The organism is Bernardetia sp. Wsw4-3y2, from assembly GCF_037126295.1.
GTDB lineage: Bacteria > Bacteroidota > Bacteroidia > Cytophagales > Bernardetiaceae > Bernardetia.
In genome coordinates, this window is the sequence record NZ_CP147018.1 from 461372 (window position 1) to 519042 (window position 57671).

Sequence of the window (57671 nt, forward strand, 5' to 3'; positions counted from 1 at the left end):
CCCTCTAAAAGTATGTTCGGTAGCATTTCCTAACTGAAAACGCTGATTGATTTTACTGATATATTCTTCTAAAGTCATTTTTAGATTATTATAAATTAGGTTTAGCTAGTTAGAGTTTTTATGGCTTTATAGGCATAAAATAGAGAATTATTAGGAATTCCTTTTAGTGGTTTGTTGAGGAAATTATAGGTAGTTTCTTCAATCAGAAATTCTTTTTTATCTATTTTTTGTGCTGTTGGTTTTTCTAAAGGTGTTGTATCATTTTTGATGATTTTTGCTGCTATATAGGCTATTTTGGTAGCACAAAGAAAAGCATCATCTCTATGAAAACTCAAAAATGTCCAGTTTTTAAATGTTTTTATTCCTTGTGTAAGTTCTATATTATCTTGTTTGATTACTTGCAAACAGGTTTGAAATATGTCTTGAGCCACATCTAGGCTTGTTTTCTCTTTTAGTTTTGGACGATATTCTATTTCCTTAGCTGCTATTTTTTCAAACGATTGAATCACTATTTCAAAGTTTTTGATTTCATCAAATAACTGTCCTATATCAAACATTTGCTTGATAATTTCGGTCTGTTTTCCTTTTCCGTATTCTATTCCAGTTGTATTAGGTGCAAAAGCTGTCAATTTATCTCCTACAATAGATTCTATACTTGGTACATTTACCTTTTTGATAGGATTAGATGTTTTTAGCCATTCTTTATCAATAGGTATTTGTAGCGTTTGAGGATAGGGATTTGCATCAAACAAAATATCTAGTAGAATATGATTATCATTTTGTCCTGTTTCCTGTGCTGCAAAGTTTAGTTTGTAATGCGCCTTAGGAATTGTTCCTTTATAGCTTCTGTCTTCTTGCAATTCATAACCAAAAAACACTTGTTTTTCTTGACAAATAGTAGCAAGTATAGTTTCAATATCTTCTTTTGTAGCTTCTGTGATAATATCAATATCTATTGAAAATCGCTGTGGATAGGCTAAAAGCAAAATCAGACTCGTTCCACCTTTAAAAGTAAAATCTAATCCATTTGTTTGGAGAAGTTCAGCCAAACGTAATGCATAGAACATTTTTTCTAATAAAGGAGGATTTAGAGTAGCTTTAGGATAGTGCTGCTTGATAGCCGTTTTCATATCCTCTATGTCTATTGGTTCAATCATAAGAAAATTTGATTAATTTCATTTTCAAAGTTTTCAAATAGAAATACTTTTAATTGATTTTCCTTTCCTCTTCTTTTTGCGTATGCAAACATTTTTTTGAAGTCAAGGACATAATTAAGCAATATATTTCGAAATATCTGAATTTGTTCAGCTCCTTTATAAGCAACCAATAAAGCACTATCAACAAACAAATCAACAAGCATTTTTTCTAAATAAGGAACAGAAATAATGTCATTTTCTACCTTTATTTCTTGTTTTGGAGCTTTACTTATCATTTTTTGAATAATAATTGGATTTTTTGCTTCAAAGGCGTATCTATCCAATATGGCTTCATCTTCTTTGTGTAGTATCAAAAATACTTCGCCAAAGTTCATGTCTTTTAATTCATAAAAAACAGATTCGGTGGTTTCTTTTTCTATTTCTATGACAGTAAAATTTTGTAGTATCTGATGTCTTGAAAACTGATTGTACCAATCACTTTTCCAAATACAAGAATTACTTAAATCAAACCTAGAAGCCAAATGCTGGTGTAATACAAGTGTATTTGCATCTAGGTTAGGTTGAAAAATAGATAAAATCTTATAGGTGATTGCATCAATTTCTCGTACTATTTTTTGTTGTTTTAACTCTTGGAGTTGCCAAAAAAAATCACTTTCTGAATCTTTAACAACACTTTTTTGATGTAATTGCTGCAATTCCTTCAAACTAATAGTTGCTTGACGTAAAGAATACTCTTGTATTCTTTCTAAAAAAGGAGTATTCATTGTATGTGTTCAATTTTTCAATTTACTGTACTGGTACTATAAATTAATTATTAGTCTTTATTCAAAAATAGCTATTTATGGCAAGGTACAATTTTTTTACTTTTTATCCATAGTAATCAGTAAAAAAAGCCTACAAGATTCAATTTGTAGGCTTCTGTATTTTATTCTTAGTAAATCTAATTCTAAAACCTAAAAGGTTTAAGATATAGAAATAAAAAGTAAGTAATTATTATACAAATATATATATGTGAAAAAAGGCTAAGTATTTTCGTAATTAGCCTTTTTTTATCTTACAAATCTATAAAAAGAAAAACTTTACTAATTTATTTAGTAAGGTTTCTCTCAGTCCTCTGACAAAAGATTTTGAAACGAGATAAAAAAAAGCCATAATTGAGTTTCTTACAAAATTTTTCTCACAAATTTTTCTCAATTATGGCAAAAGCAAAGTATGCTTCTAGTGGTAAAGTTACAAAATTAGTTACTGTTTTATCTTCTCATTTAACAGAGTTTCATTTTGCACGAGTTCAATTTATAGGTCTTTTTGTAATAGCTGTTATAAAAGTAGGATTAGGAGGGTTGATTCAAATTGCTACAGCTTTTGAACGGAATGTAGAGTGCAGCTCCTCTTTACGTCGTATTGAACGCTTTTTAAATCACTATAACCTTGATTTTAAGGCAATTACTCTTTTAATTGTTTCTTTACAAGGTATTGATAAGTGGAAGGATATTGTTTTATGTCTTGACCGTTCCAATTGGAAAGTGGGTAAAAAAAATATAAATATTTTGTTACTTTCAGCAGCTTATAAAAATGTTTCAGTGCCTCTTATTTGGTCTGTTTTTCCAAAAAAAGGAAACTCTTCTACTGAAGAACGCATCGAATTAATAGAACGTTTTTTATCTATTTTTCCTAACCTATCTATTTCTTCTATTGTAGCAGATAGAGAGTTTGTAGGTCAAAAATGGTTTACTTATTTATCAGGAAAAAACTTTGATTTTGTAATGCGACTAAAGTCTAATTTTAAAGCGACTAGAAAAGGTAAAACAAAGTCAATTGCAGCCTGGTGTAGAGGACTGGCTATTTCAGAAACGTATCATTTAGAGGGTGTTTTTATAGTCAATGGTGTAGAAGTATATTTATCTGTAAGTAGAACACAAAAAGGATATATTTATCTAGCTTCACCTGTTTTTTTAGAAAACGCTTTTGAAATTTATAAACAACGTTGGGAAATAGAAACGCTGTTTAAAGCACTAAAAACACAAGGTTTTAAGCTAGAAAATACAAAATTGACAGAACCAGAGAAAATAGCTAAATTACTTGCTCTTTGTTCTATTGCATTTGTTTGGTGTTACAAAGTAGGGGAGTGGAAACATAAAAAAACGAAAATAAGAGTCTGTTCAAATGGATATAATGAATACTCTTTTTTCCGATATGGATTACTAGAAATCAAAAAAATACTCAATAATCCAATGAGTAAAGAAACTAAATTCAATCAGAAAATTAAAGTTTTGTCAATGGAGTGAGAAGGTTTCTAATTTATCTTATTGGTTGTCTGACAATTTTTGTGTTTTAGTTTGAAATAGCTAATGCTCTCCATCTTAGATGCTCAAAGTTAGGCATTCCGAATGCGACTCTTCTTATACTTCTAATTAGATTATTTAATCCCTCTGTTACAGCATTTGATAATGAATTTTTGACATAATTGGCTACATATTCCATTGTACTATTTAAAGTATTTGTAAACGATTTAAAGATGTTTTTCAGCTCCTCATTCATACTTCCTACCCATTCCTCTATTTTTTGTAGTACTATTTCTATTTTTTGGTTATTATCAAGAATATGATGAAACTGTTCTCTTTTCCAATAGACTTCTTTTAACAAGGGACAATCTTCAAAACAAAGTTGTAAGTTAATTAATTCCTTGTCTGATAAGTTATGATATTGTTTATATAAAATCCACTTTAAACGGCGATAATTTAGGTTATCAGTTTCTGACTTTCTGAGCAGTTTACGAAATTTATCAACACAACTATTGAGTAAGTTAGTCACATGAAATCTATCTAAAACGATAGTTGCACTAGGAAAACAGTGTTGAGCTACACTAATATAACCTCTCCAATAATCACAAGAAACATCTGTAATTTGCTCACAGAAGGAACTACCTAACGACTCAAAATGAGCAATCAAATCTTCTTTTTTGCGACTTTTTAGTATATCTACTAGTGTTCCTCTATCTAAATCTGTTAAAACACATAGATAATCTTTCTTACCTTTTCTATGGCTTTGTTCATCAATTCCTAAACGTTTTACTTGAGCATAACGTTGGGCTAAATCAACTCGTTCTTTACAAAGAGACAAAACTGTACGCTCAACCGTTTTAGGATGAACATTTAAAATGACTGCACTTTCTGAATAGCTTTGTTTCCGAGCCACCATAAACATAAAATCTTCTTGACGATGAGTATGAGATTTATTCGCATCTGCAAAATCAAGTGACTCAGTAAAATAACTAGTACAGGTTTTACAGTAAAATTGACGTATTTTTATGGATAAATAAACCTCTCTTGAAATTAAATTTAAATCACGAACAATGCGTTTATAACTCTGATGAACTTGAGAACTAACTTGACCACAAGTAGGACAAATACAAGAACTCGTTGATAATTTACAAGAAATAGTAACTTTGTCTTTTGTCAATTCAACAGCTTCTACTTTTACAGAAGACAAATTGAGTAAGTGTTCATATAATTCTAAATTTTCCATTGCTAAATATAAATACTTTTTGTGTTTCCACAAAAATTGTCAGACAACCATCTTATTTCATCCAATCTTCTTTTTGAGGGTTATTTTCTATGTCTGCTATTGCATCTACATAAGAATAATACTTCTCAACTTTCTTTAAATCCTCTTCTTTTACAAGTTGTAACATCTCTTTGGATAAATATTCTAATTCTTCGTAAGATTTGCTGTCTCTATTGTAAAATAAGCAAGTAATTTTACTATCTTCAGACTTACCTACATATTTTATGGTCATCAATGGACCACCTGACTTTAGAGATACTACATCTCCTACTTTATAATTGACATTATTCATATAAAAGTTATTTAAATAATTGAAAGATTAATTAAACTAACATAAGAGGCTGTCCGAAAAGTACGGATAGCCTTTTTTTTATGGTTAATTTTTTTTATTTTCGAGGTATATATACTTTTATACTAACGTTATATAGCCTATGGCAAAAGTAGTTTTCAAAAACCAAAGTGGTAAGCAGCCCGAACTTTTTCCTGTCAATATATTTGACAAAATTCCAGCTCACCATCCTGTTCGTTTAGTTGAAAAGGTGGTTGATTCATTGGATATTAGCGATTTGATTTCTCAATACAAAGGTGGAGGTTGTTCAGCTTATCATCCAAGAATGCTCGTTAAAGTGCTATTCTATTCTTATTTATCCAATATTTATTCTTGTCGTAAAATAGCTAAAGCTCTTGGGGAGAATATTCATTTTATGTATTTATCAGGCAATTCTACACCAGATTTTAGAACAATTAATGACTTTAGAGGTAAAATTTTGAAGGCACACATTCATCGTTTATTTGGAGAAGTTGTTAAAATGTTGGTTGAAATGGGTTATGTAAGTCTTGATGTTCAATATATTGATGGAACAAAAATAGAGGCTTGTTCTAATCGTTATACTTTTGTTTGGCGTGGTAGTATTGAAAAAAATAAAGAAAAGTTAGAAACTAAAGTAAATAAAATTTTATCTGATATTGAAAGTAGTATTCAATCAGATAATCAAGAAGAAAATAAAGAAGAAGTATCTACTCCATTAGATTCAGAATTATTAAAAGAAAAACTCGCTCAAATCAATAAAAAACTAAAAGAACCGAGTAAACAACAGGCAAGAGAACTAAAAAAAATGCAAGATGAATATCTTCCTAGATTAAGTAAATATGAAGAGTCTCTGAAAATTTTAGGTTGTAGAAACTCGTATAGTAAAACAGATACGGATGCTACTTTTATGCGGATGAAAGAAGATCACATGAAAAATGGACAACTCAAACCTACTTATAATGCTCAAGTGTCCACAGAAAATCAATTTATTACCCACGTTTCTATTCATCAAACGGCAGGAGATACCACCACTTTATCCTCTCATTTAGAAGGATTTGAAAATCAGTACAATAAACAAAGTAAAGAAGTAGTAGCTGATGCAGGTTATGGAAGTGAAGAAAATTATGAATTACTTGAAAAAAAAGAAATTACTGCCTACGTTAAGTACAATTATTTCCATAAAGAGCAAAAAAGGAAAATGAAAAATAATCCTTTTTTAGTTCAGAATTTATTTTACAACAAAGAATTAGATTTTTATGTCTGTCCGATGGGGCAAAGAATGAAGAAAATAAGAGATGGAAAACGTACTTCAAGTAATGGATACGAATCGCAAGTATCTTATTATCAAGCAAAAAGGTGTCAAGATTGTCCTCTTCGCAATTTATGTCATAAAGCTGAAGGCAATAGAATAATACAAGTGAATCATCGTTTAAACCAACTAAAAGAGAAAGCTAGAAATTTACTAACTAGTGAGAAAGGATTAGAGCAGCGCAGTAAACGCCCTATAGAAGTAGAAGCTGTTTTTGGGCATCTCAAATATAATAATAAGTTTAATCGATTTACTTTTAAGGGATTAGTAAAAGTAGAAATGGAGTTTCTATTGATGGCTCTTGGACATAATTTTAGAAAAATGGTGGCAAAAACTGCCGATAAGCTAAAAAATACTTTCAATTCTAAAAAATCATCTTTTTGCACCTTTTTTTATACTCAAAAAAATCACCAAAAGACAAAATTTGTTTGCATCATCAAAAAAATCAACCAAAAAGAAGAATTACAAAAAATAGCTGCATAAAAAGAGGCTGACCTTTTCGGACAGCCTCTTAATGCTATTTTCTTGATGTATTTGTCATATACATTTTGGGCGAACAGTGGGGTTCGAACCCACGACCCTCGGTACCACAAACCGATACTCTAACCAACTGAGCTATGATCGCCATATATATAATTACAGATGTTGAAGCGTTTTTTTATGTGTTTCGTTATCTACTTCCGTAATTGTGAATACAAAGGTAATAGCTTTAATTGAAGTTTGCAAGAGATTGAATTAACTTTTTCTGTTTTTTTTGTAAAAATTTTCTCTCAAATTTCAATATAAAAATTAAGTGTAAATTTTATTCTTGATAACTCTTTCATTATCAATATGTAAATAAAAATTAATTTTATTTTTTGCATTCATTAACTCAACCGAACTTAACGAAAAAAAGTTCTTATCTTCTTGTTTTTTTAAAAAAAGAAGGCGAAGTTTTTATTTTAACCTAAAAAATGAGTATGTTTAATTATAAATCCAACCTTTTGAAAGCTTTTTCTTTTTTGCTAAAAGGAAACTAAAAAACAGCTCCTTAAAAAAATATCCCTTATTCCTATTTTATACATTTAAATTTCATTATGTCCAATCCTAATTATAAAGATATTTTTATTTCTTATGGAAGAGCAGAAAGTAAATATTTTGCTTCTCAACTACATGATTTACTAACAGCAAAAGGATATAAAGTTTGGTTTGACCAAAATGATATTCCTTTAGCTGTCGATTTTCAAGATCAAATAGATGAGGGAATAGAAAAATCTGATAATTTTATTTTTGTGATTGCACCTCATTCTATTCGTTCGCCTTATTGTAAAAAAGAAATTGAACTGGCTACAAAATATAGCAAACGAATTATTCCTATTCTTCATATTGAGCCTTCTGGAGAAATTATAGAAGAATTTATGGATACTTCTATTAAAAAGCGTAATTGGCTTTACATGAGGCAAAATATAATAGAAGGAAAAGGACAACACGAATGGACAAATATTGATGATAGAGAGCAAGGAGAAGAAGGATTATTTTCTATTTTAGAAAGTCATAAAGACTATGTACGTCGTCATACAGAACTTTTACATACAGCCTTAGAATGGGAAAAGCAATATCGTAATACTCGTTATTTGCCTTTTGGAGATAGACAAACAGAATCTGAACAATGGTTACTTACTACCTTTAATGATGGACAACCTCCTTGCTTGCCTTCGTCTATCCATTGTGAATTTATTGCAGAAGCTCGTAAAAATTCTGAAAACAGAATGACTGATGCTTTTGTCTCTTATGCAGAAGAAGATGAAGAAATTCGAAATAGAGTTCTACGTTCTTTATCACAACATCTTATAACTACTTGGACACACCAAATGGACATTCAGGCAGGAGGAGATTTTGATAAAGAGGTTGAAAATGGAATAGAACAAGCCGATAATTTTATTTTCTTTATCACACATGAATCTATAAAATCAGAATATTGTAAAAAAGAACTTGCACATGCTGTAAAATACAATAAACGAATTATTCCTTTACGAATGGATAGCGTTCCTGTTCATGATTTTCCAGTAGAAATTAGAAATTTACAATTCATTGATTTTACAGATAATAATTATGATTTTATTCCACGTTCGAAGAATGAAAAAACAGATTATGAAAAAGATATAGATGAATTACTCAATCAAATAAATACAGACCGAGATTATTATCACAAACATAAAATAATTCTTAATAAGGCAATTCGTTGGAAGGAACAGAATCATAATGCCAGTATTTTACTTAGAGGACATAATCTTGATGAAGCAAAAATTTGGTTAAAAATAGGTTTGCAAAGAGAAACACATTTGCCTACACGTTTGCATGAAGAGTTTATTAGAGAAAGTGAAGCAAAAAGTGGACAACTCAGCACAGAAGTATTTATTTCTTATTCAAGAGCAGACGGAGACTATGCTAGAAAGCTCAATGATGAGTTACAAGAAAACGGTAAAACAACATGGTTTGACCAAGAAAGTATTGCTTCTGGGGCAGATTTTCAACAAGAAATTTATAATGGAATAGAAGCATGTGAAAACTTTGTGTTTATTATTTCTCCTGATTCTGTCAAATCTCCTTACTGTGAAGATGAAGTGAAATTTGCTGCTCAATTAGGAAAGAGAATTATTACCATTTTGTATAGAGCAACAGAGACATTTGATATTCCGATGGAATTATCAAATATACAATGGATAAATTTTATCCCTAATCAAGTAACTTTTCACGATTCATTTGCTGAAATGATTCGTACATTAGATACAGACCGAGCACACGTAAAAGCTCACAATCATTGGTATCAAGAAGCTCTACAATGGCAAAGACAAGGAAAAAATGATGATTTTTTACTTTTTGGAACAGAATATTTTTTGGCGCATTCATGGTATGAAGAAGCTGTTCTCAAAAAGAAAATCCCTTCTCCAAATGCCTTACAAGCCGAATATTTGGAAGCCTGTAAACAATCTATTGAAGCCAAAGAAGCAGAGAAAAAAGAAGTAGAAGAACAATTACTTACTTTAGAGAAAGCTAGAAATGCAGAAGCTAAAAAAAGAATTGAACGTCAAAAAATATTTTTAGTTATAGCTTCCTTTGCACTTCTTATTTCAATAGTTGCAGGAGTATACGCATTTATAGAAAAAGAAAGTGCTGAAAATAGTGAATTAAGAGCAGTAGAAAATGAAAGATTAGCTAAGCAAAATGAAGAAGAAGCCATTAAAAGTAAAATGGAAGCACAAGAAGCGATTCGAAACCTAAACGAAAAAAATCAACAGTTAGAAAATGCCTTGGCAAAAATAGATTCTGCTATACAAAAACAAAGTGTAGCAGTAAAACAAAAGATACAAGCAGAATCTATATTAGCTGTAAAAGAAGATAAATTTAAGAAAGATGGTTTTGTCAAACAAAGAACATTCTTAGAAGATAAAATGAGAATACGTGATGAAGTGCTAAAAACAAAAAAATCATTACTCAATTATGCTCGTCAATTGGAAAGTTTGGGCGTAGTGCGTACTTCAGTTAGACAGTCTATGGAAAAGCAAATTGAGGAAGATATAAAAGTATTGCTCAAATCTTTATAAATTACGACCTGCCAAAGCAGCGAAGCTAATTACGAATTTATTTTTTTTAACGGCAAGAAATTCAAAACAATTAAATAGCAAGATAATTTCTCACTAATCACTAATCACTAATCACTAATCACTAATCACTAATCACTAATCACTAATCACTAAATAAAGTATGACTACTAATTCATCAGATTCAACCTCTATAAATAAAATGAAACTTGATTTGCCTTTTTTGAGAAAAGAAGTCAGTAAATTAGCTGAAAAAGTAGCTAAATTTATTTATAAGGAAGCTCAAGATTTTGATAAAGATGACATTGAAGTCAAAAGTTTTAATAGTTTGGTTTCTTATGTAGACAAAGAAGCTGAGAAAAAAATTGTCGAACGTCTTAGAGAACTTTTACCTCAAGCTGGAATTATTGCAGAAGAAGGAACAGGAACTCCAAAAGAAGAAGGTTTTAATTGGATAATTGATCCACTAGATGGAACGACTAATTTTGTACATGGAATTCCAGTTTATTCAATTAGTATTGCACTCTCATACACAAAAAATAACAAAACAGAGCTTTTAGTAGGAATTGTCTATGAAGTAAATCGTAAAGAATGTTTTGCAGCACATCAAAATGGAGGAGCAACTTTAAACGGAAAAAAAATATCTGTTTCTGGAGAAAAAGAACTAGGTAAATCACTAATTGCAACAGGATTTCCCTATGAAGATTTTGAGAGAATAGAAGATTATCTCTTTATGATGGGAAAAATGATGAAAGCTGCACATGGTTTGCGTAGATTAGGCTCAGCAGCTGTAGATTTGTCTTTTGTGGCAGCAGGACGTTTTGAAGGTTATTTTGAATACAATCTAAATGCGTGGGATGTAGCAGCAGGCGCACTTATTGTAAAAGAAGCTGGAGGAATTGTAAGTGATTTTGAAGGAAATGAAGTTGTTGATAATTATGTTTTTGGAAAACAAATAATTGCAGCTACAAATATTCATTCACAGATTTTAAAATTAGTAAAAGAAGTATTTTTGAAGAAATGATAAATCAAGAAGGAGATATTATTCAACCAAATCAACTCTTAAAATTTATTGGAGTAAGTGTTTTTATGTTTTGGTTTTTGATGCAATTAGAGTCAAGTGTTAGCATATTTTTACGATACCTTGCAATATATCCTCCTTTTGAGATAAATTATTCTCTTGCTTATATTCTTATCGAATTTTTTGTTTTGATACTGATTTTCTTCTTGTTTAATAAGTTTTTGAAAAATATAAAAGCAAATTATCAAAACCAGAGTTATCTCAAAAAAACAATTATCTTATTTATTATTGGTGTTGTACTCCTCAATAGTATTATGTTCATACTGCCTTTTCATTTGCTAGAATTTTTAAAAGTAACTTTTGAATTCAATGAAAGTAGTGAGAAGCCTTCTGTGCAGAAAGTAAAGACAATAGCACTTGTTGTATCATTTATAATAAAAATTGTTGTTTTTGCATATTTTTCTCTCAAAAATACGAATTTTCAAAACTCTTCTACTTCGTTTTAAATTTTATCGTATTTTTGAAAATCTAAATCAAGAAATAACTTTATTCACAATTTATAAAGTATGAAACAAGGAGTTGATGAAATAGCTTCATTATATTTTGCTTGTATTTATTTCTAAACTCTAACTTCATACTTCTAACTTTATTAAAAATGGGATTACTTTCAGGAAAAAATGTATTGATTACGGGTGCTTCTCGTGGAATCGGACGTGCAATGGCAGAGCGTTTTGCAGAAGAAGGTGCAAATGTTGGTTTTACATATCTTTCTAGTGTAGAAAAAGGCGAGGCATTACAAAAAGAACTTTCAGAAAAAGGAACAACTATAAAAGGCTATCGTTCGGATGCTTCTGATTTTAAAGCTGCTGAGGAGTTAGTAACTAATTTTGTCAAAGATTTTGGTTCTCTTGATGTACTTGTCAATAATGCAGGAATTACAAGAGACAACTTGTTGATGCGAATGAGCGAAGACCAATGGGACGAGGTGATGAGAGTCAATCTAAAGTCTGTTTTTAACTTAGTAAAGGCTTCTACACGTACATTTTTGAAGCAAAAACAAGGTTCAATCATCAATGTAACTTCTGTAGTTGGAATTAAAGGAAATGCAGGGCAAGCAAATTATGCAGCTTCAAAAGCTGGAATTATTGGTTTTACAAAATCAATTGCCTTAGAATTAGGGTCAAGAAATATTCGTTGTAATGCTATTGCTCCAGGTTTTATAGAAACTGAAATGACAGAGCAATTAGATGAAAAAATGATTGCTGAATGGAAAAGCGCAATTCCGTTGCGTCGTGCAGGTTCTTCAAAAGAAGTAGCTGATGTTACTGTTTTCTTAGCTTCAGATTATTCAAAATATGTTACAGGACAGGTTCTTCAAGTAGATGGTGGAATGCTTACCTAATTAGAAAAAAAATGACTCTTCCGACTAGCGAAATTATAAAATGGTGTGCGTTCGTCTTCTCAAAAACGAACGAAACGCTTCTGAGGAAGCGTTTTTTTCAGTTCTGAGGAACTGAACACACAATGTTTCACTAAAAAAGTTGGAAGAACCAAAAAAAATAACGTATAAAAAAAGAGGTTGAACTTTTAGGATAACCTCTTTTTTTATTTTTGATAGAGTCATTTTGTGATTAATGACCTCCTTTTTGGCAACAGGCAGGCAAATCATTGTAAGCACCCGACTCAGCTTCTACTTCGTCAGCATCATAACCTACATTCGAAATTGCTTTTTTGATAGCTTCTGCATTGATTTTTTTAGGGTTAAAAACTACTGTTGTTTCTTTTTTATCTACATCAACAGAAACTGATTTTATACCTTTTTCTTGGATTAAGGCTTCTTCAATGCGCTCTTTGCACATGCCACATTGGATAGATTCAGTTTTGATAACGATAGTTTCGCTTTTTTTAGGCGCAAATGTATTTGAAGTTCCTACAAAGGCGATAAAGATAAGAGCTAATGAAAAAATGATAGATTTCATAAAATTGAAAATTGATTAAATGAATAATTTATAAAAATGAAAGTTTATTTATTGAAATTTAAAACCTCGTTGATAGTTGCATTTTGAACCTCAACGAGGGTTAAAAGAGTTATTTAAAAATAAAAACGTAAACCTGCATAACCCATTGTGCCCATAATTGGAGCATATACTCTACTTGTATCAAAATGCTCTCCAAATGGATTTTGAGAGTTTAAAATAGGATTAGATTGAGAATAATTAGTCAAATTTTCTCCTCCTATATAAATTTCTAAAGGTTTATTAGAAATTTTGAAATTACGAGTAATTTGAGCATTCATTAAGAAATAAGCAGGACTTTGAGAAATTGCAACTATTTCATTATTATTCGCTTCGTTGTAATAAGCTGGCAAACGTTGTGAACCAATAAACTGTCCAGTCCAGTCAAAAGCCCATTTTTTATTTTTAGTTTGGTATTCTAAGTTTGTGAAAAAACGGTGTGCTGCGTTGTAGGGAACGGTTACTAACTTATTTTCAATAGTTGTTTTGACATCATAATATTTGTAGGCAAAAATAGCTTTTAAACCGTGTGTAATTTCATATTCGGCTTGAACTTGAAAGCTATTTGCAAAAGATTTTCTGTTGTTATTGGCATTTAGATTATCAAAACGAATTTCTGAAGGATTTTCTACATTCAAAATAACTTGATTTTCAAAATCTGTTCTATAAAAATCTACTGTAATTTTTCCTTTTCTACCTGCAATAGTATAACCTTGAACAAAACTTGCCCCTGTATTCCAAGCTATTTCTGGTTGTAAATCAGAATTAATAATTAGTTTTCTAGAACTAGCAAAGAAACGACTATTTTCTACAATCGGATTGGCTACACGAAAACCACGTCCAGCAGAAGCACGAAAAACCGTATTTTTGGCAGCATTCCATTTCAAACTCAAACGAGGAGAAACTTGTGTTCCATACAAATTATGAAAATCAGAACGCACACCAGCCACAGCCGTAAAATCTCCATCTCTATTGAATGTATACTCTGCAAAAACAGCAGGAATAGATTCTTCTCTATCTAAAACTAACTCTTCATTAGGTTCGTTTTGATAGTCATTGTAATTCTGAAAGGTGTTATTATAAACATAACTCACACCACTACGAAGCAAATGTTTCTTAGAGATTGTCCAATCCACAATTCCATTATAAAAGAAATAATCTTCTTTTCCATCATAGAATTTCTGTCCCCAAACTTGATTTAATTCATGATGATTTGCTGTAATCTGATTTCCAAAACTTACATTTTTACCTAAGAAAAAACCTAGTTTTGCCCAACCTTCAATCCTACGAGTATTCATTTCTACACCATATGATTGTTGAGAAATATCACCATTTAGTAATTCTTCTTTTGTAGTAGGTTCATAGTCTAGTTGTCCACCAAAACGATTTTCATCTAAAACACGAATTCCAAACTGGCTTTCAAAGTTTTTACCTTCATATTTCCAACGGTTTAAGGCATTTAGTTGGCGATATTTTGGTAAATCTAAAAATCCATCATTGTTTCTATCGTTTTCCATTATAGAGCCACTTGCATGCAAAAGTGTAGCAGAACTCCATTTTGAATTGATATGATGAATAAGATTTAAGTTTCCTTCTAAACGTCCATTTGGATTGAAGTAAAGGTTTAAAAGGTTTTCATTTTTCTCTTTTTTACTTTTTGGACTAATTAACTGTGTGTTTATTTGTCCCGTTATAGATTCATAACCATTGACAACTGAACCTGCACCTTTATTGATGTCAATTGAAGAAACCCAAGTTCCTGAAATAAATTGAAGTCCAGAGCGAACATTCAAACCTCTCATCATGGGCATTCCTTCCACTAAAAGCTGAGAATAAACACCATCAAGTCCTAACATTTTTATTTGACGAGAACCTGTAACAGCATCGGCAGTAGTGGCATCAACAGAAGCATTAGTTTCAAAACTTTCTGAAAGTGTACAACAAGCAGCTTTTTTCAAATCACTTGTTGTAATAGTTTCATTTTGATTAACAATTAAGTCATTTAAACTAGATTCTACTGTTACACTTGCTAAAGATGAAGATTGTAATGTGATTTCTAAGAAAGTTTTTCCTTCTGTAGAAATGGTATCACTTTTATAGCCTGTATAACTGACGATTAATTCATCAGTTTGAGTTATTTTTTTGAGTTTGAAATTTCCATTTTCGTCGGTGGTTGTGCCTATTGTTGTTCCTTTCCAAACTAAGTTGGCAAAAGGTAAGGCAGAAAGAGAATCGGAGTTTGTATCAGAATTAGATTGACTAATTTCAGAAATTGTTCCTTCTATAAAGGAATCATTTTGTGCAGTTGTTGTATTAGTAATTGATAAAAATATCCAGATTACTAAAGACAGACTACAACCAATAAAATTATATTTTTTCATTTTTATTGAGTTTATTAAGATTTAAAAATGTAGCGTACACTTTAGTGTGCGAGTATTATGTACCGTACCTTTTAAGGTGCGACAAAAACGACTATCTACAATCTAAAAACCTGAATAAAGACAATAAAAAGTTTACCTAACTTCCAATTGGGGGGAGGAAGGTCTGCAAAATGAGTAATTTGAAAAGCTGTAAAAAATGACTTTTCTGTAAATTTTTTTAAATAAATTTGAGAAGGAAGAAGAGCTATAAAATGACCAAAATCAAAAATAATTTTTTGAGTAGAAATAGCTTCAAAATTAGCTTTTTCATAAGAAACTTCTGTATCACAACAATTATCTTTAGTATTTTCTAAATGATAGGTGTCTTCTATATGTGTATTTTTATCTGTCAGTCTTGCAAAATTAGCTGCTGAAATATCACAACAACATTTTTTTGCTTCTACTATAATAGACGTATTTGTTTTTCCACTCATCTGACAATAATGCTCAATAATTGGCAAGCCCACCGAACCCAAAATGAGTTGGAGAGAAAGCCAAAGGCAAGTTATTGTAATATGTAATTTTTGGGAAATCAACTAGACTATTTTGATTAAAAAAGATTGAGTTTTGAAAGAATTTTGAATTTCTTGTAACAAAGTTATGCTATTTATACGTAAAACTTCAATTTAAAGGTTTTATTTTTGGGTTTTCTGTATAGTTTTGCAGTATATTTATAATCCATTAACTAAAATCAGTCTAAAACGTTTTTCACAACTCAACCAAACCACCTACTTTTTTATGAATTTTGAGTATTTATTGACAGCACAAGGACTTACAAGTCTTTTTATTCTTGCCCTTTTAGAAATTGTATTAGGGATAGATAACATTATTTTTATCAGTATTATTGCTGGAAAAGTTCCACCAGATAAGCAGCAATTTACTAGAACGGTTGGTTTGGCTCTTGCTCTGATTGTACGTATAGGTCTTCTGTTTGGTATTACATGGTTAGTGGGGCTTACAGCTACTGTCATTGATGCTACCGAATTTATACATATGTTAGGTATCGAACAAGATTTGGGAGAAGGAGGAAAACTTTCTTGGAAAGATATTATTTTGCTTTTAGGAGGTTTGTTTTTGGTTTATAAAAGTACGACCGAAATCCACGATAAAATGGAACTTACTGAAGAAGAGGAGACTCCAAAATTAGCTACTAATTCTGTTGCTGCTGCTATTTTTCAAATTGTTTTAATAGATATTGTATTTTCGTTTGATTCTATTCTTACGGCTGTCGGAATTGTAAAAGAAGTAGCTGTAATGATTGTAGCTGTTATTATTTCAATGGCTGTAATGATGGTTTTTGCAGGAAAAATTAGTGATTTTATCAATAACAATCCTACTTTTAAAATGCTTGCTCTTTCATTCTTGATTTTGATTGGCTTCTTATTAGTTTTGGAATCTTTAGAAGTTCACGTCGAAAAAACATACGTTTATGTAGCGATGGCATTTGCTTGTATGGTAGAAGTGCTTAATATGCGTACTCGTAAAGGAACACAACAAAGCCGTAATATTATTCCGATGGGACTTTCTGTGCCTATTCCGTATATGCAAGATGTGAAAGAGGATGATAACAATGATAAATTGTAAATTATTAGTTCCATCAAGCAAGCTGCGTAGCTGCGTAATATTTGTAGAAATTGAATTTATTTTATTTTCATCCAGCTGCATAGCTGCGTAATATTTGTAGAAGTTGAATTTTGTTTTGATTTAAAAAAATAATTATGCCAAATGCTTATACACAACTTTATGTTCAGCTTGTTTTTGCTGTAAAGGGAAGAAATAGTTTAATAAAAGAATCATTTAGAGAGGAATTGCAAATGTACATTACAGGGATTGCGAAACAAGTAGGACATAAGCCTTTGGCAATTTATTGTATGCCTGACCATTTACATTTGCTTATTGGATTAAATCCTAATTTGACTATTTCAGATTTAGTAAGTGAAATAAAAACATCTTCTAATAAATTTATAAAAGAGAAAAAATTTGTAAAAACAAAGTTTGAATGGCAAAGAGGTTATGGAGCATTTACTTATTCGAAATCTGCTTTGGATAATGTTGTAAATTATATTCTAAATCAGCCTGAACATCATAGAAAAAGAACTTTTAGAGAAGAATATATTTTATTATTAAAGAAGTTTGAGATTGATTATGAGGAGAAATATTTATTTGAATGGATTGAAGACAAATGATTTTAATATCAAATAAGAATTTCAATATTTCGCAGCTATGCAGCTTTAAATTTCGTTTTGTTATATTTCTACAAATATTTTGCAGCTACGCAGCTTAGATAAATAAAAAAATAGGATATAAAATAAATGCTCAAAACCCAAAAACTAACTATTGGTTATCCATCCAAAATTATCTTAGAAAATCTAAATCTTCATTTAGAAAAGGGAAAATTGACAGCTCTTTTGGGAATAAATGGTGCAGGAAAATCTACTCTGTTACGAACTATTGCAGGTGTACAAAAACCAATTTTGGGAACTGTTTTTCTAAAACATCATAACACTCAAAAATCAATTCAAAAACTTTCTAAAAAAGAAATAGCTAAAAAAATAAGTTTGGTTCTGACAGAACAAGCAGCCACAACTCGCTTGACTGTCAAAGAATTAATTGCTTTAGGGCGTTATCCTCATACTTCTTGGAATGGAAGTTTTGATAAGGAAGACCAAAAAACAATTGATTGGGCTTTGGAAGCTGTTTCGATGAATGAATATGCAGATATTCCTATAGGAGAATTGAGCGATGGACTTCGACAAAAAACAATGATTGGACGTGCGCTGGCACAAGAAGGCGATATTTTGCTTTTAGACGAGCCTACGGCACATTTGGATTTGGTAAATCGTAGTGAAGTGATGCTACTTTTATCACAGATTGCAACGGATTTTAATAAAGCAATTTTAGTTTCTACTCACGAATTAGACCTTATTTTACAGATTGCTCATACCTTGTGGCTTATTTCTTCCTCTAATTCTGATGAAGATAAATTGAACCAAAAAGGAAAGTTACAAAACCGAAAATTACTTGTTGGATTGGCAGAAGAATTAGTTTTGAATGGAGAATTAGCAAATGCTTTTGTTCGTCCCCCACTTTATTTTGATAGAGAAAAGGGAAATTTTAAGATTCAGAATAAAGAACACAAAATTACTTATTGTATTGAAGGCGATACAATCGGAACATATTGGACAAAGTTAGCCTTAGAAAAACGAGGAATTTATTCAGAAATAATTGATACTAATCTCAAATTAATAAATTTTGAAAATAATTTGATTGTCAAAGTAATAAGGAAAGATGAAAATAGTTGGCAATGGTTCTTTGAGGAGAAGATTTTTGAGAGTTTGGAGGAGTTTTTAGAATTTTTGTAAACGCATAAAAATTAAAGAAAATAAGAGAAGTTATATAGAACTAATTATTTCTATCACTTCACAAGAAGCAGTTTTTTTCGAACCTTCCATAAAATAGCCAACTGTTCCTATTTTTATTTTTTCATTATGATAGGGTAGAGAAGAAGAAATTGCAATCCACATTTTGGCAGTTCCTTCTTGTGCAACAGGTTTTTCTTTACTAATAATTATTTTACCTTCTTCATCTTCAAATTCAGCCCAAATGCTAAATACCCCTTTTTTTGTGTGATTTTCGTGTTCATACCAAAAGTTACCTTTGATTCCTTGAAAAGGAGGTGTTTTTCTTCCTCCTTCTTCTCTTGTATAAAACTTATATTTTACTCTAAAATTTGCTTTTTTATTCCATTGCTCTTCATAAGGAATATGTAATTCTTGATTTATCATAATTATCTCTAAGGAATAAGAATTAAATAAGATTCTATTTAAAAGTGGTCAAATAATTGATATTCAGTAGTTTAATTTCGTAATTTGTCGTTTTTTTATTCATAATTGTTCATAAACTCTTGCCGTTGTCGGTGTCCCCACCGACGACATTCTTTAAAACTTCACAACCCCACGAATATTCAAAAAACGCTGTGAAAGACCATTCGGAACGGCAAGTTGAACATCATTTACATAATCGCTTATCCATTGATGAGAAATTATATTTTCTACACCCAAAATATTCAAGACTTCTAAGCCTATCCAAACTGATTTTATACGTTTATCTTCTTCAAAAACTAGAGATTTTGAGAAACCAATATCTACACGACGATACGCAGGGTTAGAGAAAAACGAACGGTAATTTTGATTATTGGGCGCACCAAAAGGAACTCCAGAACCAAACAAAAGACGTAAATTAACTCTAAAAGTAGGATTGTCTGGAAAATGGTCTTCAAAAAATATAGTTGCTGTTACTCGTTGGTCAGATGGACGACGAACAAAATCACGTTCATCAAAATCTACATTTTCTTTTGTTTGTAAATAACTCAAACTAAACCAAGATTCTGTTCCTTTAATAAACTCGCCACTAATGCGAGAATCAATTCCCCAAGCATATCCTTTTGCACCATTGGTTGCATAATAACGCAATCGCATATTATCTACATCATACGGAATTAGATTTGAAATTTGTTTGTAATAACTCTCTACGATGAGCTTAAAAGGACGTTTTTGAAATTTAAAATCCCAATCCATACTTCCAATAAGATGAACAGAACGCTGTGCTAAAAGTGATTCATTAATCTCTCCTGCAAAATTGCGAAGCTCACGATAAAATGGTGACTGCTGATAAATTCCTACTGCAAGTCCGAACTGAATGTCTGCTTTCCAGTCGGGTTGATATTTGTATTGAAGACGTGGACTGATAAAAGTTTGTCCGTTCAATGACCAATTATGAATGCGAACACCAAGAGTTACATTGTGCCACTCGGCTGTATCTGTTCCAAAAAAGTGTGAAATCTGAGCATAGCCTTGTGTTCGGATAGAGTTAAGTGTAGTTTTCGTATCGACAAAGTAGCTTATATCTTCAAAACCTGCTGAATCTAATACTTTATATTCATAGAGTTCGTCATTTATATTTTCGCTCTTTATTTCTCCTCCAAATTCTACCATTGTTCGGTTTCCTAATTGCAACGAAGAACGATTTTTAAAGGAATAAATTTGTGCATTCAGCGCATTACGAGCATAAAAATATTCTGAAGCTGCACCACGAATTAATGTACTTTTATTAAAATTATCTGATGTAATATCATTATTTACATCACTTAAACGATATGAACCTTCTGTATCCACAAATTCTCGTTCTTGTGTGTCTACTCCTGAAAGTGTAAAATCCATTGAAAAATTTTGAGAGAATTTTTGAGTAAGTCGCAAAGCTGATTGATATGTTGTATAATACATCAATTCTTCGCCTACATAATTTACAAAAAAACGAACCTGCTCATCAAAAGTACCAAAAGTAGTTTCTCTACTTGAAGGAAAAACACGGTAACTATTTTGAGAATAAGCCGTCAGAAGACTAATTGTAGTGTTTTTGGCTTTATTTTTAAAATTTCCATCTTTATCTAATTTTCCTAGTTTGTAACTCAAAAGAGACTGAAAATCAGTAAAACGAGGTTGATATTCACCTTTTGTTTCTAATGTATTCAATAGATAACTTAAATCTTTATGACGAATACCTGCCAAATATGAAAAGCGTTTTGATTTATTTGTGCCTTCTAGGTGTGCATTTCCTCCCAAAAGTCCAATGGAAGCCGAACCAGCAAAAGAAGTAGGCGTTTTGTAATCTACATTCAACACAGAGGAAAGTTTGTCGCCCCATTTTGCTTGCCAACCTCCTGCTGAAAATTCTACCTTTTTTACCAAATCAAGATTGACAAAACTAAGTCCTTCCTGCTGCCCCGAACGAACTAAAAAAGGACGGTAAATCTCTATTCCATTTACATAAATTAAATTTTCTTCATAATTTCCACCACGTACTGAATAAGCTGAAGAGAGTTCGCTATTACTGACAATTCCTAAACCGAGTGTAACCAAAATCTGTGAGAATTCTCCTGTTCCTGTTGGAGTAGACTCTACTTTGGTTGGGTCAAGAATTATTTTACTAATTTCTCTATCATCATTATTTAATTTTGCTGTAATTTCAACAGCTTTTAACTCTTCATATTCTGAAAGACGAATGCTATATTTTTGATACGATTTCAAGACTATTTTTTGACGGAATGTTCTGAATTCTGGATGTTGAGCTGCTAGAGTAACCTCTTTATTCAGAAATTCTTTTGAAAAATCTAAAGAGGATTCTAATCTAAAATTGCCTAAAGAATCCGTTTGGACAGCTTTTCCTTCTTCCAAAATTCCAATAGAAGCATTTTGAACAGGATTTTTGAGTGAATCCAGTACTTGTCCTTCAATTATTATTTGTGACTTGTTCTGTGCAGAAGTGGATAAGGAAACAAGGAGTAAAACTACAAAAGAAAATAAGAAAACAGTTGATTTTAGAATGTTAGATTGATTTTTCAAGATAGGTTTCAAGATAGAATGATAGTGATTCATTAAATTAATGTTGAATCTCAAAAATACGCTTATTTTACCTAAAAAATAAAAGATAAAGTGTTTTTTTACTAAAATAGAGTTTTTATAGAAAAAAAGAATCTGATGATTATGAATTGGTTGGTTTTTAGATATTATTAATTCTTAAAAAAATACTTTGTCTTACCTCATACGTGATAAATACCAATGAGAAGTAATGCTATTACTTGCAAGTTCTTTAAGTCTTTGTTACCTTAGCAAATCATTCATAATTTACTGGTTATAAATTGTACCTTTTCAGAGAAACACAACACATAAACGATATTTATTTAATTATTTTCCTATGAATTCTACTACTTCTATAAACAAAACACAAGCAGCCATCACAGGTGTTTTTGGATATGTTCCTGATTATGTTCTTACCAATAAAGAACTTGAAACAATGGTTGATACGAATGATGAATGGATAAAATCACGTACTGGAATAGAAGAAAGACGTATTTTGAAAGGTGAAGGATTGGGAACTTCTTATATGGCAATTGAAGCTGTAAAAGGTTTGTTAGAAAAAACAAATACAAAAGCTGAAGAGATTGATTTTCTGATTTGTGCTACTACTACTCCTGATATGGTATTTCCAGCAACAGGAAATATTGTTGCGCACGGTGCAGGGCTAAATTGTTTGAGTTATGATTTAATGGCAGCTTGTTCAGGATTTTTGTATGCACTTGTTACAGCAAGTCAGTTTATTGAAACAGGGAAATATAAAAAAATTGTTGTTGTAGGAGCTGATAAAATGTCTTCTATTATAGATTACGAAGACCGTCAGACTTGTATTCTTTTTGGAGATGGCGCAGGTGCTGTGCTTTTAGAAGCTAATGCAGAAGGAAATGGAATTGTAGATTCTATTTTGAGAACAGATGGAGCAGGAGCAACAGAGCTTTACATGAAAGCAGGTGGAAGCCGTTATCCAGCAAGTAAAGAAACAGTAGAAAATAAAGAACATTATGTTATTCAACATGGAGCAGTAGTCTTTAAACATGCTGTAAAAAATATGGCAGATACATCAGCCGAATTAGTAGAAAAAAATGGATTGGACGGAGATAGTATTGACTTTCTTGTTCCTCATCAAGCTAATTTAAGAATTATAGAGGCAACTGCAAAACGCTTAGGATTAGATTCTGATAAGGTGTTGGTAAATATTGAAAAATATGGAAATACAACATCTGCAACCATTCCTCTTTGTATAAGAGATTTTGAACATAAATTTAAGAAAGGTGATAATCTTATCTTGGCTGCTTTTGGTGGTGGTTTTACTTGGGGCGCAGTATACCTTAAATGGGCGTACTAAAACCAAATTAGAATTTATTTCACTAATTTTAAAATCTAACTTCTAAAATCTAAATTGATGTTAAAAATCTAACTTTATTTCCTAATGAAAAATGATTTAAAAGATAGAACTAAGAAGTTTTCTTTACAAATAATAAATTTAATTGAGCTTTTACCTAAAAATTTAGCTGCTTCGATAATTGCAAAACAACTTGTTAGAAGTGCAACCTCAGTAGGGGCAAACTATAGAGCTGTTTGTAGAGCAAGAAGTGATAAAGAATTTATTGCAAAAATGAATATCGTTTTAGAAGAAGCTGATGAATCTTATTTTTGGTTAGAATTAATTTCTGAAAAAAACTGGCTAAATAAAGATATTGTATTTCCTATCTTAAAAGAATCTAATGAACTAACAGCTATATTTGTAAGCACCTTAAAAACTATAAATGCTAGAGTTAATAAACCAAGTTAGATTTATATAAGTCAGAACTGAAATTTGGTATTTAATTCTACCTTCTAAAATCTAACCTCTAAATTTATTTTGACTAATAATCCCCAACTTCCGAATACTATTATTACTTCCCCTAAACCTATGTCTAAATCTAACATAAATTTTGAGCTTCTAAAAAAGATGTGCAATGTTTTCGCTCCTGTGGGAAATGAAGCCCCTATGAAAGAATTTGTTTTGAATTATGTAAATGAAAATCAGAAACATTGGAAAGTTCAACCTCAAATTATAGAAGGAGAAGATTTTCAAGATTGTTTGATACTTGTTTTTGGTAAACCTAGAACGGCTGCTTTTGCTCACTTTGATTCTATTGGTTTTATGGCTCGTTATGATAATCATTTAGTCAGAATTGGTTCTCCAAAATATGAAGATGGTTATGTATTGGTAGGAAAAGACTCTCAAGGGGAAATTGAAGGAACTTTGAAAGTAAAATACGAAAACGAAGACGACAAGGACAAAAAGAAGAAGAAAAAAAATAAAAAGAAGAAAAAGAGAGGGGCAAGACAGCATCGCAAACCTTTAGGCGCAGTAAAATTACAATTAGAGTTTGATAGAACGGTTGATGTAGGAACTGAGTTTGTCTTCAAACAAGATTTTATAGAAACAGAAGAATATGTTCAGTCATGTTATATGGACGACCGTTTGGGTTGTTGGAATTTATTGAAAACAGCTGAAACTTTAGAAAATGGAATTATTGCTTTTTCGTGTTATGAGGAAATTGGAGGAGGAACAATGCCATTTTTACTCAAATGGATTTGGGAAAATCATAGAATAAAACAATGCTTAATTTCTGATATTACTTGGATAACAGAAGGCGTAAGACATGGAGAAGGCGTTGCTGTTTCTATGCGAGATAGAAATATCCCACGAAGAGGTTTTTTGAATAAAGTGATTGATTTAGTAAAAGAGTCAGGTGTAAAATATCAGTTAGAAGTAGAGAATGATGGAGGAAGTGATGCTAAAGAGATTCAATCTTCTGTGTATCCAATGGATTGGTGTTTTATTGGTGCTGCCGAAGCTGGCGTTCATTCACCTAAGGAAAAGGTGCATAAAGATGACATAAAAGCAATGACAGATGTATATGCCTATTTAATGGAAAAGCTCTAACATAGTTTCTACTTGTATTCAATTTGTGAAAATAGCTTCTGTATTTATCAACAGATAATCTACAACGATATTATTTTTTCTTGCAACTTTCTGCTCTTCCGAAGCGTTGTCTTTGTCTAGTCATTCTATAAATAAAATAGTATAATTTAAAATAATTCAATTTGCCTATATGCACAATACAAACAGAAATAGTAATTCGAACCACCGTAGAGTAAAGGACGTATCAGAAGAAAATAATCTATCAAAAAATAATGGAATGAATCAAGAAAATAAACCCTATTTAGGAAAATACAATGTATTTGGCGACGGATATTTTAGTGAAGATTACTATTTACTTAATAGCTATAACCAAAAACTAATTGACTTTGGAGTTCGTGATTATTTTGAAAGTAATCAACTTGTTTCATTGAATCAATTCTTGAAACTTTTGGAAGATAATGATTATACACCTATTTCTGTCTATCGTCGTAATACTACCTATAATAAAAAAGAAACTCGTTATTCGATAGATTGGTATTTGATGTTAGATGACGAATCTATTATCATAAATATGAATTATGATGCTGTTCAAAAATTAGATGATGTTATTTTTAGGTTTGATATGATAACAGCTGTTGAAGATACACCAGTAGAAAAATTAGAAAAAATCTTCGAACTTGCTACAAAATGTATTATAGAAACCAAAGATGATGACAAACGATACATCAATATTGTAGGAAATACACCACGAACAGGACTTACCCTTCGCAAACATCAAATCAAACCACCAGAAATTCCAGATTTGAATTTGTATTATGGAGACAGATTTGAAGAAAAACATAAGATTTTAGTAAACGAAATAAACGAAAAAAATAACTCTGGTTTATTTATTTTTCATGGTGTAACAGGAAGTGGAAAGACAAATTATATTCGTTATCTGATTAGTAAAGCAAAACCAGAAATAGAATTTATTTTTTATCCAATTACGCTTTTAAGAGAAATTACAAGTCCAGATTTGATTACTTTCCTGTCTGATTATCAAGATGCTGTCTTGATAATTGAAGAATCAGAAGATTCTGTACAGGCTCGTGATTTGTTTAATACTGATAAAAGTTCGATAGCAAATCTTTTGAATGTTTCAGATGGTCTTTTATCGGATGTCTTGAATCTAAAAATTATTTGTACTTTTAATACCGACATCAAAAACTTGGATAAAGCACTGTTGCGTGAAGGTCGTTTGTTAGGAATTCATCGTTTTGAAGCCATTCCTGCCGAAAATGCCAATAAAATTGCAAAACTAAATAAAATTGAAAGAGAATTTAAAGAACCTGCAACACTTGCACAAATCTATAATGTTCCTTTAAATGAAGATTTTTCTGATTTTTCAATTCGCCAGAAAAAAATTGGTTTTGGAAAGTAAAAATAAATAATGTCTTTCTAAATCTAGTTTAGAAAGGCATTTATTCTATGTAGTTGCGCTATAGACTAAAGTTATCTAAGCAATTTGATTATTTCTGTTAATATATATTTTCTTCCTCTTTGGTCAGTAGCAACAATTTTAAGTGTATATTCTCCAGATGGGGCAAAACCATTTCTATATCTTCCATCCCAACGTGCAGTTGGGTCATTACTCTGAAAAACACTCTCACCCCATTTATTAAAAATCATCATTTCAAATTCTTCTATAAAGCGACTTTCTATTCCATACGTATCATTTAGATTATCGCCATTTGGTGTAAAAACGTTTGGCAAATTAATAAAAGAGGGAAAATCAATACGAACAGTATTCGAATAAGTAACTGTATCACCTAAATTAGCTCGTACTCTAAAATAGCTCGTTTGATTTGTTTGATTTTCAATAACGATAGAATGTGTGCTAGAACTAAAAACGTTTTGTATATTAAATGGGGTTTTTCCTAAAGAATCTAGTTGTTCCAATACATAATTATTTGTTGGTACTCCTCTAAACATTGTCCAATCAAAAATAATATTTCCTTTTTTGTCAGTTGGGTTTCCTTCATAGCTTAGAATAATAGGACATACGAAATTACTAAATCCAGCACTTAATTTACATGAGCTGACATAAGAAATAGCATAACAATAAGGAGTTTTACTAATATCTACTTGAGAATCTTCAAAATTAGCTGTTGAAGAGTTTAAACTATAAGATTGAGAGATTTCATTTTTATCAATTCTCATAAAATTTAATTCATTGATAGAACTTGTTGTTATTCCATTTGGGTAATTCCAATTCAGTGCTATTTGATTTGTAGGTGTAAAAGTTGCATAAATATCAGAAACGGCAGGTGGAGGAATATTTGATTGAGCTAAAACACATCTCTTTGAACTCAACACTTTTAAACCTGATTTATATTGAGTTTCTACTTGATAACAATAGCGAACTTGACAAGCAACTTGTTCATCTTTCAAATAAGTAAGAGTGCTATCAGAAGTTTCATACAAAAGTTCATCATTTCTATAAACAACATATTTCAAAAATGTGTCATCATCAAGTTCTGAACGAAGCTCCCAGTGTATATTTACATGATTTTCTTCTACTGCAACATTTACATCAGGAACATATACGATAGAGGAGGTTTCAGTACTACTTTGACAATCATCTTCTACAGATATTCGATATATATCACTAAATGAGACATTCTGAATTATATGACTAGAAGAACCCTCTAAAAGACTACCCACACGTTCGAAACCAGAAGGGGTCATTTTTTCTAATTTGTGAGGCAGATTTGTATTAAGAGTATAATCTATCTTTGCAGTTGTATTAGTAAGTGCTTCTAGGCGATTTATAACTGCAGGAACAAGTTGATTTATAGGTCTGACTAAGCGTTCAGTTCCTATGCAATTCTCAGAACTTTCATCAAAAAAACCATTTACAGTAATCATATATTCATTTTCATTTGGATATGTATGTTCAGCAAAACCATTACGTTCTACTTCTACTACTCTATTATTTCCAAAATTAACTCTATATGCATCATAATAAAAGTCTCGTATCTGTACTTTTACTCTTCTTCCTACACAGCTTATAACATCAAAATCTACGGGTTCACGAGAAAGTACTTTTATAATATTTGTTTTACTGACCGAACTTCCTCCACTAATAAATTGTGTAACAGAATAAATACCTGGTGTAATAAATGTAAAATCTGTTCCCTTTTGAACAGGTGCATCTCCAAATTTATAAGAAATTAAACTGGGATCAGCACCAGAGTTATCAATTACTTCAACAGTAAAAGGCACACAACCTGTCGTTCCATTTTGAAATGTAAAATTCGCTTCTTGAGCAAATATTTTTTCTTGTACAATAAATGATAAGAATAAAAGTGTAACTATAAAAAAAATAAATTTATTTAGTATCATTATAAAAATAATTTAAATTGTAAAAAAAAATAAAATTCTCATGAAAGCATGTATTATTACCTTATCAACTTTACCATTTCAGTAAAAATATATTCTCTTCCTCGTTGGTCAGTGGCTACTATTTTCATTGTGTACTCTCCAGAAGGAGCAAGAGTATTTCTGTATCTTCCGTCCCAACGCCCATTTATATCATTGGTTTGAAAAACACCTTCTCCCCAACGATTAAAAATTATCATTTTAAACTCTTTTATAAATTTACTTTCTACTCCATACGTATCATTCAGATTATCGCCATTTGGTGTAAAAGCATTTGGGAAAGTAACAAAAGAACGGAAATCGATACGAATCGTATTTGAATATGTAAAAGTAGTGTCATTTAGGTTTGCACGAATCCTAACATAACTAGTTTGGCTTTCTTGACTTTCTATATCAAGGCTATATGTTCCTGACCTAGAAACACTTTGTGTATTGAATGGCTCTTTTTCTAAAGAGTCTGTTTGTTCTAATACGTAATTACTTGTCGATAATCCTTCGAAAGGAGTCCACTCAAAAGTAAGTGTTCCTTCTTCTTCGTCTGTGTCTCCTTCCATCCTCAATATAGTTGGACAAATAGAAGGGCTAGACTCAGAAGTCAAGTCACAGGCATTTTTATAAGTAATAGAATAACAATAAGGAGCATCATCAATATTGATAAGTTTATCCTCAAAGACAGAATCAAGAGGACTTATTATATAATTGTCTATGTTTCCATCTTTATCCTTTCTAGTAACTTTTGCGCTTACTATTTCTGATCCATCAAGAGGATAATGCCACGATAAAGCGATTCTTTCTTTTGATATAAAACTAGCATATGCACCAACAACAGCAGGAGGAGTAACATTAGATGCAGCCAAAATACAACGTTTGGGACTAATAATTTTGAGTCCAGAACTAAACTCAGTTTCTACTTGGTAGCAATAAGTAATTTTACAAACAACTTCTTCATCAAAAATAGTATTAGAAGAAATATCAGTGTATTCATCAAAAATGTTATCATCTTTTAATAATGTGTTTTTTACAAATTCTGATTCCTCAATGCCATTAGGTATCGTCCAACTTATATCAACATAGCTCTCTTCTCCACTTAGATTTATATCAGAAATATAGAAAGTCTGTGAACTCTCTATTCTATTAGAACACGAGTCTGTAACAGAAATACGATAAACAGAATTTGGTAAAGCATCTTGAATAGTAAAACTAGTAGAACCTGTTAAAATATCACTTACTTTTTCAAAACCATTATCTGTCATTAGTTCTAATTGGTGGGTCAAGTCTGTTTCTAAAACATAATCTATCTTTGCACTTCCATCTTCAAAGTATTCTACAAGATTTATTGTAGGAGGCAAAAGTGCTCCTACTGGAGTAATTATTTTGCTACTTGGAGTACAGTTTTCTGCACCATCTTCAAAAAGACCTCTTACAGTGATTGTAGCATTATTTTCAGAACTATAAGTATGCTCTGCAAATTCATTATCTCCAACAATAGCATCTTGATTATCACCAAAATCTATCTTATAAGAATCGTAATAATCATCATTTATTTGAACTCTAACTTTTTTGTTAGCACAACGAATAACATCAAAATCTACAACTTTTGGAGCAAAAACTTCAATTATATTTAGCATTGGAAGTGAATCTCCTCCTGACCCAGCTGTATTAATAAGTTGCGTAATAGAATAAATACCTGGTTTATCGAAGGTAAAAGTAGTTTCTTTTTGAGGAGGAGCATTTCCAAACCTATAAAAAATTAATTCTGGGTCAGCTCCAGAAATATCTTCAACTAACACAGTTAAAGGAGCGCAACCCTTTGTACTGCTATTGACTTTAAAAGCAGCTAGTTGAGCAAATGTGGTATTTTGAAAGCCTAAAAAGAAAAATAAAATAACCAAAAAGGATAAAGCCCAATTATTTTTAAAATCCATATTTTTATAAAAACGTAATTTGTAATCTTTGATAATTTGTTAAAGTTGACTATAAAACGAAGGAAGTCGTAAAACAATACAAATAAAGTATCAAAGTTAGAGAATATCTGTTTTTTATAACTATTTTAGTTCAAAAAATTGAAATATATTTTGAACTTGTTTAAGAATGGTTATTTATTTTTTTAAAAAGAGGTCAAAATAGTTATACTTGTAAATCATCACATTTTCAATCTAACTATTTTTCCCTCTATGTACGTAAACTTATCAAAAAAATTTATAACCGAAAATATTTTACCTTATTTACATCAATTTACAAAAGGTCGTCGTATAAAAGTAGCTCTTTGGCGTATTATCCAAGCCATTGTGTATCGCTTAAAATCAGGGAGTCAATGGCGAGAACTTCCTATGAAACAATTTTTCGGAAACTTATCAATTCGCTGGAATACAGTATATTACCATTATAATAAATGGTCAAAATTAGGAAGTTGGAAGAAATTATGGATCAAGTATTTAGAAGATTATCGTGGAGAATTAGATTTTTCTATTTGTCAGCTAGACGGCAGCCACACTTCAGCTAAACGAGGAGGAGAAGGTATTGGATATTCCAAAAGAAAAGCAGGAAAAACAACCAATGCACTTTTTCTAACGGATAAAAATGGTATTCCAGTAGCGATGTCTGTTCCAAGAGCAGGCAATCATCACGATGCTTTTGAACTTGAAAAAAATATGCAATCTATGATAGATGATTTGAATGCTTCTCAAATTAGAGAAGGAGGAATTTTTCTCAATGCTGATGCAGCCTTTGATACACAAGCCTTTCGTTCTTTTTGTAATCATTTAGATATTGTAGATAATATAGATTTTAATAAAAGAAATAAAAAAGACCTTGATAATCAACCATTTAAAGATGAAGAAATGTATGAATTGAGATTCGTTATTGAAAGAACTAATGCGTGGTTAGATGCTTTCAAAGCCTTAATTATGAGGTACGAAACTAAAATTCATACGTGGCAAAGTTTACACTATTTAGCCTTTACTTTAATATTTGCCAGAACTAGAAAAAAACATTCTTAAACAACTTCTTTATAATAAGACTTTAGTACATCATTTTTTAGATAAATAATTGTTTTATTTTTCTCACAGTGTTTGGGATGTAAATCATACACTGTGAGAAAAATGATATTTTGAAGATTAAAATTTGGTTTTGTGATGAAAATACAAGTATTATCTACTGTTCAATCATGCTCTAAGCAATTTTGCTAAACATCAGCTTATTTTCTGCTTTTTCTGCATTTAATTTTGAATTCCAAAGTCGAACATCAAAAGCCATACAAACATTTCTTACAAAAGGTTTTCCTTTTTTAGTAATTTTCAAATGGTTGCCTTTCAATTCTATCAAACCATCTTGTTTTAAAGATTCCAAAAGGTCAAAATTAATTCCGAAGCCAAATTCATAAAATTGCTCTTCATTCCAAGAAGTTTCATATCTACACATCAAATCCAAAATATGCTGACGGATTATTAAATCTTCTTTTGTTAGATAATGTCCTCTCAAAAATGGAAATTCATTATTTTCTACTTTTTCTTTATAAACTTTCAGATTCTTCTCATTTTGATTAAATGCCGTCCACGTATCGCTAATGGCACTTACTCCCAAGCCAATAGACAAACTTGTCGATTGAGTGGTATAACCCATAAAATTACGATGCAAAGTTCCGTTTTTAGAAGCCTTTAAAAGTGAGTCTGTAGGCAACGCAAAATGATCCATTCCTATATCTATGTATCCTTTTTCTGTCAGTAATTTTTTACCAATGGCATACAAATTTGCTTTTTCATCGGCAGAAGGTAAAAAAGATTCTAATTTCTTTTGTGATGGTTTGAGCCAAGGCACATGAGCATAACCATAAAAAGCCAAACGAGAAGGACGCAATTCTAATGTTTTTTGAAGAGTATTTTGGATAGTTTCGATATTTTGCAAAGGTAAACCATATACCAAATCAAAATTAATGGATTCAAAACCTAATTCTCTAGCATTCTTTACACATTCAACTACTTTTTGATAGGGCTGAATTCTATTTATAATTTTCTGCACATTTTCATCAAAATCTTGTATTCCAAAACTAACACGATTAAAACCTAAGTCTTTCAAAGTTTTTAAATGTTCTCTTGTTGTGTTGTTTGGATGTCCTTCAAAACCCCATTCTGTGTCATTGGGAACATCACAAGACGATTTGAAAATAGTAATCAGGCGAGTAAGGTTTTTTGGAGAGAAAAAAGTTGGCGTTCCTCCTCCTAAATGAACTTCTCTTAAAATCGGTTTCTGTGGAAGTGTTTTAAGATATAAACTCCATTCTTTTTCTATCAAATCAATATAAGGTTCTTCTACGTTGTGGTTGGTGGTGATGCGAGTAGTACAGCCACAATACGTACACAAACTTTCACAGTAGGGCAAATGAACATAAATACTTACTTCTCTGCCACTTGTCCAAAAGGCATTTTTGAGTGAGTTTTGCCAGTTTTCTAAATGATGCTCTGTATTTTCCCAATACGGAACAGTCGGATAACTGGTATAACGTGGACTAGCAACATTGTATTTTTGAAGTAAATCGTTCATCTTGTTCTGTAAATTATAATGATAGATAAATTTATAAGTACAAAGAACGGCTGATTTTTGAGCTTAAAAAATGACGTTTGTTAGGAAAGAAGATGAGTTAAATAAATCACGCTTCTGAGGAAGCGTTTCGTTCAGTTCTGAGGAACTGAACGCACGATACTTGTTTGTCGCCTCCTCAGAGGCGAATAGAACGCTTCCTCAGAAGCGTGATTTCTTAAAAATACTCTCTATAATCCACCAAACTAGACTTCAAAACTTTATCAGAGCTATAAAATTTGGCACTTGAATATTTATAGTCTTCTGGATATTTTACTAATTCTGCTTTGACTGGATTGTTATGAATATAATCTATTTTTTCTTCGCATACTTTTCGTGTGTAAAGATGCACTCCATCAAAATTTTCTTCCCAAATTTGATATTTTTGTCCTTTTTGAATGCTTACAAATTTATGTAATAATTTGCTATTATTTTCTTTTAAATAGTTGATAATTTGTGTAGCAACATATTTTTTAAAATCTCGCATATATACAGAAATAGGACTTTCTTTTTTCTCTTCTTTCTCAAACCAAATCACAAAATGAACATGATTACTCATCAAAACATAAGCTAATAATTTAGCTTTGTATTTTTCGTTGTAAAAAGTAAAATTTTTTAGTATAATTTTACAAACCTCATCCTCTAAAAGTAAATGTTCTTTACCAAAAATGCTTGTAGTAATAAAAAAGCAGTTAAAATCTGCAAATTGTGAATGGCGATAACGTGGCATAACAAAAATAGGTAAGTGAATAATGACTTTATCACGCTTCTGAGGAAGCATTTTGTTCAGTTCTGAGGAACTGAACACACAGAATGTCGTGCGTTCGCTTTTGAGAAAGCGAACGAAACGCTTCCTCAGAAGCGTGATTAAAAAAGTAATTCAAACCTAAATCTACAAATTTTCTACTATATTTGTAAGACTAAAAAAACTACAACAGAACCATCCTATAGTTTATATTTCATGAAAAACTTTTCTTTTGCTCGTCTTTTGCCTCATCTAATTGCTATTGCAGCTTTCTATCTCCTTACTTTTGCTTATTTCGCTCCCGAATTATTGGACGACAAATCACTCAGACAAAGTGATATGATGCAATATAAAGGAATGGTACAAGAAAACTCGCAATACCTTCAAAATAACGATGAGCCTTCTATGTGGAATGGGCGTATGTTTTCGGGAATGCCTGCCTACATGACCTATCCAATTTTTCCCTATGGTGCATTACCTATTTTTGAAGCTGTTTTGCGTGGTGGTTTTGCCGAGCAGACAGGAGCGCATCTTTTGTTTTTGGCTATGTTTTGTACCTATATAATGCTTTTGTGTTTTGGTACTAAACCTATTTGGAGTGCTGTCGGAGGAGCTGTTTTTGCTTTTACAACCTATAATTTGATTTTGATAGAAGTCGGACATGTTACCAAACTTTGGGCGATTGCTTACGCTGCGCTTATTTTAGGAGGAATGAAACTCACTTTTGATAAAAAATATTGGTTAGGTTTTGCTCTGACAGCCTTAGGAATGGCTCTAGAAGTCAAAGCGAGTCATTATCAAATTACCTATTATTTAGGATTTATTTGTCTGATTTTTGGAATAAATGAGCTTGTATTTTCAATTAAGAATAATCAAATTCCTGTTTTTGTGAAGCAAGCAGGTTTTTTAATTGTTGCTTTTATTTTAGGAGTAGGTGTAAATGCAGGAAAGATTTTGACAACGATGGAATACAGTCCTTATTCTACTCGTGGAGGTACAGAACTGACTGTTGATAAAACAAATACAAACCCAAACAGCCAATCTCAAAGTAACGATGGATTAAGTAAAGATTATGCTTTTAGTTGGAGTCAAGGAATTGGAGAAACGTTTACTTTGCTTGTTCCTTATTTGTATGGTGGGTCGTCTTCTGAAATTTTAGACAAAGATTCTGAAACGTATGCTGTCTTAAAACAGTCAGGGCAATATTCAGAAAGACAACTTCAAGAGCTGCCTATTCCTCTTTATCATGGTGACCAACCATTTACAGCTGCACCAATTTATGCAGGAGCAGTTTTGTGTTTCTTATTTGTTTGGGGCTTAGTAGTTTTAGATAATCGTGAAAAATGGTGGATTTTAGTAGCAGCACTTTTTATGGCAATGCTTGCTTGGGGAGAAAATTTTGCTTCACTCAATTATTTCTTATTTGATTATGTACCTGGATTTAATAAATTCCGTTCGGTTTCGATGGCTCTTGCCTTGACGATTTTATTAATGACTGTTTTAGCTTTTGAAACGCTAAGTCAAAAACTTGAAAATTATTTTATAAAAGGAAATGAAAAACATGATGTAATTAAAGAAAAAACATTTCTCAAAAATCTTTTTATTGCTGGAGGAATTACAGGAGGAACAGTAATTTTGATTTTACTTTTCTCTGGAAATATAGATTTGAATGCAGCTTCAGATTCTCAGCTCGGGCAGCTTGCTGATTATGTTCGTCAAGACCGTTTATCAATGATTCGTTCTAGTGCTTTTCGTTCTTTATTTTTGATTGTTTTAGTAGTAGGTGCAATTTATTTATATGTCAAAAAGACAATTCCTGCTATGGCTGCTTTTGCTTTGATTGCTCTTTTGGCTGTTGGAGATGTGTTTTTGATAGGAAAAAACTATCTTCCTTCTTCAAAATTTGAAAAAGGAGCTGCACAAGCTACTATGAATCCTGCACCAGTTGATGTAGAAATTCTTAAAGATAAAGATTTAGGTTATAGAGTGATGTCGCTTCAAAATTTCCAACAAGAGACACATACTTCTTATTTTCATCGTTCTATTGGTGGATATTTTGCTGCCAAAATGCAACGTTATCAAGATTTATTAGAGAGACCTTTAGGACAAGAACAAGGCTTTATTATGTCTTCTCTTCAAGCACAAAAACGACCTGATTTTGCTCAAACGCCTGTTTTGAATATGCTCAATACTCGTTATATTACGTATGGAATGCAAAAAGAACAAATGCTTTTCAATCCGAATGCGTATGGAAATGCTTGGTTTGTTTCTAAAATAAATCAAGTAAATAGCCCTGATGAAGAAATGGATGCTTTGATGAGTGCAAGTACAGCAAAAGCAATTAATTTAGAAGAAATAGCTATTTTAGATAAGTCAAAATTTAATGTTGCAAAAACTGACTTTCAAAAAGATAGTACAGCAACTATAAAACTGACAAAATATGATTCAAAGGTTTTAGAGTATGAAAGTAATAATTCAAATGATGGTTTTGGTGTATTTTCAGAAATCTATTATCCAAAAGGCTGGACTGCTACTATTGACGGACAAGAAGCAAATATTGTTTCTGTCAATTATGTTCTTCGTGGCTTAGAAATTCCGAAAGGAAAACACAAAATTGTCTTTACTTTTGAATCTGACTCCTACAAAACAGGCGCACTAATTACTCAAATTTCTTCTTGGCTTGTCTTACTTGTTGTTTTGATTAGCTTAGGAATGGGAATTAAGAAGCAATTAGGAAGTTAGACAAAATAAAAAAGCTCAAATAAATCTTATTTGAGCTTTTTTATTGCACGAATGATAATTAAAAAGAATATAAGTTTGCAAAAGAGCAAGAATTTTATACATTTAACGTTTATTAAAAAATGCAACAAAATTCTATTCTCACATGATTAAAAAAAATATAACAGAATTATCTGCTATTGATATTCTAAAAGGTATAAAAAAAAATGAATTTAAAATTTCTGAAGTTATAGATACTCATATTTCTAAAATTGAAGAAATTAATCCTACCCTAAATGCAATGGCTTTTCCGTTGTACGAACAAGCAAGAGAAAAAGCAAAAGAGTTAGATAATAAAAGCAACAATAAAGAAAAAGATAAAAAATTACCTCTTTTAGGATTGCCAGTAACAGTGAAAGACCACGTACAAGTAAAAGGAGGAGTTTCTACATTTGGTCTTAAAGGCTTGGAAGGAAATGTAAATCAAACTAATTCTACTATTGTTCAGCGTTTGGAAGATGCAGGTGCTATTGTTTTGGGATGTAGTAATATGGCAGAATTTGGTGGAGCTTACGAAACTGATAATTTAATTTATGGCAGAACAAATAATCCTTATGACACAAATCGCACTTCAGGTGGAAGTAGTGGAGGAGAATCAGCTTTAATTTCAGCGCAAGGTTCTCCGTTAGGAATTGGAACAGATGCAGGTGGAAGTATTCGTGTTCCAGCTCATTATACAGGAATTGTAGGAATAAAACCTACTCGTGGACGTGTTCCTCTGACTGGAATTTTGCCTGAAACAAATGGAATGATTAGTTTTTTGGCGTATGTTTCACCAATGGCTCGTTATGTAGATGATGTTGAATTTGTTTATCATCAGCTTATTGGAAATGATGGACAAGACCCACGATCTATTACTTATCCATTAGTGTCCAGTAAAAAAATAGATATAAAAAAGCTCAAAGTAGCTTATTATACAGGTTTTGAAGGAATTGTAGAAATTGATTCGGATACATTACAAACGGTAACTAATGTAGTTGAAGCACTCAAAAAAGATACACATTCAGTAGAAGAAATAAATCCTATTTTTTTAGAAAAAGCATTTTCTACTTGGTTTACACTTTTCGCTGGAGGAGGAGGAAGTATGCCTACAAAATTTGCGCTAGAGCAATTTTTTAATACAACAGAATATGGAATTGTTTTGCAAAAACTTTTTGCTGAAATGGATAAACCTGAAAATATAGTTTCTTTAACTGATTTTCAGATGTTTTTAATGCAATGGGATATTATTACAAAACAACTTCTCGGAGTTTTTCAACAAGCTGATGTTATTATCTCTCCTGTTACGATGAGTGCAGCTCCTTTACATGGAACAACATATGATTCTATAAGTGATTTTGTTTATACCCAGATTCATAATCTTTCTGGTTTGCCTACTTTAGTAGTTCGTTGTGGAACTTCAAAAGAAGGTTTGCCTATTGGTGTTCAGATTACAGCAAATAGGTTTAGAGAAGATATTTGTTTCGCTGTTGGAAAGCATTTAGAAGGTGTTTTTGGTGGATATAAAGCTCCTAAATGAAATTAGATTTATGAAGTTAGAGTTTAGTTTTTCTAAAATCTAACTTCATATAACTTTTAGAATTAAAGATTATTCGACTGTTACATCAAACTCTACTTCAATATCTGTTTCTCCTCCTGCGTTTGTAATGTCTCCATCACTTACGCCACTTGCTGTTTTAGTTGGTTCATGACGTAAAGTAATACGTAATTTTCCTTGAGAAACTTCACCAGTTGTAACTTTAGTTTTCAAACCTACTGGATTTGTGCCATCTGTATCAGCATAAGCTACTGTAGCATTCAAGCCACCTGTTGTAGCAAAGAAAAATTGATGCTCATCATTTTCTTCTTCAATTTCTGCTGTGATGCTTTCAGCAGGACTTTCTATTTCATTTAATAAATCAATAGAACCATTATAAACTGTATTGGCAGCTAATGTTCCTCCTGTAATTGTAGGAGCAGTTCCACCCTCACCATCCAAATCTTTAAAAGACAAAACAACAGCATTTCCACCGTTTTCTGGAGTTAGTGTATAAGTAAATGTTGTAATTAATTCCTCTTCGTTTGGAATTACTGGATCTTCGTCATCTTTACAAGAAGAAAATAAAACTAAACTAGAGAAAAATAAAATTAGAAATGAAAATACATTTTTTGATAAAATCATAGCATTAAAAAATTGAGAGAAAATAAAATAAAAGATGTTATAAATGCAACTATGTTGCAAGTAATGACTGCAAATATAAAGTTGATTTCTTACAAATGCAACTGCGTTGCAATTATTTTTTTTTAATAGAAAATGGGTTTGATATGTTTTTATGATTCAATTTGTGTATTTGTTTCCTTAGAAATGAACTTTTAAACTTTCTCAGAAGCGTGATTTGTTTAAAATATTATGCTTCTGAGGAAGATTTTTTCAGTTCTGAGCAATTGAGTACACATTTAAAACCTAATAAAATTTTTAAATACTGTACTATCTACATTTTGACAAAATAGAATAAAGCTAGTTTAGTCATGTCCTTTGCTAGTTTCTGTGCCCAAAATAACTAGGTTAGTTGGCGTACCACCTACTTTAAATTTAGTGATATTTGATAAATTTGAGGTTTGTATTTGCATAATTTCACCTGTATTGGGAGAGGCTATATAAATATATTTTTGTGTACCAACGAGTTGTGGTTTTTGTGTCGCTGTTTTATCTGTTTGATTTATTACAATAGCTTTATTTTTCAATGTTCCTGAAACAAGGTCAAAAATATGAAGTTCTCCACTATAAAGTAAAACTAACAAATTAGCACCTTCATAATCTACTTTACACTGCATAATATCTGTATTTTCTATAATTGGTGTAACTTTATCTGCTAGTATATCAATAAAATAAGCACCTTTTGCAGCAGTATAACCAATAAATTTGCCTACTTTTTTACCTTCCAAAATTGTCCCAAACCAAGCTGTTTCAAAGTTTTCAGGATGATTGATTAATTTTTGTTCACCGTCGCTTCCAACTACTAATATTCCACTTGCAGAGCCAAAAACAGCAAATTTTCCATTTGTAGCGTTGCCATGAATACCTTTTGTTTGTATGGTTGATGGGGCTATCAATGTACCGTCTGTGTTTATAATTTTTACTCTTTCTGGCAAAGTACCAGCTATTGAACCGTCTTTTTCGGTAATGGCATACGATCCATTATCAAATTTTGCCATAGCTCCATGGTGAGCATCATTGCCTACTTGAACGGATGTCATTTTCATACCTGAAATGTGAAAATCATTTTCATTGGCAGTAAGTAAAGTACCATCACCGTCATTAAAAATAGCAATTTCACTACCATGTGATTTAAAATGGGTCGGTAAAATACCACTACCTGTTATAGCTCCGAATTTAGGCGTACCTTTTATATCTACGTGGTCACTGTGAGTTTCGAAACCTGTATCAAAAGTTTCTACAAAGTTATCAGCACGATGCACTAAAACAGCAAAACGTCCTGATGAAGTGGCATAAAGTGCTGATTTAGCAAATTTAGCATCGTAATTTCTAATGAGTCCTGTTTGGGGAGTTATCAAAGATAACTGGTTGGTGTTTGCATCACTTACCAAGAGATTAATAAATTTGAACTCTTTTGCATCAGTTGTAGGAACAACTTCATCATTTTTTTGACAACTAGAGAGAATAGAAATAGCTAAAACTGCAAGACTTAATTTTTTTAAAATGTTCATTTTTGTGGTTAAATTAGATAATATATATTGTTGCCTAGATGCAACAATGTTGCAAATATAAAACTAAATGCAACAATGTTGCAAATATTTTTTTGAAGGATAGTAGATTTGATGTATTTTTGTAGTCTTATTTATCCAATTTTATATCTATGAAACCTATTTTGTCTAGTTTATCCTTATCAGAAAATTATCCCAATTACAATGCGCTTTTACAAGATGATATTCAGAGTTTTATAGAAGAAAATAAAGACAAAAAAATTACGCAAACACTTCTCAATCTTCCCAAAGAATATCAAGGGTTACAGATAGAAATTGGTAATCAAATCAAATCACTTCAAAAATCAAAGTCAAAACTTGCTCTTTGGTATACTTCTGATAATATTATTTTTCCTCCTTCTTTATCCATAGAACAGGCTTCTTCTGAAATTACGGCAGAGTACAAGGCGAGTTTAATAGAAAACAATGATAAAATAAATGGCGAAAATCAAACTCTTGTAGATTTGACAGGAGGAATGGGAGTAGATAGTTTTTATTTTTCCAAAAAAGTAAAAAAGGTTATTTATATAGAACAAAATGAGCTTTTGGCAAATATAGCAAAGCATAATTTCGAACAGTTGGGGGCAAAAAATATAGAAGTGCTTTGTGGTAATTCGGAAGATTTTTTAGAAAAAGCAAGAAATGAAAATATAGTCTTTGACTGGATTTATCTTGACCCTGCTCGTAGAGATAATATACAAAAGAAAGTTTTTTTGCTAGAAGACTCTCAGCCAAATATGGTTGAGTTATGGAAATTTTATAAAGATGTTGGTAAAAAATGGCTTCTCAAGACAGCTCCTTTATTGGATATTCAATTGGTTATCAATAGATTAACTCATATAAAAAAAGTAGAGGTAGTAGCTCTTAAAAATGAATGTAAAGAGGTTCTGTATCAGCTTAATAGCTCTAATAGTTCTCTTGGAAAGGCAGATAGTGAAAAAATAGGTATAAGTGCAATAAACTTACACGAACAAAATTTTTCAGAAGAAAATTTTGAAAAAACTCAAATAGAAAGTTTTGATTTTCTTTTAGAGTCAGAAAAGGAAATTTTTATTGATTATTCTATAAAAAATGAAATTCAAAATTTTTTGTATGAGCCTAATGTAGCTGTTTTAAAGGCAGGAGCTTTTAAAAGTATTGCTAAAAAATATCAATTAAATAAATTTTCTAGTAATACTCATTTGTATACTTCACAAAAATTAAAAAAAGATTTTGTAGGCAAAATATTTAAAATAATAGAAGTAATTTCTTTTTCTAAGAAGGAAGTTAAAAGAAAATTTGGTAAAAAACAACTTAATGTTGTTACTCGTAATTTTCCCATGAGTGTAAAAGAGCTAAGAAAACAATTTTCTGTTTTAGAAGGAGATAATCAATTTTTGTTTTTTACTACTATTACCTCAAAATCTGTAGATGAAAAAATTGTCATTTTATGTGAAAAAATAAAATCCTAAGTTTTCATGAAAACACACAATTCAATAAAAATCAAAATAGTTAATTGCATTGTTTTCTTACACTCCATCAAATCTACTTTGTTTGTTCACATTCAAGTAATATAAAGTAGTTAATTTTGTGAATAATAGATTTGGGTAACACTCAGTCTAAAATGTTTGTCAAATGCTGATTTTTTACCTTCTAGACTCTTAAAATTTAGAATTTAAAAACTGATTTAATAAATTTATTTTATTCTGTCTTCACTACTCAATAAAATTTTTCTTTTTTATTAACAATTTATTAATATTTGATTATGCGAACAGCATTACTTCAAAAGTGGCTTTTATCAAGCCTAGTAATTGTGTTAGGAATTTTATTTTCAATTCCTACTGCTCTTGCACAAGACGTATTTATTTCAGAATATGTAGAAGGAAGTAGCAATAATAAAGCTATTGAAATCTATAATCCGACGGCAGCAACTATCGATTTGGCTACTGAGAATTATTTTATAGAAAGCTACAATAATGGTAGCACTACAGTAACTACCTCTGTAGCTCTTACAGGAACATTAGCTCCAAATTCGACTTTTGTACTAGTTCATGGTAGTGCAACTATCTTTACTTCTCCTGATCAAACCACTACGGTAGGTTGGTTTAATGGAGATGATGCTGTTGTTTTGAGAAGAGGAGCTACTCAATTAGATGTAATTGGACAGATTGGTGTTGATCCAGGTTCGGAATGGGGAACAGGAGTAGTATCTACAGCTAACAATACGCTTCGTAGAAAAACTACTATTTGTACAGGTGATGTAGATGGCACAGATGTATTTGATCCTTCAATAGAATGGGATGGATTTGCTCAAGACGAGGCTAGTGGCATAGGTACACATACAGCTACTTGTACCGTTCCAACTCTATTTTTCTCAGAATACATAGAAGGTTCTAGTAATAATAAAGCTTTAGAAATTTATAATCCTACAGGTGCTTCAGTAGATTTGACAGATTATGTAATAGAACTTTATACAAATGGTAACACTACTATTCAAAATTCATTAGACTTGACAGGTACTCTTGCAGCAGGTGCTACTTATGTTATAGCAAACGCAGGCGCAGTTGCTGCTGTAACAGGAGCTGCAGATATTACAAGTAATATTACTTTTTATAACGGAGATGATGTACTTTTATTAAAGGAATCAGGTACAGTTATAGATGCTATCGGACAGTTAGGTGTAGACCCAGGTAGTAGTTGGGCTGTAGGTACAGGTGCTACTGCTAACTTTACTTTGCGTCGTAATTGTTCTATTACCTCTGGTGATACTGACGAAACAGATGCTTATAATCCTCCAGCAGGGGAATGGGATATATTTCCAATAGATACATTTGATGGATTAGGTGAGCACTGTCCAACACAACTTATAAATATAACAGGAACACCACTTACAGCATTTACAACAACTGCTTTAAATATTCCTTCTGCTGAACAGTCTTATCAAGTAAGTGGAACAGCTCTTACTACTGATATTACAATTACTGCTCCTGCAAATTTTCAAGTATCACTTACTACTGGAGCAGGTTTTGGAAATAGTGTAACAGTTGCTTTTGCTGATGCAAATGCAGGAAATACTACTATTTTTGTTCGTTATTTACCTACTGCTGGTACTTCTCATTCTGGAGATGTTGCAAATGCAAGTACAGGAGCAACTACTCAAAATGTAGCTGTTATAGGAACAGTACCTCCTTCTTTGATGGATATTGCAACTGCTCGTACTCGCCCTGTTGGAGAAATAGTAACTATTGAAGGTGTTTTGACGGTTGCTGACCAGTTAAATGGTCCTGCATTTATACAAGATGCAACAGGTGGTATTGCTATTTTTGATTCTCAAGTACATGGTGGAGCGTTTCCTATTGGTCAGAGACTTAGAATTACAGCAACACGTGCTGATTTTAATAATCAAATTCAACTTTCTAGTGTAACTGCTTTAACTGATTTAGGTGCAGCAACGCCAGTTGTTCCTCAAGTAATTACACTTGACCAACTTGATGCACACAGAGGAGAATTAGTTAATATTGTAAGTGTTACTTTTCCAGATCCAAATACATTTTTATTTGGAAACTCTAACTATACAGTTACTAATGGAGCAAATTCAGGTGATGTACGTATAGATGGAGATACTGATTTGGCAGGAAGAACGCAACCTACTACTTGTGATGTTACGGGTGTAGTGGCTTACTTCCAAACAGCTTCACAACTGATTCCTCGTTTTCAAGCAGATTTACCTTGTACGAATCCTTATGTTTCGCCTTCTAACTCTACTGTCACAGCTTGTATTGATTTGCCTAAGACATTAGAGATTTCTACTTATAATGTAGAATGGTTTGGTTATGCTCAATCAAATACACCTTCTGGAAATACTTCTCCTGCTGAGCAAAAAGCAGCTGTGAAAGCAGTACTAGAAGCTCAAAATTCTGATATTTATTTCTTAGAAGAGATAAATAATACTGACTTGATGGGAGAAATTGCTGCCGAACTTACAGCATCCACACCAGATACATGGGATACTTTATTCTCTTATTATACTTCTTACGCAGCTACTTCTCCAATAGCTGAAACTCAGAAAGTAGGATTTTTATATAAATCGAATATTATTACTCCTCAGTTTAGTTATGCGATGCACAGTAGTATTCATCCTTATTACAATGGTGGAGATGCTTCTGCTCTTGCTGGATACCCAGAAGCAGACAAAACTCGTTTTTGGGCTAGTGGACGTTTACCATTTATGATGCGTGCTGATGTTGCATTAAATGGAGGTACAGAAGAAGTAAACTTTATCGTTCTTCATTCTCGTTCAGGTTCTGCTCAAGATAGATATGATATGCGTCGTTTTGATGTATCTTTATTACAAGATTCAATTTCTGCTTGGCTTGGAAGCGATAAGGTAATTATGGGTGGAGATTACAATGATGATGTTGATGAGTCTATCTATGAAGTAGGAGGAGTTCCTCAACTTACATCTTATGATGCTTTCACTAGTCGTCCAAATGATTATACAATTTTATCTAAAGCATTGAGTGACAACGGTTTCCGTAGTACAGTTGGTTTTAGTGATATGATTGACCACTTGACAGTTTCGAATGAACTTGCAAATGGATATATTCCTAACTCTGTAAGTGTAGGTTATGAATATTATGATGGAGATTATGAATACACAACTTCGGATCACTTTATTGTATCTGCTCGTTTAGAAATTGTACCTTTAGCATCTTGTACATTTACTGCTACTGCAAATAGTTCTTCTCAAATTACATTAGATTGGGCAGATAATTCAAACATAGAAACTAGCTATGTAGTAGAAGTTTCTTTAGATGGAACAACAGGTTGGACTGCCATTTCAGGTTCTCCATTTACAGTGAATAGTATTAATTCAGTTGTTACAGGTTTGAATGCAAGTACACAATATTTCTTCCGTGTTCGTGCTGAAGAATCTGCAAGTAATTTCTCTGAATGGGTATTTACAGATGCAACTACTTTAGCTCTAACACCAACTGCTCCAACGGTAGTAACTCTTTCTCCTGCTGATGATGCTACAAACGTAGCGATTACAACTAATTTAGTAGTTAATTTTGATAGAGATATACAAGCAGGAACAGGAAATATTACAGTTACAGATGGAACTACGCCAATTACGTTTCCTATTGCTGGTAATGCTGATGCAACAGTTACCATTTCAAATGATGAATTAACTATAAACCTTACAACTAACTTAGCAAACAGTACAGATTATGATGTTCTTATTGATGCTGGTGCAATAGAAGAAGCTGGTACAGGTGCTGATTTTGCAGGCTTAGTTGCTGGAAATTGGAACTTTACAACTGCTGCTGCTACCACAGGTGGTGGAGGTGGTGGAACTACCTCGGTAGGCAGACCAACTAATTTTAAAGCTCTAGCTGTTTCTACTTCTCAAATCAATCTTACTTGGACTGCTGTAAGTGGTGCAACAGGTTATATTCTTTATAGAGATAATACAGTAATTGCTACATTAGCTAGTGTTACTTCTTTTGAAGATACAGGATTGAATGCTGATACATTTTATGGGTACAAACTAGTAGCTACAAATGGAGGTGCGCAGTCTGACCCAGCACAAACAAATGCACGTACTTTGCCTGCTGCTCCTTCTTTAGTTTCTGTAATAAATGCTTGTAACGGAAGTACAGGAATCATTACTGTTAATTCAACAGGTGTAGTTTATCGTATTTATGCAGATGCTACTTCTACAACTCCATTATTTGAAATAGATAACAATGAAATTGTTACTCCAGTTCTTACTCAAACAACTACTTTTTATGTAAGTGTATTGAGCAATGGTTTAGAAAGTGAGCGTACTGAAGTTGAAGTAATTGTAAATCCTTTGCCTACTGCAAATATTAGTGAAGAAAGTATTTTCTCTTGTTCTGCTACAGCAACCTTAACAGCTGAAGAAGTGATTGGAGCTACTTATTTTTGGTTATTGAATGGGACTTCTGTAGCAACTACTACTACTTCTTCTTTTGAAGTGACTCGTTCTGGTAATTATCAAGTACAAGTAGTATCAAATGGTTGTGCTACTACTTCAAGTATCACTCCTGTTCGTTTAAACTTTGTTCCTTTGGCAGAAATTACTCAAGGTTCATTAGTTCGTGTTTGTAATGATTCTGTGATGCTAACAGCAAAAGATGCAGGTACTGATGCAACTTACGAATGGACAAGTAATAATGTAGTAGTTGGAAATACAGCTTCTGTTTCAGTTTCTGAGTCTGGAAATTATACATTGACAGTAACTCAAAATGGTTGTACTGCAACTGACGAAATTGCAGTAGAGGTTACTACGTTGAATTCAAGCATTACTGTTTTAGCTTCCAAAACTGCTTTCTGTCCAACAGAAGAAGTAACTCTAAGCGTAGAAAATCCAGAAACAGACGTTACGTATACATGGATGCGCAATGGTAGAATTCTTAATGTTACAGGAGTTGAATATACAACTTCTAATCAAGGAGAGTATAGCGTACAGGCTTCTAAAAATAATTGTAATGTTCGTTCTTCTGAATCAGTTGTTATTACTCGCATTGCTTTAGAGCCAGTTTATTTGCGTTTAATTGATAATGCCTTATCATTAGAATCTGTTACACCAATTACAAATGTAGTTTGGTTCTTAGATAATGAAGAAAATACAGCACTTGAAGGACAAATGAGCTTTACACCAGATGTAACAGGTTATTATTCTGCTCGTGTTACATTTGATACAGGTTGTGAAAATACTACTCGTACAGTGTATTACAAAGTAGCTGATGTTGTTACAGGAGAAGAAGAAATAATTGATGTAGAAACAATTGTTTATCCAAACCCAAGTAATACAGGTATTTTCAGAGTTCAGCTTTCTAGCTCAATTACTTCTGATGTTACTTTTACATTTACAGATAATATTGGACGTGTTTTGGAGAGCAAAACTATAAAAGCAAATGAAGTTTCTACACTTCAAACACTTGATTTGAGTCAGTATGCAGCAGGAATGTATGCGCTTACTATTGACACAGAACAAGGAACTATCATCAAGAAAATTATCATTGAATAATTTAAATAAACAATTAAAAGCAAGAGGCTGTCCGAAAAGGTCAGCCTCTTTTTATGCAGCTATTTTTTGTAATTCTTCTTTTTGGTTGATTTTTTTGATGATGCAAACAAATTTTGTCTTTTGGTGATTTTTTTGAGTATAAAAAAAGGTGCAAAAAGATGATTTTTTAGAATTGAAAGTATTTTTTAGCTTATCGGCAGTTTTTGCCACCATTTTTCTAAAATTATGCCCAAGAGCCATCAATAGAAACTCCATTTCTACTTTTGCTAATCCCTTAAAAGTAAATCGATTAAACTTATTATTATATTTGAGATGCCCAAAAACAGCTTCTACTTCTATAGGGCGTTTACTGCGCTGCTCTAATCCTTTCTCACTAGTTAGTAAATTTCTAGCTTTCTCTTTTAGTTGGTTTAAACGATGATTCACTTGTATTATTCTATTGCCTTCAGCTTTATGACATAAATTGCGAAGAGGACAATCTTGACACCTTTTTGCTTGATAATAAGATACTTGCGATTCGTATCCATTACTTGAAGTACGTTTTCCATCTCTTATTTTCTTCATTCTTTGCCCCATCGGACAGACATAAAAATCTAATTCTTTGTTGTAAAATAAATTCTGAACTAAAAAAGGATTATTTTTCATTTTCCTTTTTTGCTCTTTATGGAAATAATTGTACTTAACGTAGGCAGTAATTTCTTTTTTTTCAAGTAATTCATAATTTTCTTCACTTCCATAACCTGCATCAGCTACTACTTCTTTACTTTGTTTATTGTACTGATTTTCAAATCCTTCTAAATGAGAGGATAAAGTGGTGGTATCTCCTGCCGTTTGATGAATAGAAACGTGGGTAATAAATTGATTTTCTGTGGACACTTGAGCATTATAAGTAGGTTTGAGTTGTCCATTTTTCATGTGATCTTCTTTCATCCGCATAAAAGTAGCATCCGTATCTGTTTTACTATACGAGTTTCTACAACCTAAAATTTTCAGAGACTCTTCATATTTACTTAATCTAGGAAGATATTCATCTTGCATTTTTTTTAGTTCTCTTGCCTGTTGTTTACTCGGTTCTTTTAGTTTTTTATTGATTTGAGCGAGTTTTTCTTTTAATAATTCTGAATCTAATGGAGTAGATACTTCTTCTTTATTTTCTTCTTGATTATCTGATTGAATACTACTTTCAATATCAGATAAAATTTTATTTACTTTAGTTTCTAACTTTTCTTTATTTTTTTCAATACTACCACGCCAAACAAAAGTATAACGATTAGAACAAGCCTCTATTTTTGTTCCATCAATATATTGAACATCAAGACTTACATAACCCATTTCAACCAACATTTTAACAACTTCTCCAAATAAACGATGAATGTGTGCCTTCAAAATTTTACCTCTAAAGTCATTAATTGTTCTAAAATCTGGTGTAGAATTGCCTGATAAATACATAAAATGAATATTCTCCCCAAGAGCTTTAGCTATTTTACGACAAGAATAAATATTGGATAAATAAGAATAGAATAGCACTTTAACGAGCATTCTTGGATGATAAGCTGAACAACCTCCACCTTTGTATTGAGAAATCAAATCGCTAATATCCAATGAATCAACCACCTTTTCAACTAAACGAACAGGATGGTGAGCTGGAATTTTGTCAAATATATTGACAGGAAAAAGTTCGGGCTGCTTACCACTTTGGTTTTTGAAAACTACTTTTGCCATAGGCTATATAACGTTAGTATAAAAGTATATATACCTCGAAAATAAAAAAAATTAACCATAAAAAAAAGGCTATCCGTACTTTTCGGACAGCCTCTTTTATCAGTCAAAAAACTTTGTCAGTAGTTTGTCTAAGCAAACTCTGACAATAGTTAATACTGTATCTGACGAAGTTTAAAAAACTATTTAAAAATTCTAAACTACCTGCAATTCATTTCTCATAAGAGTTGCTGTACGTTCAGGTCCAAAAGAAACAAGTGTAATTGGTGCGCCTACATTTTCTTCTATAAACTGAATATACGTTTGTAGGTTTTTAGGAAGCTGCTCAAAAGAAGTGATTCCTTCTGCAATATCTTCCCAACCTTCAAATGTTTTGTAAATTGGTTCTATGTTTTGTGTTACAATATCATGGGGAAGTCGGTCTGTAATTGTTCCATCTTCCAATTTGTAATGTGTACATACTTTTATTTCATCAAAAGGCGTAAGAACGTCTGTTTTCATCATAAAAAGTTGTGTAACTCCATTTATCATAACAGCATAATTCAAGGCAGGCAAATCTAACCAACCACAACGACGTGGTCTTCCTGTTGTTGCACCAAATTCACTTCCAAATTTTCGAAGAGCCTCTCCTGTTTCGTCTTCCAGCTCAGTTGGAAAAGGACCACTTCCTACTCGTGTACAATAGGCTTTAAAGATACCAAAAACTTCTTTTACTTTACTTGGTGCAACTCCCAAACCTGTACATGCTCCAGCCGAAACGGTATTTGAACTTGTAACGAAAGGATAAGAACCAAAATCAATGTCTAAAAGTGTTCCTTGTGCGCCTTCTGCCAATACTTTTTTGTTTGCCTTGATAGCATCATCGATAAAGTATTCGCTTTCAATCATCTTGAATTCTTTTAAAAATTCGATAGCAGCAAAAAACTCTTGTTCTATTTGAGCAAAATCAGCAGGCAAAACACTTTCGTTTGAGTCATTATTCAAATCTCCTAATCTTTCCAAATGTTTTGTTTTAGTAGTTTCATAACGCTCTTCAAAATTAGGATATAAAGTATCTCCCAAACGAAGTCCAGAACGACCAATTTTATCTTGATATGTAGGACTGATTCCTTTTAGTGTAGAACCAATTTTATTATTTCCTTTTGCTTTTTCTTGAGCAGCATCCAAAATTCGATGTGTAGGCAAAATAAGTTGTGCCTTTTTAGAGAAAAACAATGATTTTTTTACATCAACACCCAGTTTTTGGAGTGCTTCAATTTCTCTTTTTAAGATTACGGCATCCAAAACAACACCATTTCCTACTACATTTTGAATAGTAGGACGAAAGATGCCTGATGGAATTTGATGTAAAACGTGTTTTAGTCCATCAAAAAAAAGTGTATGTCCAGCATTTGGCCCTCCTTGAAAGCGAGCTACAACATCATATTTAGGAGCTAAAAAATCGACAATTTTTCCTTTGCCTTCGTCGCCCCATTGTAAGCCGAGTAGAATATCCATTTTGTTTATTTATAATTGAATGTTACTCACCAAAAAATGAGCAACAGAACAGTTAGCTTTTTTATACATTAAAAAACTCTTTTACAGAAAAGTAAAAGAGTTCGTTTTTATTGATTAGTCAAATAATTTTACAGCTTCTTCTTCTGTTTTTGCAACAGAAAAAATGTTGTTAAGTTTTGTAATAACGAGCAGTTTTTTTGCTTGGTCAGATGGCTTTAAAAGCACTAAGTCGCCACCTGCATTTCTAAAACGAGTAAGCAAACGAATAAGGAAACTCAGTCCTGTACTGTTCATATAACCCACCTTCGAAATATCAATGACACAAGAAGTAACTTTTTCTTCAATTTGGTCTTTGACAACTTCTAATACTTCGTTTTCCTTGTTTGCTCCTAACAAATCGCCTTCTAATTCTAAAAAAAGAACATTGTCTTTGAGCTTATGTGTAAAATTCATTTTTTGATAAATTAATGAAAAATGTATGATTAAGATATATTTAATTCTTTTTCTCTAGTTGATTTTTTGCGTTTGACTATTCTCAGTTTCTTTAAGAGATTCTTTTTCTTTTTGATCTTTTTCGTGTTGTGTTTTGGCTTGACAATCAGCACAGACACCATAAAGGTTTAAAGAATGGTGCATCACTTTAAAATTCAAAAGTTCGCCCACCATAGTTTGAATATTATGAATACGAGGGTCACAAAATTCAATTACTTTATGACAATCTGTACAAATTAAATGGTCATGCTGACGGTAGCCATAACATTTTTCATATTGTGCCATGTTTTTGCCAAACTGATGTTTACTAACCAAATCACAATCTACCAGCAAATCTAATGTATTATAGACTGTCGCACGACTAACTCTATAATTTTTATTTTTCATACTAATATAAAGCGATTCTACATCAAAATGACCTCCTCGTGTATAAATTTCTTCCAAAATAGCAAAACGCTCAGGTGTTTTGCGTAATGATTTATTTTCTAAATAAGCTGTAAATATCTTCTTAACTTCGTTATAAATTTCTTCGTTGAGTGGCATAAATTTAAAATTGTCTATAATAAATAAAAAATCTTGTTGAGGGCTTAATAAAGTCTAATTAATATTCTTTGTAAATATAAGGTAGCACTGCTATTTTAAATAGATTTGCTCTTCTTATCTGTTATTGATTCTAATTTCCCCTAATTTTTATACAAATATAAAAAAATAAAGGCAGAAATAAGACCTACACTATTCAATTTCTTATCTAATCCTAAATATGTTTTGGATTAAGATTTTTAGTATTTTGAATCAAATACCTCATAATTTATAAATTAATGATAAAAAGATACGTAAATTTGAGTTTGTAGAATTATTTATTCTTCTACTTATAAAATCTGACTTTTAACTTTGAAGTTGTTTAAGAATTAGTTTTTCTTTTGTGTCTATCTCTGATAAATATCAAAGTAAAAGCTAAATAATGTAGGCTTTGCCAAGTATGAATTTTAGTTTCATATCGTATCAATATTGCCTTAAAAGCATCTAACCAAGCATTAGTTCTTTCTATTGCAAAACGTAAATCATACATTTTTTCATCTTTAAATGGTTGATTATCAATATCTTTTCGGTTTCTTTTATTAAAATCTATGTTATCCACAATGTCCATATGCGAGCAAAAAGAACGAAATGAATTTGTATCAAAAGCAGCATCTGCATTAAGAAAAATTCCTTCTTGTCTGATATTTGCCTTGTTCAAATCTACTATCATAGTTTGCATATTTTTTTCAAGTTCAAAAGCATCGTGATGATTTCCACCTTGAGGCACAGACATCGCTACTGGAATTCCATTTTTATCGGTCAGAAATAGCGAGTTTGTTGTCTTACATCTTTTTCTGCTTGAATAAGCTACTCCTTCTCCTCCTTGTTTAGCTGGCGAATGACTACCATCCAAATGACAAATAGAAAGGTCTATATCAGAACGATTCTTAGATAAATAATGTGTCCATAAATTCTTCCAGCTTTCCAACTTTGACCATTTATTATAGTGGTAATAGACTGTATTCCAGCTAATTGAGGTTCTGCCAAAAAATTGTTTGATAGGTAATTCTCTCCATTGAGTACCTGTTTTAAGACGATAAATAATAGCTTTAACAATGCGCCAAAGAGCTACTTTAGGCTTACGACCTTTTTTAAATTGAGTTAAATAGGGTAAAATATTTTCTGTTATAGTTTTTTTTGATAAGTTTACGTACATAGAGGTAAAGAGTTAGAAATTGCAAATGTGAAGATTTACAATGATAACTATTTCACCTCTTTTTTGAAAAAATAATTACCTATTCTTAAACAGCTTCTTTGTATATATGTTATCCATAAAAAACCTCACAAAAATTTACGGTTCACAAGCTGCCGTTGATAACCTTTCTTTTGAAGCCAAAAAAGGAGAAATTTTGGGTTTTCTAGGACCAAATGGAGCAGGAAAATCAACAACTATGAAAATTGCAACTTGTTATATGGCTGCAAGTAGTGGAAATGTAGAAGTTTGTGGAATTGATGTAGCTCAAAATCCAAAAGCTGTTAGAAAGAAAATCGGTTATTTGCCTGAGCATAATCCATTATATCTTGATATGTATGTGAAAGAGTATTTGGCTTTTATGGGCAAATTTTATGACTCTGAAATATTAAAAGGAGGGACAAAATTAAAGAAAAGAATTGATAAAGTAATTGAACTAGTAAAATTAGAACGAGAATCTCATAAGCAACTTAGTCAGCTTTCGAAAGGTTATCGTCAGCGTGTTGGGTTAGCGCAAGCATTACTTCACAACCCAGAAGTTTTGATTTTGGATGAACCAACGACAGGATTAGACCCTAATCAGATTGTCGAAATTCGTCAAGTAATAAAGAGTATTAGCGCAGAAAAAACGATTATTTTCTCAACGCATATTATGCAAGAAGTACAAGCTCTTTGTGATAGGGTTGTGATTATCAATAAAGGCAAAAAAGTCTTGGATACTTCGATTGCTAAACTGAATGATAAGCTAAAAACAGAACTTAATCAAAACGAATATGTCGTAAATTTAGAAACTGAAAGACAAATTCCAGAAGAAGATTGGAAACAAATTGGAGGGGTTGTGAAAGTAGAAATAAATCAAATTGAGCCTACAAAAGTCAAATTATTTACTCAACATGATTTGAGAAAAGAAATATTTTTATATTCTGCTAGTCAGAATTGGATTCTTTTAGAAATGCAGCAGCAAACACAGTCTTTAGAAAATGTTTTTCATCAGCTTACGAAATAACTTGGGTTTAGAAATATTTAGCTTAAACAAGGTTGAAATTCTGTCCAATTGAAAAAACAAATACTAATTGTAAAATATTTATCACAAATTATGAATTGAACAGGGTTTTAACCCTGTTTTGGATTATAAATAATGCAAAAACACAAACTTTTAGAAATCTATCAACGCAGACTAACCAATCTTTCGGGTAAAAATCGTTCGCTTTGGCTTCCTAAAATCTACAAAAATTCATTTTTAGATATAAATGAATTAGATTTTTTGTTGAATAAACCTGCCTTTTCAGTTGTTGAAAGTTTGCTACATACAACCTCTAAAAAAAGTATTCCTCTTTGTCAGCTTTCAGATGCTAGAGATAGCAAAACGAATCAAATCAGCAGACAATTGAAGGGAATTGAGCGAAAGACAACGTCTATTTTTGAAGAAAGTGGTGCATTCGACTTGTATGTTGGTTTTCCGTTTGTTGAAGGAAAATTGCACGATGATACAGTTGTGCGTTGTCCACTTTTATTTTTTCCCGTAAAACTAGAAACTAAGAACAGAAAATGGCAACTTTCGCCTCGTTCTGATGCAGGAATTAGTTTTAATAAAGCTCTTTTATTGGCATATTCTCATTTTAATGAAAGTGAAATTTCAGAATTTATATTAGAAGAAAATTTCGAAGAGTTTCCGAATAACGCATTAGAATTTCTGACCCAATTATATAATTATTTAGAAAAAAGTGAACTAGAAATTAATTTTAATCAAGAAACGTTTGCTCAAAAACTGCTTCCTTTTTTCTCTCAAACCAAACAAGATGCTACAAATCTTTTCGAAACTGGTAAATTGAAACTCGTTTCTCAAGCTGTTTTGGGACTTTTTCCTCAAGCTGGTTCGTATTTGTATCAAGATTATGAAAAACTGATAAATGATGAGAAAACACCACAATTAGAAGATTTTTTTCACGGAGATTTGAAGGATTTAGATGGTTTTAATGAAATTCAATATAAAAATGATACTTTAAAAAATAATGTAACTGAAAAACATATTTCAGAAGAAGAAATTTTTGCTCCCTTTGCCCTTGATGCTTCACAAGAACAGGTTTTGAAAGCAGTCAAAAATAATAATTCGTTTGTTGTTCAAGGTCCTCCTGGAACTGGAAAATCTCAACTGATTTGTAATTTGGTAAGTGATTTTGTAGCACAAGGAAAAAAAGTTTTGGTAGTTTGTCAGAAAAGAGCAGCCTTAGATGTGGTTCAAAATCGGTTGAATGAAATTGAAATTTCGCCTTTTATAGCCCTTGTACACGATTTTAAACAAGATAGAAAAATTATTTATGAGCAAATTCAAAATCATATTCAGAATTTAGAATTATATGAAAAGCAAAATAAAAGTCTGAATGCCATTCATTTAGAACGCAATTTTCTGAAAATTAGTAGAGAAATTGATAGTCTTACCAACGAATTTGAAGAATATAGAACAGTTTTTTTTGATGAAAAAAACTGTGGAAAATCAATCAAAGAATTATATCTAAATGCTGATTTAAAGAAAGAATATACAGAATTATCACAGGTTTCTAGTTTTGTTTTTGATGATGAATTTGATTCTAGTTTTGATAATGAGCCGTCGTTGAGACTTCGCCGTCAACGAGGTATTTCTGTATCAAAATTTAAGAAAAATCTAAAAAACTACATTCGTCTTCAAAATAATTACGAGAATCCAAGCTACATTTTATCAGAGAGACAAAGTTTTGCAGGTTTTGATGAAGAAAATAAAAAAGAAATTTTAGCTCTTTTTACAGAAATTCCAAATTTCAAAAAAAGTATTGAATCAAAATTTTCGACGCTCTTAGGCAAACCGATTTCTTACGACCAAGCCAAAAAATGGACTGAAAAAGTTCCTCAATGGAAACAAGCTGTTAAGGAATTGCAAGACAAAAATTTATGGCAAATTTTTAAAGAAAGTCGTTATTATGAGTTTGAACAACCTGAATGGCTCAATGAATATATAGAAATTTCTCAAAAAGAAAATATTGCTGCTTCGTATGCAAATGCAGAAAAAAAATGGCTTTCTCAAAAAGAAAAAGATTTATTGAGTTATTTTTCTGATGGTGGAATGGAAAAGTTTTTGGAACAAAGAACTCTAAAGGAAGCTAATTTTTTAGTGCAAGAATACAAAAAACAAAAGCAGTCTTTTTTGAGAAAAGTTTGGAAACGAATGGCTGCACCAAAAGCCGAAAAATTCACAAAAGAACTATTAGAAAAGTATAGACGAAAAGATGAGATAAAAAATATTGATTGGCTACTCAAAAAAATATCAAAACGCAATAGTTTCGAACTCAAAATGATTGCGATGCAGGCTGTTGAATGGGTTTCTGAACCTCCTTCATCTATCGGACTCAAAAAAAATGAGCTTAAAAATTGGTTTATTTCGCACCGAAAAGCCTTAGATTTGAAGTTACTTTTAGTGGAACTCATAGAATACAGTCGTATTTTCTTAGAAAAAGATATTACACATCAAGATTTGAATTTGTTTTTAGAAGAATTTGTAAATCTGCTAACTGAAACAGACACAGAAGAAAAAAGATGGAAAAACTATTTGACAGAAAATCAGATTGATTCATTATTAAATGCAAATAAATCTGAAAATCAAAGTAAAAAGTTATTTGAAATAAAAAAAGTTATAGATTCAGATTTTAATAAGTTAGTAGAGTTAGATACTTTAAAAAGTAAATTTTCAGAAGCAGAATTAAAGACGATTGAAGAATTAAAGAAACATTTTTCTAAAAATGAAAATAATCAATTTAGTGAAGTTGAAGTTTTAGAGTTATTTGATAATTCTGTTCAAATCAGTTGGATAAACGAACTTGAAAATCATTTTCCTATCTTGAAAACAGTTGGTTCTCAAAATTGGAAGGAAAATGAAGAGCGTTTGAAAACTTTAGTTGCTCAAAAACAACAAATTAGTGCTGATATTTTGCGTTTAAAAATCAAAGAAAAAACTTATAAAGACATAGAATTTAATCGTTTGGGAAACCGAACAACATATAGAGATTTAGAGCATCAAGTCAAGAAAAAACGGAGTATTTGGGCATTACGTAAACTTCTATCTAATTATTCAGATGAAATTTTTAGGCTTTTGCCTTGTTGGTTGGCTTCTCCAGAAACGGTTTCGGCTATTTTTCCACTCGTTCAAAATTTTGATTTAGTAATTTTTGATGAAGCTTCTCAATGTTTTGCTGAAAAAGGAATTCCTGCACTTTATCGTGGCAAACAAAGTATTATTGCTGGTGATGAAAAACAACTTCCTCCACACGATTTGTATCAACCACGTTGGGAAGAAGATTTGGATAAACTAGATTTTGATTCAGAAATATTTGAAAATCAAAGTGAAGTGGGAATCAATGAGGAAATAGATAAAATTCAAGAAATTCAAAATTATGAAAATCCTAAACTAGCTTTAGAAGTAGATTCACTTTTAGATTTGGGTAAAAATTACTTGCCTTCTTTTGAACTGAATGGACATTATCGCAGTCGTTTTGCCGAACTGATAGCCTTTTCAAATTATCATTTTTATGGAAATCGTCTGAAAGTTGTGCCTGATTTGGGGATTATCGAAGAATATCAAGATTCTACACCCATAGAATATTTGAAAGTAAACGGAACTTGGCATCAAAATCAGAATCAAGAAGAAGCTGAAAGGGTAGTAGAATTAGTCAAAAATTTGATAAAAAATGAAGAAACTCAGAGTCAATTTAAAGCAAAATCTATCGGAATAATTACGTTTAATGCAAAACAACAAAATCTTATTCGTGATTTACTAGAGGAAAATTTAGAAACAATTCCAAAGGATTTATTTATAAAAAACATCGAAAATGTACAGGGAGATGAGCGAGATTTGATTATTTTCTCGGTAGGTTATGCGCCAAATATGGCTGGAAAATTCCGTTTGAGCTTTGGTTCGCTAAGTCAGCAAGGAGGTGAAAATCGTCTGAATGTAGCCATTAGTAGAGCTAGAGAGAAGATTTATATGATAAGTAGTATTTTTCCTCATCAGTTGCCTGTTTTGGAAACGCATAGCTTAGGCGCACAACTGTTGAAAAAATATTTATCTTTTGCGCATTCTATTTCAGAAGGAAAAAGTTGGCATCAAATCAATTTTGAAGATAATATAGAAACTTCATCAAATAAAATTACTCAAAAAATAGA

Annotated in this window: 41 protein-coding genes and 1 tRNA gene (2 of these 42 running past the window's edge); 20 read left to right on the plus strand and 22 right to left on the minus strand. The window is 31.5% G+C overall.

Annotated elements, in window-relative coordinates:
- The 3 genes in view from V9L05_RS23405 to V9L05_RS23415 are tightly spaced (at most 23 nt apart) and all read right to left on the minus strand, a layout consistent with a single transcriptional unit that may run on beyond the window.
- Window positions 1-78, minus strand: partial view of a hypothetical protein gene (locus tag V9L05_RS23405; RefSeq protein ID WP_338815533.1) — the 5' end (the start) only. Its footprint begins 891 nt before the window's first position; the window shows 78 of its 969 coding nt (coding positions 1-78); its start codon is at window positions 76-78; its stop codon lies off the left edge, out of view.
- A gap of 23 nt (window positions 79-101) precedes the next feature.
- A complete protein-coding gene (locus tag V9L05_RS23410) occupies window positions 102-1157 on the minus strand; it encodes a nucleotidyl transferase AbiEii/AbiGii toxin family protein (protein ID WP_338815534.1) in 1056 nt (351 codons plus the stop codon).
- A complete protein-coding gene (locus V9L05_RS23415) occupies window positions 1154-1921 on the minus strand; it encodes a DUF6577 family protein (protein ID WP_338815535.1) in 768 nt (255 codons plus the stop codon). The genes V9L05_RS23410 and V9L05_RS23415 overlap by 4 nt, the downstream gene beginning before the upstream one ends.
- A 432-nt stretch (window positions 1922-2353) precedes the next feature.
- On the opposite strand from V9L05_RS23415, the gene V9L05_RS23420 reads away from it, so the two are divergent.
- Window positions 2354-3442: an IS4 family transposase gene (locus V9L05_RS23420; protein ID WP_338811925.1), complete on the plus strand. Its 1089-nt coding sequence runs from the start codon at window positions 2354-2356 to the stop codon at window positions 3440-3442.
- A 46-nt stretch (window positions 3443-3488) separates the two neighbouring features.
- Here V9L05_RS23420 and V9L05_RS23425 read toward each other — a convergent pair whose 3' ends face one another.
- Window positions 3489-4682 (minus strand): ISL3 family transposase, encoded by a 1194-nt coding sequence (locus V9L05_RS23425; protein ID WP_338812543.1) that lies wholly within the window; start codon window positions 4680-4682, stop codon window positions 3489-3491.
- 52 nt (window positions 4683-4734) lie between these two features.
- On the minus strand, window positions 4735-5013 hold the full coding sequence (locus tag V9L05_RS23430) for a DUF2158 domain-containing protein (protein ID WP_338815536.1): 279 nt from the start codon (window positions 5011-5013) through the stop codon (window positions 4735-4737).
- 139 nt (window positions 5014-5152) lie between these two features.
- Between V9L05_RS23430 and V9L05_RS23435 the strand changes: the two genes are divergently transcribed.
- Window positions 5153-6823: an IS1182 family transposase gene (locus tag V9L05_RS23435; protein ID WP_338812234.1), complete on the plus strand. Its 1671-nt coding sequence runs from the start codon at window positions 5153-5155 to the stop codon at window positions 6821-6823.
- 68 nt (window positions 6824-6891) lie between these two features.
- On the opposite strand, the gene V9L05_RS23440 is transcribed toward V9L05_RS23435, so the two are convergent.
- A tRNA-His gene (locus tag V9L05_RS23440) sits at window positions 6892-6965 on the minus strand.
- 451 nt (window positions 6966-7416) lie between these two features.
- Between V9L05_RS23440 and V9L05_RS23445 the strand changes: the two genes are divergently transcribed.
- From V9L05_RS23445 to fabG, 4 genes are all read left to right on the plus strand, one after another.
- Window positions 7417-9924, plus strand: a complete 2508-nt coding sequence (locus tag V9L05_RS23445; protein ID WP_338815537.1) for a TIR domain-containing protein — start codon at window positions 7417-7419, stop codon at window positions 9922-9924.
- Between the two features lie 160 nt (window positions 9925-10084).
- Entirely contained in the window at window positions 10085-10945 is an 861-nt protein-coding gene (locus V9L05_RS23450; protein ID WP_338791114.1) for an inositol monophosphatase family protein, read from the plus strand.
- Window positions 10942-11448, plus strand: coding sequence for a hypothetical protein (locus V9L05_RS23455; protein WP_338815538.1), 507 nt, complete (start codon window positions 10942-10944; stop codon window positions 11446-11448). The genes V9L05_RS23450 and V9L05_RS23455 overlap by 4 nt, the downstream gene beginning before the upstream one ends.
- A gap of 149 nt (window positions 11449-11597) precedes the next feature.
- Window positions 11598-12344, plus strand: a complete 747-nt coding sequence (gene fabG, locus V9L05_RS23460) for a 3-oxoacyl-[acyl-carrier-protein] reductase (protein WP_338815540.1) — start codon at window positions 11598-11600, stop codon at window positions 12342-12344.
- Between the two features lie 229 nt (window positions 12345-12573).
- On the opposite strand, the gene V9L05_RS23465 is transcribed toward fabG, so the two are convergent.
- From V9L05_RS23465 to V9L05_RS23475, 3 genes are all read right to left on the minus strand, one after another.
- Window positions 12574-12921 carry a heavy metal-associated domain-containing protein gene (locus V9L05_RS23465; protein WP_338791120.1) on the minus strand — a complete coding sequence of 116 codons (348 nt, stop codon included), beginning with the start codon at window positions 12919-12921 and terminating at the stop codon, window positions 12574-12576.
- A gap of 113 nt (window positions 12922-13034) precedes the next feature.
- Window positions 13035-15338 carry a TonB-dependent receptor gene (locus V9L05_RS23470; RefSeq protein WP_338815541.1) on the minus strand — a complete coding sequence of 768 codons (2304 nt, stop codon included), beginning with the start codon at window positions 15336-15338 and terminating at the stop codon, window positions 13035-13037.
- A gap of 95 nt (window positions 15339-15433) precedes the next feature.
- A complete protein-coding gene (locus V9L05_RS23475; protein ID WP_338815542.1) occupies window positions 15434-15913 on the minus strand; it encodes a hypothetical protein in 480 nt (159 codons plus the stop codon).
- A gap of 202 nt (window positions 15914-16115) precedes the next feature.
- Between V9L05_RS23475 and V9L05_RS23480 the strand changes: the two genes are divergently transcribed.
- The 3 genes from V9L05_RS23480 (at window position 16116) to V9L05_RS23490 (ending at window position 18739) form a co-directional block, all read left to right on the plus strand.
- Window positions 16116-16961 carry a TerC family protein gene (locus V9L05_RS23480; protein WP_338815543.1) on the plus strand — a complete coding sequence of 282 codons (846 nt, stop codon included), beginning with the start codon at window positions 16116-16118 and terminating at the stop codon, window positions 16959-16961.
- 134 nt (window positions 16962-17095) lie between these two features.
- Window positions 17096-17563 (plus strand): IS200/IS605 family transposase, encoded by a 468-nt coding sequence (tnpA, locus tag V9L05_RS23485; RefSeq protein WP_338791128.1) that lies wholly within the window; start codon window positions 17096-17098, stop codon window positions 17561-17563.
- Window positions 17564-17689: 126 nt separating this feature from the next.
- Entirely contained in the window at window positions 17690-18739 is a 1050-nt protein-coding gene (locus V9L05_RS23490; RefSeq protein WP_338815544.1) for an ABC transporter ATP-binding protein, read from the plus strand.
- A 30-nt stretch (window positions 18740-18769) separates the two neighbouring features.
- On the opposite strand, the gene V9L05_RS23495 is transcribed toward V9L05_RS23490, so the two are convergent.
- Window positions 18770-19162, minus strand: coding sequence for a hypothetical protein (locus V9L05_RS23495; protein ID WP_338815545.1), 393 nt, complete (start codon window positions 19160-19162; stop codon window positions 18770-18772).
- A gap of 153 nt (window positions 19163-19315) precedes the next feature.
- On the minus strand, window positions 19316-21811 hold the full coding sequence (locus tag V9L05_RS23500; protein WP_338815546.1) for a TonB-dependent receptor: 2496 nt from the start codon (window positions 21809-21811) through the stop codon (window positions 19316-19318).
- A 319-nt stretch (window positions 21812-22130) separates the two neighbouring features.
- On the opposite strand from V9L05_RS23500, the gene V9L05_RS23505 reads away from it, so the two are divergent.
- From V9L05_RS23505 to V9L05_RS23520, 4 genes are all read left to right on the plus strand, one after another.
- A complete protein-coding gene (locus V9L05_RS23505) occupies window positions 22131-23135 on the plus strand; it encodes a beta-ketoacyl-ACP synthase III (protein WP_338815547.1) in 1005 nt (334 codons plus the stop codon).
- Window positions 23136-23219: 84 nt separating this feature from the next.
- Window positions 23220-23582, plus strand: coding sequence for a four helix bundle protein (locus tag V9L05_RS23510; protein ID WP_338815548.1), 363 nt, complete (start codon window positions 23220-23222; stop codon window positions 23580-23582).
- A gap of 120 nt (window positions 23583-23702) precedes the next feature.
- Window positions 23703-24725 (plus strand): M20/M25/M40 family metallo-hydrolase, encoded by a 1023-nt coding sequence (locus V9L05_RS23515; RefSeq protein WP_338815549.1) that lies wholly within the window; start codon window positions 23703-23705, stop codon window positions 24723-24725.
- A 169-nt stretch (window positions 24726-24894) separates the two neighbouring features.
- Entirely contained in the window at window positions 24895-26124 is a 1230-nt protein-coding gene (locus V9L05_RS23520) for an AAA family ATPase (RefSeq protein ID WP_338815550.1), read from the plus strand.
- A 71-nt stretch (window positions 26125-26195) separates the two neighbouring features.
- Here the strand turns inward: V9L05_RS23520 and V9L05_RS23525 are convergent, their stop codons facing one another.
- Window positions 26196-28088, minus strand: a complete 1893-nt coding sequence (locus V9L05_RS23525) for a gliding motility-associated C-terminal domain-containing protein (protein WP_338815551.1) — start codon at window positions 28086-28088, stop codon at window positions 26196-26198.
- A gap of 56 nt (window positions 28089-28144) precedes the next feature.
- Complete coding sequence (locus V9L05_RS23530) at window positions 28145-30049, minus strand: gliding motility-associated C-terminal domain-containing protein (RefSeq protein ID WP_338815552.1); 1905 nt, start codon at window positions 30047-30049, stop codon at window positions 28145-28147.
- A gap of 249 nt (window positions 30050-30298) precedes the next feature.
- On the opposite strand from V9L05_RS23530, the gene V9L05_RS23535 reads away from it, so the two are divergent.
- Window positions 30299-31123, plus strand: coding sequence for an IS5 family transposase (locus tag V9L05_RS23535; protein ID WP_338812380.1), 825 nt, complete (start codon window positions 30299-30301; stop codon window positions 31121-31123).
- 172 nt (window positions 31124-31295) lie between these two features.
- On the opposite strand, the gene hemN is transcribed toward V9L05_RS23535, so the two are convergent.
- Window positions 31296-32663: an oxygen-independent coproporphyrinogen III oxidase gene (hemN, locus tag V9L05_RS23540; RefSeq protein WP_338815553.1), complete on the minus strand. Its 1368-nt coding sequence runs from the start codon at window positions 32661-32663 to the stop codon at window positions 31296-31298.
- Between the two features lie 214 nt (window positions 32664-32877).
- Window positions 32878-33480: a transposase gene (locus V9L05_RS23545; RefSeq protein ID WP_338815554.1), complete on the minus strand. Its 603-nt coding sequence runs from the start codon at window positions 33478-33480 to the stop codon at window positions 32878-32880.
- Window positions 33481-33660: 180 nt separating this feature from the next.
- Here V9L05_RS23545 and V9L05_RS23550 point away from each other — a divergent pair, with 180 nt between their 5' ends.
- Window positions 33661-36186, plus strand: a complete 2526-nt coding sequence (locus V9L05_RS23550; RefSeq protein ID WP_338815555.1) for a YfhO family protein — start codon at window positions 33661-33663, stop codon at window positions 36184-36186.
- 142 nt (window positions 36187-36328) lie between these two features.
- Window positions 36329-37741 carry an amidase gene (locus V9L05_RS23555; protein WP_338815556.1) on the plus strand — a complete coding sequence of 471 codons (1413 nt, stop codon included), beginning with the start codon at window positions 36329-36331 and terminating at the stop codon, window positions 37739-37741.
- A gap of 69 nt (window positions 37742-37810) precedes the next feature.
- Here V9L05_RS23555 and V9L05_RS23560 read toward each other — a convergent pair whose 3' ends face one another.
- Window positions 37811-38383, minus strand: a complete 573-nt coding sequence (locus tag V9L05_RS23560; protein WP_338815557.1) for a hypothetical protein — start codon at window positions 38381-38383, stop codon at window positions 37811-37813.
- 341 nt (window positions 38384-38724) lie between these two features.
- Window positions 38725-39930 (minus strand): hypothetical protein, encoded by a 1206-nt coding sequence (locus V9L05_RS23565; protein ID WP_338815558.1) that lies wholly within the window; start codon window positions 39928-39930, stop codon window positions 38725-38727.
- A 149-nt stretch (window positions 39931-40079) separates the two neighbouring features.
- Here V9L05_RS23565 and V9L05_RS23570 point away from each other — a divergent pair, with 149 nt between their 5' ends.
- Complete coding sequence (locus V9L05_RS23570) at window positions 40080-41417, plus strand: RsmD family RNA methyltransferase (RefSeq protein WP_338815559.1); 1338 nt, start codon at window positions 40080-40082, stop codon at window positions 41415-41417.
- Between the two features lie 293 nt (window positions 41418-41710).
- Window positions 41711-47002: a lamin tail domain-containing protein gene (locus V9L05_RS23575; RefSeq protein ID WP_338815560.1), complete on the plus strand. Its 5292-nt coding sequence runs from the start codon at window positions 41711-41713 to the stop codon at window positions 47000-47002.
- A gap of 51 nt (window positions 47003-47053) precedes the next feature.
- Here the strand turns inward: V9L05_RS23575 and V9L05_RS23580 are convergent, their stop codons facing one another.
- The 5 genes from V9L05_RS23580 to V9L05_RS23600 all read right to left on the minus strand — a co-directional run bounded on the left by V9L05_RS23580 (window position 47054) and on the right by V9L05_RS23600 (window position 52445).
- Window positions 47054-48724: an IS1182 family transposase gene (locus V9L05_RS23580; RefSeq protein WP_338812820.1), complete on the minus strand. Its 1671-nt coding sequence runs from the start codon at window positions 48722-48724 to the stop codon at window positions 47054-47056.
- Window positions 48725-48916: 192 nt separating this feature from the next.
- Window positions 48917-50218 (minus strand): adenylosuccinate synthase, encoded by a 1302-nt coding sequence (locus tag V9L05_RS23585; RefSeq protein ID WP_338790619.1) that lies wholly within the window; start codon window positions 50216-50218, stop codon window positions 48917-48919.
- A 114-nt stretch (window positions 50219-50332) separates the two neighbouring features.
- The gene (locus V9L05_RS23590; protein ID WP_338790620.1) at window positions 50333-50671 is read right to left on the minus strand and encodes an STAS domain-containing protein; all 339 of its coding nucleotides are present in this window, start codon (window positions 50669-50671) and stop codon (window positions 50333-50335) included.
- Window positions 50672-50725: 54 nt separating this feature from the next.
- Window positions 50726-51253 carry a transcriptional repressor gene (locus V9L05_RS23595; protein WP_338790621.1) on the minus strand — a complete coding sequence of 176 codons (528 nt, stop codon included), beginning with the start codon at window positions 51251-51253 and terminating at the stop codon, window positions 50726-50728.
- Window positions 51254-51611: 358 nt separating this feature from the next.
- Window positions 51612-52445 carry an IS5 family transposase gene (locus V9L05_RS23600; protein ID WP_338812035.1) on the minus strand — a complete coding sequence of 278 codons (834 nt, stop codon included), beginning with the start codon at window positions 52443-52445 and terminating at the stop codon, window positions 51612-51614.
- Between the two features lie 106 nt (window positions 52446-52551).
- Between V9L05_RS23600 and gldA the strand changes: the two genes are divergently transcribed.
- Both gldA and V9L05_RS23610 read left to right on the plus strand, forming a co-directional pair.
- Window positions 52552-53487 (plus strand): gliding motility-associated ABC transporter ATP-binding subunit GldA, encoded by a 936-nt coding sequence (gene gldA, locus V9L05_RS23605; protein ID WP_338815561.1) that lies wholly within the window; start codon window positions 52552-52554, stop codon window positions 53485-53487.
- A 132-nt stretch (window positions 53488-53619) separates the two neighbouring features.
- Window positions 53620-57671: the 5' portion of an AAA domain-containing protein gene (locus tag V9L05_RS23610; protein ID WP_338815563.1), read on the plus strand. It continues 292 nt past the right edge of the window; only the first 4052 of its 4344 coding nucleotides appear in the window; it begins with the start codon at window positions 53620-53622; the stop codon falls past the right edge of the window.

Bases quoted from the DNA above. Each gene is read 5' to 3' on its own strand.
- V9L05_RS23410 (WP_338815534.1), bottom strand. From the start codon at position 1,157: ATGATTGAACCAATAGACATAGAGGATATGAAAACGGCTATCAAGCAG.
- V9L05_RS23415 (WP_338815535.1), bottom strand. From the start codon at position 1,921: ATGAATACTCCTTTTTTAGAAAGAATACAAGAGTATTCTTTACGTCAA.
- V9L05_RS23420 (WP_338811925.1), top strand. From the start codon at position 2,354: ATGGCAAAAGCAAAGTATGCTTCTAGTGGTAAAGTTACAAAATTAGTT.
- V9L05_RS23425 (WP_338812543.1), bottom strand. From the start codon at position 4,682: ATGGAAAATTTAGAATTATATGAACACTTACTCAATTTGTCTTCTGTA.
- V9L05_RS23430 (WP_338815536.1), bottom strand. From the start codon at position 5,013: ATGAATAATGTCAATTATAAAGTAGGAGATGTAGTATCTCTAAAGTCA.
- V9L05_RS23435 (WP_338812234.1), top strand. From the start codon at position 5,153: ATGGCAAAAGTAGTTTTCAAAAACCAAAGTGGTAAGCAGCCCGAACTT.
- V9L05_RS23445 (WP_338815537.1), top strand. From the start codon at position 7,417: ATGTCCAATCCTAATTATAAAGATATTTTTATTTCTTATGGAAGAGCA.
- V9L05_RS23450 (WP_338791114.1), top strand. From the start codon at position 10,085: ATGACTACTAATTCATCAGATTCAACCTCTATAAATAAAATGAAACTT.
- V9L05_RS23455 (WP_338815538.1), top strand. From the start codon at position 10,942: ATGATAAATCAAGAAGGAGATATTATTCAACCAAATCAACTCTTAAAA.
- fabG (WP_338815540.1), top strand. From the start codon at position 11,598: ATGGGATTACTTTCAGGAAAAAATGTATTGATTACGGGTGCTTCTCGT.
- V9L05_RS23465 (WP_338791120.1), bottom strand. From the start codon at position 12,921: ATGAAATCTATCATTTTTTCATTAGCTCTTATCTTTATCGCCTTTGTA.
- V9L05_RS23470 (WP_338815541.1), bottom strand. From the start codon at position 15,338: ATGAAAAAATATAATTTTATTGGTTGTAGTCTGTCTTTAGTAATCTGG.
- V9L05_RS23480 (WP_338815543.1), top strand. From the start codon at position 16,116: ATGAATTTTGAGTATTTATTGACAGCACAAGGACTTACAAGTCTTTTT.
- tnpA (WP_338791128.1), top strand. From the start codon at position 17,096: ATGCCAAATGCTTATACACAACTTTATGTTCAGCTTGTTTTTGCTGTA.
- V9L05_RS23490 (WP_338815544.1), top strand. From the start codon at position 17,690: ATGCTCAAAACCCAAAAACTAACTATTGGTTATCCATCCAAAATTATC.
- V9L05_RS23495 (WP_338815545.1), bottom strand. From the start codon at position 19,162: ATGATAAATCAAGAATTACATATTCCTTATGAAGAGCAATGGAATAAA.
- V9L05_RS23500 (WP_338815546.1), bottom strand. From the start codon at position 21,811: ATGAATCACTATCATTCTATCTTGAAACCTATCTTGAAAAATCAATCT.
- V9L05_RS23505 (WP_338815547.1), top strand. From the start codon at position 22,131: ATGAATTCTACTACTTCTATAAACAAAACACAAGCAGCCATCACAGGT.
- V9L05_RS23510 (WP_338815548.1), top strand. From the start codon at position 23,220: ATGAAAAATGATTTAAAAGATAGAACTAAGAAGTTTTCTTTACAAATA.
- V9L05_RS23515 (WP_338815549.1), top strand. From the start codon at position 23,703: ATGTCTAAATCTAACATAAATTTTGAGCTTCTAAAAAAGATGTGCAAT.
- V9L05_RS23520 (WP_338815550.1), top strand. From the start codon at position 24,895: ATGCACAATACAAACAGAAATAGTAATTCGAACCACCGTAGAGTAAAG.
- V9L05_RS23525 (WP_338815551.1), bottom strand. From the start codon at position 28,088: ATGATACTAAATAAATTTATTTTTTTTATAGTTACACTTTTATTCTTA.
- V9L05_RS23530 (WP_338815552.1), bottom strand. From the start codon at position 30,049: ATGGATTTTAAAAATAATTGGGCTTTATCCTTTTTGGTTATTTTATTT.
- V9L05_RS23535 (WP_338812380.1), top strand. From the start codon at position 30,299: ATGTACGTAAACTTATCAAAAAAATTTATAACCGAAAATATTTTACCT.
- hemN (WP_338815553.1), bottom strand. From the start codon at position 32,663: ATGAACGATTTACTTCAAAAATACAATGTTGCTAGTCCACGTTATACC.
- V9L05_RS23545 (WP_338815554.1), bottom strand. From the start codon at position 33,480: ATGCTTCCTCAGAAGCGTGATAAAGTCATTATTCACTTACCTATTTTT.
- V9L05_RS23550 (WP_338815555.1), top strand. From the start codon at position 33,661: ATGAAAAACTTTTCTTTTGCTCGTCTTTTGCCTCATCTAATTGCTATT.
- V9L05_RS23555 (WP_338815556.1), top strand. From the start codon at position 36,329: ATGATTAAAAAAAATATAACAGAATTATCTGCTATTGATATTCTAAAA.
- V9L05_RS23560 (WP_338815557.1), bottom strand. From the start codon at position 38,383: ATGATTTTATCAAAAAATGTATTTTCATTTCTAATTTTATTTTTCTCT.
- V9L05_RS23565 (WP_338815558.1), bottom strand. From the start codon at position 39,930: ATGAACATTTTAAAAAAATTAAGTCTTGCAGTTTTAGCTATTTCTATT.
- V9L05_RS23570 (WP_338815559.1), top strand. From the start codon at position 40,080: ATGAAACCTATTTTGTCTAGTTTATCCTTATCAGAAAATTATCCCAAT.
- V9L05_RS23575 (WP_338815560.1), top strand. From the start codon at position 41,711: ATGCGAACAGCATTACTTCAAAAGTGGCTTTTATCAAGCCTAGTAATT.
- V9L05_RS23580 (WP_338812820.1), bottom strand. From the start codon at position 48,724: ATGGCAAAAGTAGTTTTCAAAAACCAAAGTGGTAAGCAGCCCGAACTT.
- V9L05_RS23585 (WP_338790619.1), bottom strand. From the start codon at position 50,218: ATGGATATTCTACTCGGCTTACAATGGGGCGACGAAGGCAAAGGAAAA.
- V9L05_RS23590 (WP_338790620.1), bottom strand. From the start codon at position 50,671: ATGAATTTTACACATAAGCTCAAAGACAATGTTCTTTTTTTAGAATTA.
- V9L05_RS23595 (WP_338790621.1), bottom strand. From the start codon at position 51,253: ATGCCACTCAACGAAGAAATTTATAACGAAGTTAAGAAGATATTTACA.
- V9L05_RS23600 (WP_338812035.1), bottom strand. From the start codon at position 52,445: ATGTACGTAAACTTATCAAAAAAAACTATAACAGAAAATATTTTACCC.
- gldA (WP_338815561.1), top strand. From the start codon at position 52,552: ATGTTATCCATAAAAAACCTCACAAAAATTTACGGTTCACAAGCTGCC.